Annotated in this window: 47 protein-coding genes (1 of these 47 only partly in view); 15 read left to right on the forward strand and 32 right to left on the reverse strand. The window is 68.6% G+C overall.

Annotated elements, in window-relative coordinates:
- Window positions 1-488, forward strand: partial view of an SCO6745 family protein gene (locus AU188_RS05600; RefSeq protein ID WP_059162742.1) — the 3' portion only. Its footprint begins 397 nt before the window's first position; only the last 488 of its 885 coding nucleotides appear in the window; its start codon lies beyond the left edge, outside the window; it ends in the stop codon at window positions 486-488.
- A 101-nt stretch (window positions 489-589) separates the two neighbouring features.
- Window positions 590-916 (forward strand): YnfA family protein, encoded by a 327-nt coding sequence (locus tag AU188_RS05605; protein WP_059162743.1) that lies wholly within the window; start codon window positions 590-592, stop codon window positions 914-916.
- Window positions 917-938: 22 nt separating this feature from the next.
- On the opposite strand, the gene AU188_RS05610 is transcribed toward AU188_RS05605, so the two are convergent.
- Complete coding sequence (locus AU188_RS05610) at window positions 939-2,894, reverse strand: DUF7064 domain-containing protein (RefSeq protein WP_059162744.1); 1,956 nt, start codon at window positions 2,892-2,894, stop codon at window positions 939-941.
- 38 nt (window positions 2,895-2,932) lie between these two features.
- The gene (locus tag AU188_RS05615) at window positions 2,933-4,444 is read right to left on the reverse strand and encodes a carboxylesterase/lipase family protein (RefSeq protein ID WP_059162794.1); all 1,512 of its coding nucleotides are present in this window, start codon (window positions 4,442-4,444) and stop codon (window positions 2,933-2,935) included.
- A 71-nt stretch (window positions 4,445-4,515) separates the two neighbouring features.
- Between AU188_RS05615 and AU188_RS05620 the strand changes: the two genes are divergently transcribed.
- Complete coding sequence (locus AU188_RS05620) at window positions 4,516-5,199, forward strand: hypothetical protein (RefSeq protein ID WP_059162745.1); 684 nt, start codon at window positions 4,516-4,518, stop codon at window positions 5,197-5,199.
- 25 nt (window positions 5,200-5,224) lie between these two features.
- Here the strand turns inward: AU188_RS05620 and AU188_RS05625 are convergent, their stop codons facing one another.
- The 6 genes from AU188_RS05625 to AU188_RS05650 all read right to left on the reverse strand — a co-directional run bounded on the left by AU188_RS05625 (window position 5,225) and on the right by AU188_RS05650 (window position 9,884).
- On the reverse strand, window positions 5,225-6,322 hold the full coding sequence (locus AU188_RS05625) for an LLM class flavin-dependent oxidoreductase (RefSeq protein WP_059162795.1): 1,098 nt from the start codon (window positions 6,320-6,322) through the stop codon (window positions 5,225-5,227).
- A gap of 8 nt (window positions 6,323-6,330) precedes the next feature.
- Window positions 6,331-7,344, reverse strand: a complete 1,014-nt coding sequence (locus AU188_RS05630; protein ID WP_059162746.1) for an ABC transporter substrate-binding protein — start codon at window positions 7,342-7,344, stop codon at window positions 6,331-6,333.
- A 27-nt stretch (window positions 7,345-7,371) separates the two neighbouring features.
- Complete coding sequence (locus tag AU188_RS05635) at window positions 7,372-8,094, reverse strand: ABC transporter ATP-binding protein (protein ID WP_059162747.1); 723 nt, start codon at window positions 8,092-8,094, stop codon at window positions 7,372-7,374.
- Entirely contained in the window at window positions 8,091-8,912 is an 822-nt protein-coding gene (locus AU188_RS05640; RefSeq protein ID WP_172799403.1) for an ABC transporter permease, read from the reverse strand. Before AU188_RS05640 ends, AU188_RS05635 begins: the two co-directional genes overlap by 4 nt.
- Before the next feature lie 116 nt (window positions 8,913-9,028).
- The gene (locus AU188_RS05645; RefSeq protein ID WP_059162748.1) at window positions 9,029-9,409 is read right to left on the reverse strand and encodes a hypothetical protein; all 381 of its coding nucleotides are present in this window, start codon (window positions 9,407-9,409) and stop codon (window positions 9,029-9,031) included.
- 145 nt (window positions 9,410-9,554) lie between these two features.
- Window positions 9,555-9,884, reverse strand: a complete 330-nt coding sequence (locus AU188_RS05650) for a hypothetical protein (protein ID WP_082686509.1) — start codon at window positions 9,882-9,884, stop codon at window positions 9,555-9,557.
- A 137-nt stretch (window positions 9,885-10,021) separates the two neighbouring features.
- Here AU188_RS05650 and rbpA point away from each other — a divergent pair, with 137 nt between their 5' ends.
- Window positions 10,022-10,357 carry an RNA polymerase-binding protein RbpA gene (gene rbpA, locus AU188_RS05655; protein ID WP_059102195.1) on the forward strand — a complete coding sequence of 112 codons (336 nt, stop codon included), beginning with the start codon at window positions 10,022-10,024 and terminating at the stop codon, window positions 10,355-10,357.
- 14 nt (window positions 10,358-10,371) lie between these two features.
- On the opposite strand, the gene AU188_RS26035 is transcribed toward rbpA, so the two are convergent.
- From AU188_RS26035 to AU188_RS05675, 4 genes are read right to left on the reverse strand one after another with little or no spacing between them, the layout of a single operon-like run.
- Entirely contained in the window at window positions 10,372-11,148 is a 777-nt protein-coding gene (locus AU188_RS26035; RefSeq protein WP_059162750.1) for a polyprenol monophosphomannose synthase, read from the reverse strand.
- Entirely contained in the window at window positions 11,145-12,785 is a 1,641-nt protein-coding gene (gene lnt / locus AU188_RS05665) for an apolipoprotein N-acyltransferase (RefSeq protein ID WP_059162751.1), read from the reverse strand. The genes AU188_RS26035 and lnt overlap by 4 nt, the downstream gene beginning before the upstream one ends.
- A complete protein-coding gene (locus tag AU188_RS05670) occupies window positions 12,778-14,376 on the reverse strand; it encodes an amidohydrolase (protein ID WP_059162752.1) in 1,599 nt (532 codons plus the stop codon). The genes lnt and AU188_RS05670 overlap by 8 nt, the downstream gene beginning before the upstream one ends.
- Window positions 14,377-14,889 (reverse strand): FxsA family protein, encoded by a 513-nt coding sequence (locus AU188_RS05675; RefSeq protein ID WP_059162753.1) that lies wholly within the window; start codon window positions 14,887-14,889, stop codon window positions 14,377-14,379.
- A 47-nt stretch (window positions 14,890-14,936) separates the two neighbouring features.
- Here AU188_RS05675 and AU188_RS05680 point away from each other — a divergent pair, with 47 nt between their 5' ends.
- Window positions 14,937-15,644 (forward strand): dienelactone hydrolase family protein, encoded by a 708-nt coding sequence (locus AU188_RS05680; RefSeq protein ID WP_059162754.1) that lies wholly within the window; start codon window positions 14,937-14,939, stop codon window positions 15,642-15,644.
- Here AU188_RS05680 and AU188_RS05685 read toward each other — a convergent pair.
- From AU188_RS05685 to AU188_RS05720, 8 genes are all read right to left on the reverse strand, one after another.
- Window positions 15,628-16,023 carry a PPOX class F420-dependent oxidoreductase gene (locus AU188_RS05685; protein WP_059162755.1) on the reverse strand — a complete coding sequence of 132 codons (396 nt, stop codon included), beginning with the start codon at window positions 16,021-16,023 and terminating at the stop codon, window positions 15,628-15,630. The genes AU188_RS05680 and AU188_RS05685 overlap by 17 nt on opposite strands.
- Before the next feature lie 2 nt (window positions 16,024-16,025).
- Complete coding sequence (locus AU188_RS05690) at window positions 16,026-16,406, reverse strand: PPOX class F420-dependent oxidoreductase (protein ID WP_059162756.1); 381 nt, start codon at window positions 16,404-16,406, stop codon at window positions 16,026-16,028.
- A 39-nt stretch (window positions 16,407-16,445) separates the two neighbouring features.
- Entirely contained in the window at window positions 16,446-20,051 is a 3,606-nt protein-coding gene (gene cobN / locus AU188_RS05695) for a cobaltochelatase subunit CobN (protein WP_059162757.1), read from the reverse strand.
- Window positions 20,052-20,316: 265 nt separating this feature from the next.
- On the reverse strand, window positions 20,317-21,774 hold the full coding sequence (locus tag AU188_RS05700; protein WP_059162758.1) for a flavin-containing monooxygenase: 1,458 nt from the start codon (window positions 21,772-21,774) through the stop codon (window positions 20,317-20,319).
- Window positions 21,775-21,836: 62 nt separating this feature from the next.
- Window positions 21,837-22,808, reverse strand: a complete 972-nt coding sequence (locus AU188_RS05705) for a glycine betaine ABC transporter substrate-binding protein (protein ID WP_059162759.1) — start codon at window positions 22,806-22,808, stop codon at window positions 21,837-21,839.
- A complete protein-coding gene (locus tag AU188_RS05710) occupies window positions 22,805-23,575 on the reverse strand; it encodes an ABC transporter permease (protein WP_059162760.1) in 771 nt (256 codons plus the stop codon). The genes AU188_RS05705 and AU188_RS05710 overlap by 4 nt, the downstream gene beginning before the upstream one ends.
- The gene (locus tag AU188_RS05715) at window positions 23,572-24,759 is read right to left on the reverse strand and encodes an ABC transporter ATP-binding protein (protein ID WP_059162761.1); all 1,188 of its coding nucleotides are present in this window, start codon (window positions 24,757-24,759) and stop codon (window positions 23,572-23,574) included. The genes AU188_RS05710 and AU188_RS05715 overlap by 4 nt, the downstream gene beginning before the upstream one ends.
- Complete coding sequence (locus AU188_RS05720; RefSeq protein ID WP_059162762.1) at window positions 24,756-25,403, reverse strand: ABC transporter permease; 648 nt, start codon at window positions 25,401-25,403, stop codon at window positions 24,756-24,758. The genes AU188_RS05715 and AU188_RS05720 overlap by 4 nt, the downstream gene beginning before the upstream one ends.
- Before the next feature lie 134 nt (window positions 25,404-25,537).
- On the opposite strand from AU188_RS05720, the gene AU188_RS05725 reads away from it, so the two are divergent.
- Genes AU188_RS05725 through AU188_RS05745 form a run of 5 tightly spaced genes read left to right on the forward strand, consistent with a single transcriptional unit; the run spans window position 25,538 to window position 30,883 of the window.
- Complete coding sequence (locus AU188_RS05725) at window positions 25,538-26,461, forward strand: TauD/TfdA dioxygenase family protein (protein ID WP_172799404.1); 924 nt, start codon at window positions 25,538-25,540, stop codon at window positions 26,459-26,461.
- Window positions 26,462-26,503: 42 nt separating this feature from the next.
- Window positions 26,504-27,646, forward strand: a complete 1,143-nt coding sequence (cobG, locus tag AU188_RS05730; protein ID WP_059162764.1) for a precorrin-3B synthase — start codon at window positions 26,504-26,506, stop codon at window positions 27,644-27,646.
- Between the two features lie 9 nt (window positions 27,647-27,655).
- Window positions 27,656-28,282, forward strand: a complete 627-nt coding sequence (locus tag AU188_RS05735; RefSeq protein WP_059162765.1) for a precorrin-8X methylmutase — start codon at window positions 27,656-27,658, stop codon at window positions 28,280-28,282.
- Window positions 28,279-29,751 (forward strand): precorrin-2 C(20)-methyltransferase, encoded by a 1,473-nt coding sequence (locus AU188_RS05740; protein WP_059162766.1) that lies wholly within the window; start codon window positions 28,279-28,281, stop codon window positions 29,749-29,751. The genes AU188_RS05735 and AU188_RS05740 overlap by 4 nt, the downstream gene beginning before the upstream one ends.
- A gap of 46 nt (window positions 29,752-29,797) precedes the next feature.
- Window positions 29,798-30,883 (forward strand): phosphotransferase family protein, encoded by a 1,086-nt coding sequence (locus AU188_RS05745; RefSeq protein ID WP_286137307.1) that lies wholly within the window; start codon window positions 29,798-29,800, stop codon window positions 30,881-30,883.
- Here the strand turns inward: AU188_RS05745 and AU188_RS05750 are convergent.
- Genes AU188_RS05750 through dprE2 form a run of 4 tightly spaced genes read right to left on the reverse strand, consistent with a single transcriptional unit; the run spans window position 30,852 to window position 34,268 of the window.
- Window positions 30,852-31,583: a cobalt-precorrin-6A reductase gene (locus tag AU188_RS05750; protein ID WP_059162768.1), complete on the reverse strand. Its 732-nt coding sequence runs from the start codon at window positions 31,581-31,583 to the stop codon at window positions 30,852-30,854. The two genes, AU188_RS05745 and AU188_RS05750, sit on opposite strands and share 32 nt — an antisense overlap.
- Window positions 31,583-32,338, reverse strand: a complete 756-nt coding sequence (gene cobM, locus AU188_RS05755; protein ID WP_059162797.1) for a precorrin-4 C(11)-methyltransferase — start codon at window positions 32,336-32,338, stop codon at window positions 31,583-31,585. Before cobM ends, AU188_RS05750 begins: the two co-directional genes overlap by 1 nt.
- Window positions 32,335-33,513, reverse strand: coding sequence for a bifunctional cobalt-precorrin-7 (C(5))-methyltransferase/cobalt-precorrin-6B (C(15))-methyltransferase (locus AU188_RS05760; RefSeq protein ID WP_059162798.1), 1,179 nt, complete (start codon window positions 33,511-33,513; stop codon window positions 32,335-32,337). The genes cobM and AU188_RS05760 overlap by 4 nt, the downstream gene beginning before the upstream one ends.
- Complete coding sequence (dprE2, locus tag AU188_RS05765; protein ID WP_059162769.1) at window positions 33,510-34,268, reverse strand: decaprenylphospho-beta-D-erythro-pentofuranosid-2-ulose 2-reductase; 759 nt, start codon at window positions 34,266-34,268, stop codon at window positions 33,510-33,512. The genes AU188_RS05760 and dprE2 overlap by 4 nt, the downstream gene beginning before the upstream one ends.
- A 35-nt stretch (window positions 34,269-34,303) precedes the next feature.
- Between dprE2 and AU188_RS05770 the strand changes: the two genes are divergently transcribed.
- Window positions 34,304-34,729: a F420-dependent biliverdin reductase gene (locus tag AU188_RS05770; protein WP_059162770.1), complete on the forward strand. Its 426-nt coding sequence runs from the start codon at window positions 34,304-34,306 to the stop codon at window positions 34,727-34,729.
- Between the two features lie 90 nt (window positions 34,730-34,819).
- On the opposite strand, the gene AU188_RS05775 is transcribed toward AU188_RS05770, so the two are convergent.
- On the reverse strand, window positions 34,820-35,986 hold the full coding sequence (locus tag AU188_RS05775) for a M24 family metallopeptidase (RefSeq protein WP_059162771.1): 1,167 nt from the start codon (window positions 35,984-35,986) through the stop codon (window positions 34,820-34,822).
- A 32-nt stretch (window positions 35,987-36,018) separates the two neighbouring features.
- Here AU188_RS05775 and AU188_RS05780 point away from each other — a divergent pair, with 32 nt between their 5' ends.
- Window positions 36,019-36,984, forward strand: a complete 966-nt coding sequence (locus AU188_RS05780; RefSeq protein WP_082686504.1) for a 5'-3' exonuclease — start codon at window positions 36,019-36,021, stop codon at window positions 36,982-36,984.
- Between the two features lie 3 nt (window positions 36,985-36,987).
- Here the strand turns inward: AU188_RS05780 and AU188_RS05785 are convergent, their stop codons facing one another.
- The 7 genes from AU188_RS05785 to pafA are packed head-to-tail and all read right to left on the reverse strand — an operon-like array spanning window position 36,988 to window position 45,246.
- Window positions 36,988-37,773, reverse strand: a complete 786-nt coding sequence (locus AU188_RS05785; protein ID WP_059162773.1) for a DUF4333 domain-containing protein — start codon at window positions 37,771-37,773, stop codon at window positions 36,988-36,990.
- A 60-nt stretch (window positions 37,774-37,833) separates the two neighbouring features.
- The gene (locus AU188_RS05790) at window positions 37,834-40,605 is read right to left on the reverse strand and encodes a DEAD/DEAH box helicase (RefSeq protein ID WP_502687589.1); all 2,772 of its coding nucleotides are present in this window, start codon (window positions 40,603-40,605) and stop codon (window positions 37,834-37,836) included.
- Window positions 40,595-41,545, reverse strand: a complete 951-nt coding sequence (gene tatC, locus AU188_RS05795; RefSeq protein ID WP_059162774.1) for a twin-arginine translocase subunit TatC — start codon at window positions 41,543-41,545, stop codon at window positions 40,595-40,597. Before tatC ends, AU188_RS05790 begins: the two co-directional genes overlap by 11 nt.
- 51 nt (window positions 41,546-41,596) lie before the next feature.
- Complete coding sequence (tatA, locus tag AU188_RS05800) at window positions 41,597-41,878, reverse strand: Sec-independent protein translocase subunit TatA (protein ID WP_059162800.1); 282 nt, start codon at window positions 41,876-41,878, stop codon at window positions 41,597-41,599.
- 29 nt (window positions 41,879-41,907) lie between these two features.
- Complete coding sequence (locus AU188_RS05805) at window positions 41,908-42,864, reverse strand: helix-turn-helix transcriptional regulator (RefSeq protein WP_059162775.1); 957 nt, start codon at window positions 42,862-42,864, stop codon at window positions 41,908-41,910.
- Window positions 42,861-43,850 carry a helix-turn-helix transcriptional regulator gene (locus AU188_RS05810; RefSeq protein WP_059162776.1) on the reverse strand — a complete coding sequence of 330 codons (990 nt, stop codon included), beginning with the start codon at window positions 43,848-43,850 and terminating at the stop codon, window positions 42,861-42,863. The genes AU188_RS05805 and AU188_RS05810 overlap by 4 nt, the downstream gene beginning before the upstream one ends.
- 37 nt (window positions 43,851-43,887) lie before the next feature.
- On the reverse strand, window positions 43,888-45,246 hold the full coding sequence (gene pafA, locus AU188_RS05815) for a Pup--protein ligase (RefSeq protein WP_109749387.1): 1,359 nt from the start codon (window positions 45,244-45,246) through the stop codon (window positions 43,888-43,890).
- A gap of 153 nt (window positions 45,247-45,399) precedes the next feature.
- On the opposite strand from pafA, the gene AU188_RS05820 reads away from it, so the two are divergent.
- From AU188_RS05820 to AU188_RS05830, 3 genes are read left to right on the forward strand one after another with little or no spacing between them, the layout of a single operon-like run.
- Window positions 45,400-45,675 carry a DUF7162 family protein gene (locus AU188_RS05820; protein WP_059162778.1) on the forward strand — a complete coding sequence of 92 codons (276 nt, stop codon included), beginning with the start codon at window positions 45,400-45,402 and terminating at the stop codon, window positions 45,673-45,675.
- Window positions 45,672-47,240 carry an alpha/beta hydrolase gene (locus tag AU188_RS05825; protein ID WP_059162779.1) on the forward strand — a complete coding sequence of 523 codons (1,569 nt, stop codon included), beginning with the start codon at window positions 45,672-45,674 and terminating at the stop codon, window positions 47,238-47,240. The genes AU188_RS05820 and AU188_RS05825 overlap by 4 nt, the downstream gene beginning before the upstream one ends.
- A 20-nt stretch (window positions 47,241-47,260) precedes the next feature.
- Window positions 47,261-48,148, forward strand: coding sequence for an alpha/beta fold hydrolase (locus AU188_RS05830; RefSeq protein WP_059162780.1), 888 nt, complete (start codon window positions 47,261-47,263; stop codon window positions 48,146-48,148).
- The last annotated feature ends 159 nt before the right edge of the window (window positions 48,149-48,307 follow it).

A 48,307-nucleotide genomic window follows, 5' to 3' on the forward strand; every position in this document is an offset into this window, starting at 1 on the left:
TCGCCGCCAATGCGGCGCTGCCGTGGCCGGACGAGCCGTTGGCCAAGCTCTGGCATGCGACCACGCTGCTGCGGGAACAGCGCGGCGACGGCCACGTCGCGATGCTCGTCGCCCATGGGGTATCGGGTCGCGAGAGCAATGTCGTGCACGCTGCGGCTGGCCGGGTGCCCAAGGAGATGATCATGCGCAGCCGCGACTACGACGACGAACAGTGGCGGATCTACGAGGACCGCCTCGCGCGCCGCGGACTCCTCCGCGGCGGTGGCCTCACCGATGCAGGGCGGGACCTCAAGCAGCGGATCGAGGACAGCACGGACAGAATTGCGCTGCCTGCACTCGACGCCCTGGACGATGGTGAGGTCGAGGCGCTGTTTCGCGCCTTGACCCCGATCACCCGCAAGGTGATCGCCGGCGGTGACGTGCCCGCCGCGACGCCGATGGGACTCAGCCGCGATGACCTCGACGACGACAGCGCCCGCCTGAGCTGATCTCTTGTCCGCGAGCGTGCACGTCTGCGCACGACACGCCGCGGCTGACAGCATTTCGTGCACGCTCACGGCACGCTGAGTGAGGCACGCTGAGTGTCGTGATGGTGCTCAAATCGGTGGTGCTGTTCGCCCTCGCGGCGGTTCTCGAGATCGGCGGCGCATGGCTGGTGTGGCAGGGTGTGCGCGAGCACCGCGGTTGGTGGTGGATCGGCGCGGGTGTGATGGCTCTGGGCGCTTACGGTTTCGTCGCCGCGTTTCAACCCGACGCCCACTTCGGCCGCGTGTTGGCCGCCTACGGCGGGGTCTTCATCGCCGGTTCGCTCGCCTGGGGCATGGTCGCCGACGGCTTCCGGCCCGACCGATGGGACGTTGCGGGCGCCCTGATCTGCCTCGTCGGCGTGGGCATGATCATGTACGCGCCGCGGTAACGCCCGCTCGCGGCACGAAGAGCTACGGTTGGTTGCGGTTCCACTCCAGCCAGCCGACGCCCGTGCGGCCGTCGGCCGTCGTCACCGTGGCCCAGGCGCGCGGAAAGTGGCTGATGCGGCCGTCGGGTGAGGTCAACAGAACGGGCGCGTGGCCGCGAACCTCGACCGTCGCCGTGACGTCTCCGGGAGTGAGCGTGAGCGCTGTCTGCATCGGTAAACCGTTGTCAGCGAACGTCTCTCGCGCCGTTACCGTCTGCAGCTCGATCAACGGCTCGTCGGGCGCTTGCACATAGCCGATTCCGAGCGGCGGCGCACCGGGAATGCGGATGTCGACGCCGTGCAGGCGGGTGCCGTCGTCCAGGTGCATCGCGCTCCACACCCAGTCCATCGCCCACCAGTCGCGCACGCCCCAGGAGTGGTCGCGCTGCCCGGGCACGTCGGTGAACGTGAAATCTCGCCCGTCCACCCGAACCGCGCCCGACACCGTGCACGGAATCTCATATCTCGGGGTCATCCGGTACAGATACGGCGTTCCCGCGGTCGTCCACTCCAGTTCCATCGACACATCGACCGGCCTGCCCGGCTCGTCACGCAGCAGTGCTGCCGGATCGTCGTACGCCTGACCGCGTCCGCGCATCGTGACGCGGTACGTCTTCAGCGGTTCGGCGGCCGTGAGCACCAGTTCGATGGCGCCGGTGTCCTCGAAGTCGAGCAGGGCGTACGTCGGGATACCCGGACCGCACACCAATCCGTTGACCCACGAGGTCTTCAGGTTCGGGTACAGCCCGAGCCGGACCCATCCCCCGATCTCCTGCTGTGGGTCGATGAAGTCGAAGTACCAGCTTTCGTTCCACAGCGGCTCGTCGCCGGCGGGATGTTCGCCTTCGTCTTCCACCGACGGGCAAAGCGGCTCGGGGGCAACCGGTTCGGGCAACACACTCAGCGCGTTGACATCGAGAACGTGCTCGCAGTGACGCTTCAGCATGGTCATGAACATCTCGTCGCCGCGGTCGGTCCGCTCGACCAGCATCGAGGAGATGATCGCCATCATCACCCCGAAGAAACTCTGCCTGCGCACGCCGTCGCGGACATCCTCGAAACTGATCGGCGCGCCCGACCCGAGCGCGCGGTGGTAGGCGCCCAGCAGCGCGTCGTAGTGCTCGCGACGCACCTCGACGGGCAGCGCGCAACCCAAGAAGTACGCCACATCAGTCATCGCCGGCCCCCACGTGACGGTCTGCCAGTCCACCACGGTGAGCGGCCGATCGGCGCCGGGTTGCCCGAACAGCATGTTGTCGAGGCGGTAGTCGCCGTGCACGAGTCCTTTGACCCGGTCGGCCTCGGCCTCGGCCTCCAGATATGCGTCGAAGCTGCCGACCAACCGTTCGCACACCAGGCGGTGCTCGGGCGCGATCTTGTCGGCGTAGCGCTCCGCGAATCCGGCGTACAGCCCAGAGATCAGCGCCTGGTCGACCGGTGCGTCCCGGTTGAGCCAGTCGGCGCTGGCCGCCGCCGCGTCGTCCAGTAGCGGGCCGTGCAGCCGGCCGAGTTCGGCCAACGCCAGAATCGCCTGTTCGGCTGAAGCGCCGCGGATTTCGTCGCCGACGATCGCGGGTCCCGCGTCGCCGAGCAAGAGATGGAACGCGCCGGTGTCGGCGTTGAAGGCGGACGAGAAGCACGGCGCGACCGGTCCGCCGATGCGCGGCGCGATGTCGGTGTAGAACCGCACCTCGCGTTCGTAGAGGCCGAGCGCCAACCCGGTCTGCCTGCTGACCGGGTCGCTGGCGGCGACCTTGAGCACCACCGACGCCGGCCCGTCGTCGCCGCCCGAATACGTCAGTGCGACGCGGTAGCACTCGCTCATCTGGCCGGTGCCGATGCGTTCGTAGGAGAAATCCGCGACCGGTGCGCCAAGCGACGACGTCAGCCAGTCGACGGTCAGGTCAGCGGGACGCTCGACGACGTCGGTCGTGGACACTGGTCACCTCCGTGTGACATGGGCCCGGCGGGCCACCACTATCGCGCGGCCAGCGAGAAGCCTTCCCACGCTTCCCTGCGGGCGGCATGGGGGTCGTACTCGATGCGCGGACGCTGATCAAACACTCGCACAGCACGGTCGGCGGTGGTGTAGGCGGGCCAGTCGGCGCCAGGTACACCGGTACGGGCGAACTCGCGCCAACGATGCTGCACGTCATCGCTGACGCGCAGCGCGGTGCGGCGATCGCCGACCGCGGTGAGCAGTCGTCCGAACTTCGTGCGGTACACGTCGAAAACGGCCAGCAGTTCGGTGGCATGCGTGGCGCCCAGGCCCGACCAACGCAGGGGGCGCGGCGCGTAGTCGTAGCGGTACAGGTAGGTCGGGGCATGGCGGCTGTGCGCCTCGGCGATCTGCCACGCGGCCGAGCCGAACGCGAAGTCGCCGCCGAACTGGATGCAGGCGCGCTGATCCGGATAACCCGGATACGCCGCCGTGATCCGTTCGCGCTCTTCGGGTTCGGTTTCGGCGAGCAGCCGCTCGATCATCGGCTCCGACATCGGCAGCAGCTTGAGGAAGCGGCCGAACAACCGCGCCTCCTCGGCATTGGTCCCGACGATCAGCGGCACCCGGTGCGCAGTGCCGCTACGCATCGCCTCGATCGGGTCCAGCGGCAGATAGTCGGTGCCGCTGGTGGGCCCCGCAGCGAAAGCTCCCAGCATCTCGCGTTGCCCCTGTTTGACGAGCCGTTCGAACGCGGTCACCAGGTCGGCGGGGCGGGCCGCCATCACCGCGTCGGCGCCGTCGTGCTCCCCCGCCCCGAGCAGCGCCGCGAACCTCGTCGCGTATTGCGCCGCCACCTCTGGAGTGCGGACCATTCCCGCGGCCGGACTCTCGGAAATCGCTTGGGCGAACAGCCCTTTGGCCGCGGGTACGGCGAGCAACGTGGCCACGGCGTGCGCACCGGCGCTCTCGCCGAAGATCGTCACCTTGTCGGGGTCGCCGCCGAACACCGCGATGTTGTCGCGGACCCAGCGCAGCGCCATCACCAGGTCGCGCAGGTACAGGTTGTCGTCGAACGTGACGTCCGTGTTGGACAACGACGACAGGTCCAGGCAGCCGAGCGCACCCAACCGGTAGTTGACCGAGACGTAGACACAACCGTTGCGTGCCAGCGCCGCACCGTCGTAGATCGGCGTGGCCGAACTGCCCATGAAGTAACCGCCACCGTGAATGAAGACCATCACCGGCAGCAGAGCCGTCTTCGACCGCTTCTTCGGGCTCACCACGTTGAGCGTCAGGCAGTCCTCGCTCATCGGCTGGTACTTGCCGGGCGCCACCATCGTGTACATGCGTTGCTGCGGCGCACAGTTGCCGTATCCGTGGCAGTACCGCACGCCGCGCCATGGCTGCACGGGCTGGGGGGCGCGCAGTCGCAGCGGACCCACCGGCGGGCGGGCATAGGGAATGGCGCGCCACCGGTTCACCCCATCGCGGGTGAAACCCTCGACCGTGCCGGAGGAGATCTTTGCGCGGACGGTGTGTTCGTGCATCATCCGACGGTAGCAATGGTCTTCCGCCGCGCCTGGTCAGGGATTCCGTGTCGGACCGCTAGCCTGGCCGTATGCGAATGGCTGTGCTGATCGCGTCTGTGCTGGTAGCGGGATGTTCCTCGACGACCGGCGGGCAGGCCGAACGAATCGAGCCGATTCCGCCGGCCCCCTCGGCGAGTTCGCCCTCGGTCACCACGACCACGCCGAGCACCACCAAGCCCGTCGCTCCGCCCGCAGCCGGCGCGCCGGTCGGCGCCGTCATCGCCTGGATCGAGGCCGGCGAGCCTGCCGATGACGCGCAGTATCACGCGGCCACCCGCGACGGTCAGACCACACAGCTCGGCGACGATGTCGCGTTCACGACGCCATCGGGCAAGACCAGCTGCATGACCGATGCCGACTACAGCGAAGGCGCGCTGGCGTGCCTGGTGGATTTGCTCGACCCGCCGCCGCGGCCGGCGGACGCCTACGGTGAGTGGAAGGGCGGCTGGGTCGACTACGACGGCAGCAGCCTGACGGTCGGATCCGTGCACGGCGATCCGGGTCGGTTCACCGCCGGCGACGGACCCGAGCTGCCGTACGGCCAGACGTTGGCGTTCGGCGACTACCGCTGCCGCGCGGATCCCGTCGGGCTGTTCTGCGTCAATTACGCGAACCGGTCCGCAGTCAAGTTCAGCGACGCCGGCATCGAACCGTTCGGCTGCCTGCAACCGGTCACCGCGCCCCCGCAGACCGGCGAGAAGTTCAGCTGCTGACCCGCCGGGCCTCACGTCGCACTGATCAGGCGACGCCCTTCCGCTTCAGCAAGGGCAGCACACCCTCGGCGAACCAGTACGCCTCCTCCAGGTGCGGATAGCCCGACAGGATGAACTCGTCGAAGCCAAGCGAGTAGTACTCGTAAATGAGGTTGGCGACCTCCTCATGACTGCCGACCAGTGCCGTGCCGGCACCGCCGCGCACCAGCCCGACGCCGGCCCACAAATTCGGGTAGATCTCCAGTTGGTCGATCCGGCCACCATGCAGGGCGGTCAACCGACGCTGCCCCTCGGACTCCGATTTCGCATGCAATTCAGTGGCTTTGGCGATCTGCTCAGGGCTCAGCCCGGCGAGCAGCTCGTCGGCGGCCGCCCACGCAGCCTCCGCCGTGTCGCGACTGATGGTGTGCAACCGGATTCCGAATCGCACGGTGCGGCCGCGATCCTCGGCGAGCTTGCGGACGCGGGCGATCTTCGCCGCCGCGGCCTGTGGCGGCTCTCCCCAGGTGAGATACACGTCGACGTACCGTGCGGCGATCGGCATCGCCGCCGGTGAGGACCCGCCGAAGTAGATCTGCGGCAATGGGTCCGGCGGCGTCCATACCCGCGCGTCGGCGACGGTGTAGTACTCGCCCTCGAAATCGACCGACGGCTGACGCCAGACGGAGTCGACGATGTGGAGGAACTCCCCCGTCCGCGCGTAGCGCTCGTCGTGGTCGAGCCAGTCGCCGAAGCGGCGCTGCTCGAGGTTGTCGCCGCCGGTGACGATGTTGAGCAGCACACGACCCTCTGAGAACCGCTGCAACGTGGCGGCCTGCTGCGCGGCGAGTGTGGGCGGTGTCAGCCCCGGCCGGAATGCGACCAGAAACTTCAGCCGCTCTGTCTCGGCGAGCAGGGCCGAGGCGGTCAACCAGGCGTCCTCGCACCAGGTTCCGGTCGGGGTGAGCACTCCTTCGTAGCCGAGGCGGTCGGCGGCGCGGGCCACCTCGGCCAGGTAGCGCCGCGTCGGCGGCCGATAGTTGGCGGGCACTGTCTGCTGCGACGACGCGTGCGAGGAGCCGACGATGGAGCGGCTGTCGCCGCTGGTGGGCAGGAACCAGAAGAACTTGGCGGAGGTTGGCAACGACACTCCTAATTGCGATCCAGGTACAGGGGCTTGAGCACATCGGTGTAGCGGCGGTCGACCCATTGCGCGAAATCCGGTGCCGCCGCGATCTGTTCGGACTCCGCGAACAGGTCGGCCATCTCCTGCTCCGATGCGATCAACTCGTCCGACAAATCGGTGGGCAACCGCAGGCTGCGGCCCTGCGCCAGCGCAGCGACCGCGGGATCGAGACCGACCTCCTCGCCGTAGCGCTTCGCCCACTGTTCGCGGTGGTCGTTGGCCCACCGCACCGCCTTGGCGTAGCGCTGCAGCAGATCGCTCAATGCGGTGTTGCGCTTGGGGTCGGCCAATGCGGCCTCGGACGCGATGCCGAATCCCGCGCCGTTGGTGACGCCCGTGGCGCGGGCGATGCTGCGCACCGGTAGATCCGTCTGCGCCTGAGCGGTGTAGGGATCCCATACCGCCCATACGTCGACGCGGCGCTGGGTGAACGCCGACAACGCGTCGGCGGGTTGTAGGAACACCAGCTTCACGTCGGACACGCTGAGCCCTGCGCGATTGAGCTGAACCAAAGTATGGCCGTGCGCCGAACTGCCTTTGGCGACGGCGATGCTCCTACCGCGCAGGTCCGACACGCGTTGGATGGGCGCGTCGACGTGGACCAGGATCTGGTCACCGTATCCACCGCCGTCGTAGGCCGACACCACCTTGACCTCGGCGTTGGAGGCGGCGCCGAAGATCGGCGGAGTGTTACCGGTGATCGCGAAATCGATCTTGCCGGCGGTGGCGGCCTCGATCTGCGGCGGCCCGGAGGTGAACGTCGAGAAGTTGATCGCGTACGGCAGGCCGTCGAGCGCGCCGGACGCGCGTAGCAGCGCCTCGGTGCCGCCCTTCTGGTCGCCGACGTTGAGTGTGACTCCGGCGAGTTCGGACAGCGGCACGGTGGCCGGCGCCTCCTGGGCAACCGAGCTCTGCTCCCGCGACACGCACCCGGTGAGCAGGACGCCGAGCATTACGAGTACAGCGATGATTCTGGGCATGGCAATTCCCCTCGGTGGCGGATGATTTCAGCTCTGCACGCCGAGCTGGTCGAGCAGTTCTAAGCGGTGGTTATCTGCACCGATGGAGGTGCGCGGGTCGGCGATCTGCAGGGTGTGCACGACTCGGCCCTCATCGAGGACGAGGACGCGGTCGGCGAGCGCGACAGCTTCGTCGACGTCGTGAGTGACAAGCAGGATCCCGAAGCCGTGCTCACGCCACAGATCGAGCAACAGCTGCCGCATGCTCAACCGGGTCAACGCGTCCAATGCGCCGAACGGCTCGTCGAGCAGCAACAACGCCGGCTCGGCGACCAACGCGCGGGCGAGTGAAACTCGTTGCGCCTGACCGCCGGACAGTGTCAGCGGCCATGCATCGGCCCGGTCGGTGAGGCCCAAGTCGGTCAGCGCCCGCTCGGCCCGCGCATGGGCTTCGGCGTTGCGCAGTCCGCTGCGGGTGAGCCCGTAGACCACGTTTGTGCGCACGCTGCGCCAGGGGAAGAGCCGCGGCTCTTGAAACGCCAACGCCGGTGCGTCCGGCACGGCTCGCTCCCCGGTGTGCTCGGTCGACAGACCGGCCAGCACCCGCAGCACGGTCGACTTACCGGACCCGCTGCGGCCGATCAGCGCGACGACCTCGCCGCGGCCGATGCGTAGCGACACGTCGACGAGCACGTGATGGTCGCCGTACCACTTGTTCACGTTCCGCAGTTCGCCCGCGGTGTCCAGTTCTGGTGCGGCGGTCAATGTCATGAGCGGTACCTCAATGCGCGTCGTTCGAGTGTGCGGACGATCCCGTCGGTGCCGATGCCGAGCAGCGCGTACACGATCAGGCCGAAGATGATGATGTCGATCCGGAGGAAGTCGCGAGCGTTGTTGACCAAGAACCCGATTCCGCTGTCCGCGTTGATCTGTTCGGCGACGATCAGCGTCAGCCAGGCGATCGCCAGCGACTGCCGGAAGCCGACGAGCACCTGCGGTGCCGCGCTCGGCACGATGATGCGGCGGAACCGCTGCCAGAACGAAAAGCCCAGAACCTGAGCGGTTTCGAACAGTTTCGGGTCGACCTGGCGGATGGCTGAGAAGGTGTTCAGGTAGAGCGGGAAGCTGACCCCCAGGGCGATCAGCAGCACCTTGGGCAGTTCGCCGATGCCGAACCACAAGATGAACAGCGGGATCAGCCCGAGATGCGGCAGCGCCCTGATCATCTGCATCGATGGATCGATGCTCGCTTCGATCCAGCGGGACAACCCGACGGCCGTACCCAGCGCGACGCCGAGGACACCGCCGAGGAGCAGACCCTCGAGCACCCGGATACCCGAGACGTGCAGTGCATCGGCCAGTTGGCCGTTGCAGAGCAACTCGACACCCGCCTCGAAGATGAGTGACGGTGCCGGCAACACGTCCCGCGGGATCAACCCAACGGCGCTACCCAGTTGCCAGAGCGCAAGCAGTACCACCGGTGAGGCGAGCCTGATCGCACCCCATTTTCGTTGCCGCCAACCGGGTTTCGGCGATCGGACGGGCGCAATGGGCGCGTTGGGTGCAGCGAGATCTACTGGACTGGTCACGGTGGCTCGACGCTACGTGCGGCAGCGTCGGGCCTGAAGGTTTTCATTCGGGCTGAGGGAAAGACACGGCCCTGCCGAAAACTACGCGGTCGGTGTGTGCCCCCTCTGGTAGCGGGTCATTCTGGCGCCGCTGCTTCGTCGCCGCCGTCGTCGGTGCCCGAGTCGTCGGTGTTGCCAGCCCAACTCTGCGGCCCCAGCTTGCTTGGGATTTCCGCCCAGCCCTGAACGAGCTTGCCGGGCGCCTCGGCCCAACCCTGAACAAGTTTGCCAGGCGCCTCAGCCCAACCCTGAACAAGTTTGCCAGGCGCCTCAGCCCAACCCTCGACCATCTTGCCCGGGGCTTCGGTCCAGCCTTCGATGAGTTCCCCGGCATAGCTGTTGCCGCCGGTTGTGTGAGCGCACGGCGAGCAACTGACTTCGCCGGTATCAGCCGGTGCCGGCGCTGCGGTGAGGAGGGCTGCCACTGCGAGTCCGCCGGCGACGGTGATGTGTTTCATTTCTGCTTTCCCCTGTTGATCCTGACGGTCGATTCAGCTCGATATTTTTGCGGCGCTCATCGGCTGATCGTTGCTGCTCATCGTAACGGCAAGTCAGGTGCCCGGCAGTTCGAAGGCGCAATGAACTACCAGGAAGGCCGACGGGTCATCGCCAACCGTCGGCGGCCCTGGCAGCCTGCATCAGCGCGTCGCACAACTCCCGCAGTTCGCCGGGGTCGGCGCCTTCGTCGACCGCCGTCGCGACGTCTTCAGCGGCGCACCTGACCTGGTAGACCCGGTCGGACAGTTCGGCGGCCTCCTCAGGGCTGAGGACGACCGCATCGGGGGCCAGCGAGGCGTCCTTGATCAGGCTGCGCTGCTCGTATGCGCGTTGCCGGCAGGACTGCCTGCAGTACTGTCGGCGCCTGCCCAGCCCCACGTCGTCGACCACACGGCCGCACCAGCGACATGATTGGGGGCGTAGACGCTTCTTGATCCCGGGTGCCACAGGCCAGACTGTAAACCGAGGCTCCGGCGATTCCCGGTAACATGGACGGTCGAGTCGGGAACTTCACAGCGTGTTGCTGCGTTGTTTGTCCGGATCTTTACGCGCTGATCGAGGAGTGTTTGACGATGGCTGATCGTGTCTTGAGGGGAAGTCGCCTCGGAGCCGTGAGCTACGAGACCGACCGCAACCACGACTTGGCGCCGCGTCAGGTCGCGCGCTACCGCACCGACAACGGCGAGGAGTTCGACGTCCCGTTCGCCGACGACGCCGAGATTCCCCACACCTGGCTGTGCCGCAACGGTATGGAGGGCACCCTCATCGAGGGTGACGCCCCCGAGCCGAAGAAGACCAAGCCGCCGCGGACGCACTGGGACATGCTGTTGGAACGCCGGTCGGTCGAGGAGCTCGAGGAGCTTCTCAAGGAGCGGCTCGACATCATCAAGGCCCGCCGCCGGGGCTAGGCCTTCGACGACGCTCAGCGCGTGACGCCGACCCCGCGGGCGCGGTTGAAGCGGCCGCGGATGCCCCAGTCAGCGACCTTGAACAGGGCTTCGCGGATGTTGGACCCGCTCATCTTGGACTGACCGAATTCACGCTCGGTGAAGGTGATCGGCACCTCGACGACGACGAACCCATTGTTGATCGTGCGCCAGGTCAGATCGATCTGGAAGCAATATCCCTTCGAATCGACGGCGGTCAGGTCGATTTTCTCCAGCACCTCGCGCCGGTAGGCGCGGTAGCCGGCGGTGATGTCGTGGATGTCCACGCCGAGCAAAATGCGGGAATACCCGTTGGCGGTCCGCGACAGCACCAGGCGCCGACGCGGCCAGTTGCGCACTTCTCCCCCGGGCACGTAGCGCGAGCCGATCGCGAGGTCGGCCCCCGCGTCGACGGCGTCGAGCAACCGGGACAGCTGCTCGGGCGGATGACTGCCGTCCGCGTCCATCTCGACGAGCACGGCGTACTCGCGGCTCAACCCCCACGCGAACCCGGCCAGATAGGCCGCGCCGAGGCCGCCCTTGGCGGTGCGGTGCATGACGTGGATGCGGTCCGGGTCGGCGAGAGCCAGCTCGTCGGCCAGCGCGCCGGTGCCGTCGGGACTGCCATCGTCGACGATCAGAATGTGGACTTCGGGCCGCGCCTGCTGGACGCGGCCGACGATCAACGGCAGGTTCTCCCGCTCGTTGTAGGTGGGGATGATGACCAGCGTGCGCTGGCTTGGGCTTTCCCCGGGGGCCCGGCCCGTCGTCATGTAGCTCCTCTACCTTTGTTGTCGCCGCTCACTCGACGACGCACAAAGCCCCCATTGTGCAGCATCGCGGCGAGCAGGCTCCCGACGCCGACGGCGATGAGCAGCCCCTCCACCAGCGGACCCCACCGGGTTGCCGCCGTGAGCTGCGTTTTCAGCCGCACCGCGGCGTCGAGGTACGCGGGCTCGTAGAACGCGGTACGGGCCAGCTCCCGTCCATCTGGGGCGACGATCGCGCTGATGCCGGTCGTCCCCGCCACCACGACGTAGCGGTCGTGTTCGATCGCGCGCAGGCGGGCGAACGCGAGCTGCTGCTCGCTCATCGATTCAGTGAAGGTCGCGTTGTTGGAGGGCACGACGAGCAGTTGCGCGCCGTTGCGCACCGCCTCGCGGGGCGCCCGGTCGAAGATCACCTCCCAGCAGGTGGTCACCCCGACCGGAACACCGGCGGGGTGCACCACCCCGGTGCCGTCGCCCGCAACGAAGTACCCGGCGCGATCCGCATGCTTCGAGAAATGACGGAAGAAACCTCGCCACGGCAGATACTCGCCGAAGGGCTGCACGATCTGTTTGTCGTGACGCTCGCCGGGCCCGGTGTCCGGATTCCACACGATCACCGAGTTCGTCGAGGTGGGTTTTTCGGGGGTGGCGCCGGGAGCCTCGACCACTCCACCGACCAGGATCGGCGCGTTGATGGCCGCCGCGGCGCCGGAGATCAGCTCGCGCGCATCGGGGTTGGCCAGCGGGTCGATGTCCGAGGAATTCTCCGGCCAGACGACGAACACCGGCTGCGGCGCCCGCCCGGCACGCACCTCCTCGGCCAGCCGCATGGTCTCGCGGACGTGGTTGTCGAGCACGGCGCGCCGCTGGGCGTTGAAGTCCAGCCCGAGCCGGGGCACGTTGCCCTGCACGACCGCGACGGTGATCGATCTGTCGTCGCCCGCGCCGACCCCGGACTGGCGAACGTGCGGCCACGTCAGCGCCGTGACGAGCAGCACCACGCTGATGCACACACCCGGCACCACCACGGCGGGCGGTGCGGCGTTGCGCCCGCTATCACGACTCCACCACTGCACCACCTCCAAAACCATTGCCGCCAACGCGAACCCGATGAGCACGACGGCGAAGGACAGCAGCGGCGCCCCGCCCAGTTGTGCGATCGACCGAATTGGGCTCTCGGTCTGGCCATAGGCGACGACGCCCCAGGGGAACCCGCCGAACGGCACCGTCGACTTGAGCCACTCCTGTGCCGCCCACAGCCCGGCGAACCACAGCGGCCAGCCCGGCAATTTGTGTACCGCCACCGCGGCGGCGCCGAACAGTGCGGGAAACAGCGCCTGCACCAGCGACAATCCGATCCAGGGTACCGGGCCGACGAACGCGCCGACCCACGGCAGCAGCGGCAGGTAGAACGCCGCACCGAACAAGAAGCCGTACCCGAATCCGCCACGCACCGTTGTGGTTTCGCGGGTCAGCACCCAGGCCAGCAGCGCGAACGCGGCGAAACCCAGATACCACCAGCCGAACGGCGGGAAGCTCAGGCACAACAGTAGCCCCGCGACTATGGCCACCCCGAGCTGCGGCAGCCGGTCCACCACGGCCCGACCGAATCGGGTTGCCCTTGAATCGTTTTCAACCATGGAGGACGACACCCCGATGGACCGTCTGCCGGCACCGCGGCGACGGGCCGTCGAGCCGGGGCAGCGGTGGTACCCGCGACCGCTGGTCGGTCGACCAGCGTTGCACCGCGTCGGCCGGCGCGCTCACCTCGAGGTCGTCAGCTTCCCAGATCGCATACGACGCCGGCGCACCGGGAACGAGGGTGCCCGTCACCCCGTCCCGCACCCCGGCGGCCCGCCAGGCGCCGCGAGTGAGCGCCGCGAACGCCGCCCGCGGCGACAACGCACTTCCCGGTGTCCGGTGGCGCGTCGCTGCGCGCACCGTCGCCCACGGGTCCATGCCCGTGACCGGGCTGTCCGAGCCGAACGCGAGTGGCACGCCTTGGGATGCTAACAGCGCGAAGGGGTTCAACGACCTGGCGCGGTCGGCGCCGAGCCGCTGAGCGTACATCCCGGTTTCACCGCCCCAGACCGCATCGAAATTCGGCTGCATGCTGGCGAGCACGCCCCACGCGCCGAGTCGGCGTGCCTGCTCTTCGGTGACCATCTCCAGGTGTTCGAGCCGATGCCCGCACCGGGCGACAGCGGGCGCGCCGAGCGTCGCGACGACGGACTCGAACGCCTGGACCACAGCGGCGACGGCCGCGTCGCCGATCACGTGGAAGCCGGCCGTTATGCCCGCCTCCGTACAGGCGTGCAGGTGAGCCGCGATGGCCTCGCGGTCCAGGTAGGCCGTGCCAGTCAGTCCAGGAGAGCAGTCGGGCGCGTCGGTGTACGGCTGCTGCAGCCAGGCCGTGCGCGACCCGAGCGCCCCGTCGACGAAGAGATCGCCGGCCAGCCCGCGGGCACCGGTGCGCTCGATCAGCTCGTGCGCCTGACCGGCGGTGGTGACCGCCTCACCCCAGTACCCGACGATCTCGACGCCGTGCTCGAGGGCGCGGATCTCGTCCCAGTCGTCGAGGCCGCCGATGTCCGGTCCTGCACATTCGTGCACCGCGACGATGCCCGACGCCGCCGCCGCGTTCAGCGCCTCCGATCGTGCGCGGGCGCGCTGCTCAGGGTTCAGCCGTGCCCGTGCGGCGGCGCGGATCACATGGTGCGCATCGCCGGTCAGCGGTCCTTGCGGGGCGAAGCCCGACGCCTCGGGCAGGTGCGGCACCAGCCGGCGCAGCGCGGTGGACGCCGCGGCGGAGTGGACGTCGACCCGCGCCAGATAGACGGGGCGGTCACCGACGACCGAATCCACGTCTTCGGTGCTGGGCGGGATGCGTTCAGGCCAGTTCGACTCGTCCCAACCGTGCGCCCAGATCGGATCGTGAGGATGTGCGCGGGCGTAGTCGCTGAGCAGTTGCATACAGTGCCGCAGCGAGGTCGCCGGCCGCAGGTCGAGCCCGGACAGCGAGAGCCCGGTGGCGGTGAGGTGGATGTGGCTGTCGACGAAAGCCGGCGCGACGAATGCGCCGCCGAGGTCGACGACCTGCGCGTCGGGGAATTGGCCGCGGCCCACGTCGTCACTGCCCAGCCATGCGATCACACCGTCGCGGACGGCGAGTGCCGTGGCGTCGGGCATGGCGGGGCTGTACACCCGCCCGTTGAGCAGAAGGGTTGTCACCTACGGGAGGTTCTCACGCCCCTCGTCGGTGCGGGGCGGGGCGGTGCGGGGTGCGGGCTCCACCGCGGGCGGTTCGACGTCGACGACGTCGACAACCTCACCGTCGATGTAGTCCCGCCGTGTGCTGGCCGCCCCGTAGCCCGCCACGCCCGCGGTGATCAGCGGCATCCGGCGCGCGGCGAGCGCGGTCACCAGTGGACGGGCCGCCGCCCGGGTGGCGGGAATCAGCAGCACCGCCCCGGCCACCGAACTGGCCAGGCCCGGGATCACGACGAGCACCGTGCCGAGCGCGACCAGCACGCTGTCGGCGGCGGCTCCGTGCAGGTTAGCCGGGGTGAGCCCCCGGCGAAGCCGGCCGAGATGACGCCTCACCTGCGATCCGGCCAGGACGAAGCCGAGCACGAACGTCGCGAGCAACAGCAGCAGCGTCCAGCCGACGCCGATCGTCGACACCAGGGCCGCCACGACCGCGATCTCGATGACCACATAGATCAGGAACAGCCGCATTGCCATACGCGGTAAACGTCCGGACCACCCGATCGGTTCCGTAGATTGACGACGTGACGACGATCAAGATCGATACCCCGGACGGCCAGATCGACGCGTTGCTCGGCGTTCCGGACGGCCCGGGGCCGTGGCCTGCGGTGGTGGTGGTGCACGACGCGATCGGCTACGGCCCGGACAACGAGGCGATCTCGGCGCGGGTGGCCGGGGCGGGTTTTCTCGCGATCTCCCCGAACCTGTACTCGCGCGGCGGGCGGGCGCGCTGCATCACCCGGGTCTTCCGCGAGTTGCTCACCAAACGCGGCCGCGCGCTCGACGACGTGCTGGCCGCGCGCGATCACGTGCTCGCGATGCCGCAGTGCACGGGTGCGGTGGGAATCGCGGGGTTCTGCATGGGCGGACAGTTCGCGTTGGTGATGTCGCCGAAGGGGTTCGGCGCGTCGGCACCGTTCTACGGCACGCCGCTGCCCCGCCCGTTGGACGAGACGCTGACCGGAGCGTGCCCGATCGTCGCCAGTTTCGGCCGGCGAGACCCGGTGGGGATCGGGGCCGCAGACAAGCTCCGGAAAGTCGTGCAGGACAAGGGCATCCCCGCTGACATCGAGGTCTATCAGGATGCCGGGCACAGCTTCGCCAACAAGCTGCCGGCGCAACCGCTGCTGCGGATCACCGGCTTCGGCTACAACGAGGCCGCCACGAACGACGCCTGGGATCGCGTGTTCTCGTTCTTCGGCAAGCACCTGACGGCTACCCCGCGGGCGTGACCGCCGGCTCGATTTCGATGCCGATGTGCACCTTGTCGATGCCGCCACGAAACAGCGCCTGCGGGATCCACCACCACGCGTGGTACCAGTAACGCTTGGTCACCCTTTCGAAGACCCGGCGCGTTTCGGATTTCGGCAGCACTCGGGCGACGGCCTCGACAGGTTCGCCTTTCGGCTTGCCCAGCACGCCGGACTTCTGGATGGTCACCCGCGGTGTGTTGGCGATGCGCTTGGTCTTCCACGAGCCGTCGTCGGTGATGACCAGCAGCTTCGCGCCGTCGGGAGCGCCCCAGATCGGTGTCGGTTTGGGCCTGCCGTCCTTGGTGAACGTCGTCAGCAGGATGTACTTCGAGTTCGCGATGTCATCGAAGGTGGCCATGGTCAGCGAGGCTTGATCTCGATGGTCACGTTGTTCTTCATTCCGCCGCGCAGCTTGGAGAAGAGGTTGAAGGTCCTGCCCAGCAGCCCGTAGCGCTTCCCGATCGCCTCGTAGGTCGCGCCGTTGGCCGACTTGTCCAGGACCGTCGCGACGGCCTCTACCGGCTCGCCTTTCGGATTGCCGCGCACGTCGCACGGCGCGATGGTCACCCGCGACGTGTTGCGAATCCGCTTGACCTTCCACGATTTTTCCTGCGTGATGGCCACGAGCCCGTCGCCGTCGGACGCCGCCCAGATCGCCGTCGGCTTGGGCCTGCCGTCCTTGGTGAACGTCGTGAGCAGGATGTATTCGGACTTCGCGACATCGGCAAAGGTGGCAGCCACGCCACCGAAGATACTGTGCCGACGTCGACTCCGCTCGGCTCAGCCCTCGAGATCGCCTTCGGCCTCCAGCAGCACTTGGCGCAATCCGTCGAGGGTGGCCTTCTCCGGAGCGGCCCACATGCCGCGATCGGCGGCCTCCAACAGTCGTTCGGCCATGCCGTGCAGGGCCCACGGGTTGGATTCCGCCATGAACTTGCGGTTTTCGTCGTCGAGAACGTATTCCGCCGACAGCCGCTCGTACATCCAGTCGGCCATCACGCCGGCGGTGGCGTCGTAGCCGAACAGGTAGTCGACGGTGGCGGCCATCTCGAATGCGCCCTTGTAGCCGTGCCTTCGCATGGCGTTGATCCAGCGCGGGTTCACCACGCGGGCGCGGAACACCCGGGTGGTCTCCTCCGAAAGAGTGCGGGTCCGCACGACGTCCGGACGGGTGTTGTCACCGATGTAGGCCGCGGGCGACTTCCCGGTCAGCGCCCGCACGGTGGCGACCATGCCGCCGTGGTACTGGAAGTAGTCGTCGGAGTCGGCGATGTCGTGCTCACGGGTGTCGGTGTTCTTCGCGGCGACCGCGATGCGGCGGTACTGCCTGTTCATGTCGTCCGTGGCAGCGGCGCCGTCGAGGCCGCGGCCGTAGGCGAAGCCACCCCACGCGGTGTACACCTCGGCGAGGTCTTGGTCGTCGCGCCAGTTGCGGCTGTCGATCAGTTGCAGCAGGCCTGCGCCGTAGGTGCCCGGCTTCGAACCGAAGATCCTTGTGGTGGAGCGGCGTTGGTCACCATGCTCGGCGAGGTCGGCCTGGGCGTGCGCGCGGACGAAGTTGTCCGCGTCGGGTTCGTCGAGGTTCGCGACGAGCGATACGGCGTCGTCGAGCATCGTGACGACGTGCGGGAACGCGTCGCGGAAGAACCCCGAAATGCGCACCGTGACGTCGATGCGCGGCCGACCGAGGTCGGCGAGCGCAATCGGTTCGAGATCGACCACCCGCCGCGAGGCCTCGTCCCAGATCGGTCGCACACCCAGCAACGCAAGAACTTCGGCGATGTCGTCACCGGCGGTTCGCATCGCCGACGTGCCCCACACCGACAGGCCGACCGACCGTGGCCAGTCACCGTAGTCGTTGCGGTAGCGCTCCAGCAGCGAATCAGCCATCGCCACACCGGTTTCCCACGCCAGCCGGGACGGCACCGCTTTGGGGTCGACCGAGTAGAAGTTGCGACCGGTGGGCAGCACGTTGACCAAACCGCGCAGCGGTGAACCCGACGGACCCGACGCGATGAATCGCCCGTCGAGCGCCCGCAGGATGTGCACGATCTCCTCGGCCGTGCCCGCCAGCCTGGGCACCACCTCGGTCGCCGCGAACCGCAGCACGGCACCGACGTCGGCGTCGTCGGTCAACGTGTCGATCACGTCAGTGTTCCATCCCGAATCCTGCAGCGCTGCAACGAGTTCACGGGCATGGGCCTCGGCGGCGTCGACGGCGGTGCGCTCGTCGTTGCCGTCCTCTGCCAGGCCGAGCGCCTGCCGCAGTCCGGGCACCGTCTGCTCGCCGCCGAACAACTGCCGGGCCCGCAGGATGGCCAGCACGAGATCGAGTTCGTCCTCGCCGCCGGGCGTCTGGCCGAGGATGTGCAGACCGTCGCGGATCTGGACGTCCTTGATCTCGCACAGCCAGCCGTCGACGTGCAGCAGCATGTCGTCGAACGAATCCTCTTCCGGCCGCTCCTGCAATCCGAGGTCGTGGTCCATCTTCGCTGCGCGCATCAGCGTCCAGATCTGCTGGCGGATCGCGGGCAGCTTGCCGGGATCGAGCGCCGACACATTGGCATGCTCGTCGAGCAGTTGTTCCAAACGCGCGATGTCGCCGTAGGTTTCGGCGCGAGCCATCGGCGGGATCAGATGGTCCACGAGGGTGGCGTGCGCGCGGCGCTTGGCCTGCGTGCCCTCCCCCGGATCGTTGACCAGGAACGGGTAGATCAACGGCAGGTTGCCCAGCGCGGCGTCGGAACCGCACGCGGCCGACATGCCAAGCGTCTTGCCCGGCAACCACTCCAGGTTGCCGTGCTTGCCCAGGTGGATGACCGCATCAGCGCCGAACTCGGTGTCGATCCAGTGGTACGCCGCCAGGTAGTGGTGGCTGGGCGGCAGGTCCGGGTCGTGGTAGATGGCGACCGGGTTCTCGCCGAACCCGCGCGGCGGCTGGACCATCAGCACGACGTTGCCCGCCTGCAGCGCGGCGATCACGATCTCGCCGGCCGGGTCGGCGCTGCGGTCGACGAACAACTCCCCCGGCGGCGGGCCCCAGTGCTCGACGATCGCGTCGGCCAGCTGGGCGGGCAGTGTGGCGAACCAATCGCGATAGTCCTTGGCGGACATCCGGATCGGGTTGCCCGCGAGCTGACCTTCGGAGAGCCAGTCGGGGTCCTGGCCGCCGCGTTCGATCAGCGCGTGGATGAGCGCATCCCCGTCGCCGGAGGCGATGATCGTACCGAGGTCGCCGGCCCCGTCGGCGTCGTCGATGCGGTAACCGTGCTCGCGCATCGCGCGCAGCAGGCTCACCGCACTGGCCGGTGTGTCGAGTCCGACGGCGTTGCCGATTCGGGCGTGCTTGGTCGGGTAGGCCGAGAACACCACCGCGATCCGCTTGTCGGCGGCCGGGATCGCCCGCAGCCGCGCATGCCGCACGGCGAGCCCGGCGACGCGGGCGCAGCGCTCTGGATCGGGCACGTAGGAGATCAGGCCCTCGTCGTCGATCACCTTGAACGAGAACGGCACGGTGATGATTCGGCCGTCGAATTCCGGCACCGCCACCTGGGACGCGACATCGAGCGGCGAGAGCCCGTCGTCGTTGTCCGCCCACTGCGCCCGCGAGCTCGTCAGGCACAAGCCCTGCAGGATCGGGACGTCGAGGGCCGCCAGATGGGCGACGTCCCAGCTGTCGTCGCTGCCCCCGGCCGATACGGATGCCGGGGTCGCGCCGCCCGCGGCGAGCACGGTTGTGATCAGCGCGTCGGCGGTGCCCAGCAGTTCGAGCAGTTCCGCGTCGGCGGTGCGTAGCGATGCGCAGAAAACGGGCAGGGCGCGCCCCCCGGCCTCTTCGATCGCCTGGCACAGCGCATCGACGTAAGCGGTGTTGCCCGCGAGGTGCTGGGCGCGGTAGTACAGCACCGCCACCGTGGGACCGTCGTCGGAGCCGCCGTCGCGGTGCGTCACGCCCCAGTTCGGGATGCTCTCCGGCGGGTGGAAGCCGAAGCCGGTCATCAGCAGCGTGTCGGCCAGGAACGCGTGCAGATGGCGCAGGTTGGACACACCGCCCTGGGCCAGGTAGACGTGCGACTGCAGCGCAACGCCCGCGGGCGTCGTCGAGTGGCCCATCAGTTCGGCGTCGGGCGCCTGTTCACCGCTGACCACGACGGTCGGCACCCCGCTGGCCACCACCGTGTCGATGCCGTCCTGCCATGCGCGGTATCCGCCGAGGATTCGAACCACCGCGACGTCGGCGTCGCGAAGCAGGTCCTCGAGGTCGCCGTCGACGAGCCGGGACGGGTTGGCCCATCGATACCGCGCACCGCTGGAACGCGCGGTGATCAGGTCGGTGTCAGAGGTGGACAGGAGGAGGACGGTGGGGTTACGAAAGGGCTGAGCCACCCACCATTACTACCCCACGCCCGTCACCGATGGGTCAGCGCCGATTCCAGCGGCCGTAGGTGCTCTGCGGATAAGGCAACCCGAGCGCGGCGACGAGCACAACCAGAAGCGCGCCGAAAACGATGAGTTCGAACATCGTCGTTCCTTCCAGACATCGTTACTGCACACACGTGCAGTAATTCGGAACTTACGACGTCAACGCGTATTTGTGATCGTTGTGTGTGGCACGGATCACTCCATCCACGGATGTGACGGCCGTCACTTCTCAGCCGGTGCGGACCTCGAAGTCCGCGACGTCGGGCGCCCGCAGCAGTTCGCGGTGGCGCTCGGGCCGCCAGGGAAACAGCTCGGGCAGGCCGTCCTTGCCGAGATACCAGCTGTTGCATCCGGTTACCCAAACCGTCTGTGGCATAGCGGCTTTCATGTCTTCGTTGTACTCCTTGGTGGCCACCTCGGTGGGTGCGACGGCCGAAACTTCACCGGCTCGGATCTGGTCGATCCACCGCACGACGTAGTCGGCCTGGTGCTCAGCGATGATCACCAGCGACTGGTTGCCGATCGGCGAATGCGGGCCGATCAGCATGAACATGTTGGGAAATCCGGGGACGGCCACCGATCGGTAAGCGTGCGGGCCGTCGACCCAGGCTTCGTCGAGCGTGAGCGACTGAGCCCCGACGATGGTCATCGGCCGGACGTAGGCGCGCGCGTCGAAGCCCGTCGCCATCACGAGTACGTCGAGTTCGTGTAGCTTGCCGTCGGCGGTGACCACCCCTCGTGGCTCGACACGCTGAATTGCCTCGGTGACGAGCCGGACGCCGGGCTTCTGAAACGCCTGGTAGTAGTGGCCCGCGAACACCTGTCGCTTGCACATTGGGTGATAGGCCGGAGTGAGCCTGGCCCGCAGTTCTGGATCGCGCACAGAAAGGCGCAGGTTCAGCCGGCACAACGCCACCATCACCCGCCGCTGCCAGCCCGGTTCGACGACTGCGCGTGCAGGGAAGCGCTCGAAAGCGTTCTGCCAGAACCGGTATCCGACCATGCACAGTTTCGGCCACCGGCGCAGTACCTTTCTGGTCAGCTCCGAGTAGCGCAAGTTGGGTACGGGGAACACCCATTGCGGCGTGCGCTGGAAGACGCTGAGTTCTCGGACCTTCCCACCGAGTTCGGCGGTGATCTGAACACCGGTCGAGCCAGTGCCGATCAGACCTATTCGCTTGTCCTCCAAGCGCACCGAGTGGTCCCACCGCGCAGAGTGAAAGTAGGCGCCGCCGAACGTCTCCAGGCCGGGTATGTCGGGGGTCTTGGGCACGCGCAGCACACCGGTCGCGGTGACGAGAACGTCGAACTCCTCGTCGCCGTCGGCAGCGCTGACCACCCACCGCCCGCGCTCGTAACGTGCCGACTCGACGGTCGTGCCGAATCTGATGTGTGGGCGGATGCCCCGTTCGACGGCGACCTGGCTGAAGTACGAATGTATCTCGGCACCTGGAGAATACAGATGCGACCAGTTCGGGTTGGGCCTGAAGGAATACGAATAGAAGCGCGATGGCACATCGCACGTGAGCCCCGGATAGGTGTTGTCACGCCATGTTCCGCCGACGTCGTCAGCCGCCTCGTAGATGACATAGTCGTCGATGCCCGCCTCTTGCAGCTTGACCGCCATGCAAATGCCCGACATGCCGGCACCGACGATCGCGACCTTCACCGTGCGCTTCTCTGCCATGAGGCCTCCTTCGGCGAGAGAAAGCGTACGCCGGAATCGCGCAGTTATTGACGCGATCGCCGCTATTGCGCGGTCACGAAGCCCTGCGCCACCATCCAGTCGCGCGCCACCACGCTCGGGTCGCGGCCCTCGACGTCGACCTGCTTGTTCATCTCGATGATCGCGTCGTTGGTCAACGCCGCCGTGACCGGCGCCGTCACCTCGGCGATCTGCGGATGTGCTTCGTAGAAGGCACGTTTCATCGTCACCGACGGGTTGTAGTGGGCGAAGAACTGCTTGTCGTCGGTCAGCACGACGAGATCGAGCGCCGCGATGCGGCCGTCGGTGGTGAACACCTCACCGAAGTCGCACTGCGTCGCGTCCGCTGTGGCCTGATAGATGATGCCGACCTGCAGCACCGGCGTCTGCGCACGCGCGGGATCGAACCCGTACGCCGCCGCCATCCCCGGGTAACCATCCTGGCGGGCGCGGAATTCGGTGTCGACGCAGGTGCGGGCCGCGGACGGGTTTCGCCTGACGAGGTCGGCGTACTGCGACAGCGTTCGCACCCCGGTGCGCTCGACCACGGCCCGGCTGGCCGCCAGCGCGTACGTGTCGTCCATCGGCCCAGGCTTCAGCCACACCATGTCGTTGCGGGTCAGGTCCTCCTCGCGGACCGCTTCGAACTGCTTGCGGCTGTCGGGAATCGGCTTCTCATGGCCGAGATAGTTGATCCACGCGTTTCCGGTGAATTCGTAGGCGACGTCGACCTGACCGGACAACTGTGCTTCGCGGGTGCTGCGTGAGCCGACGATGCCGGTGAGGTCGCGCACGTCGGCGCCGGCCGCCACCAGCGTGTACTCGAGGATGTATCCGAGGATCACCTGCTCGGTGTATTCCTTGGAACCCACGGTGATTGGCACGCCTTCCAGCGCCGGGTGGGGTTGAATCGAACCGGGCCCGACCTTCAGCGGCACGGCGCCACCCGCACCGAGACCGCAACCGGCCAGCAGCAACGCAAAGGCCAGCGCGGCGCCGATCCTGGGGACAATCATCGAAGACCCTTGGGGTTGAGGTAGAACTCGGCCAGCCCGCCGAGCCAGTCGACCAGCAGCGCCAGGCACACTGCCAGCACACTGCCCAGGATCAGGGTCACGTTGTCCTGCAGCTTGTATCCCGTGTCGATGAGTATGCCCAGCCCGCCGGCATTGACAAGGAACGACAACGTCGCGGTTCCCACCGCAAGTACCAGCGAGGTGCGAAGGCCGGCCAGGATGTAGGGAATCGCCAGCGGCAGCTCGACCCGCGTCAACACCGAGCGGCGGGACATGCCCTGCCCCAGTCCGGCGTCGACCAGCGACCGGTCCACCTGACTGATGCCGAGAATGGTGCTGGCCAGCACCGGCAGCAGCGAGTACAGCGCGATCGGCAGGACACCGATCCAGAAACCGGTCCTGCCGGTCCACAGGAACAGCAGCACCAGCAGACCGATCGCCGGCGCGGCCTGCCCGACATTGGCCACGCCCATGAACACCGGCCGCAACAGTCTGGCTCCCGGACGGGTGACGAGCACACCGAGCGGGACGCCGACGACGAGCACGATCGCGGTGACCGCAATCGTGATCAGGAGGTGCTGCCAGATCAGCGTCGCGATGTTGCCTGGGTTGATGTTCTCCTGCTGCGTGGCGGTCAGGTCGCGGTTGAACGCCCAGAACACCACCGCCGCAGCGACAATGAGCACCAGGATGGGTTGGATGAGCAGCCGTCTGCGCTCGCCCGGGCCGGCGCGCGCCGACTGCGCAGTGTCCGCGACGGCGGTCACGGCTGACCGTCCGTGCTCGCCTCCGCCGAGGCCCGCAGCCAGGTGATCGTGTCGATGAGCGTGTCGAGCGTGACGACACCCTGGTACCGGCTGCCCGCGCCGGTCACCACGGCCGAGGCGTGCTGTTCGGCCAGGATCGCCTCCAGCGCGTCCTCCAACGTCGACTGCGTGCTCACCACGTCGAGTGATTCGACGGCATCGGCCAGCGAGGCGGCGTGGGCGAGGCTGCTCTCCCGCACCCAGCTGACCGGGCGGTCACGCTCGTCGAGCACCACGACCCAGTCGAACTCACTGTCGGCCAGGGTGTTTCGCACCGCGTCGATCGAATCCGTCTGGCGCACCCAAGGATGCGGTCGCAACTCGACGTCCTTGATCCGCATCAGGCCGAGTTGGCGAAGCGATGCGCCAGAACCGACGAATCCGGCGACGGTGTCGTCGGCGGGACTGGCGAGGATGTTCTGCGGCGTGTCGTACTGCAGCACCTTGGATTGGTTGCCCAGCACAGTGATCCGGTCACCGAGCTTGACCGCCTCGCCGAAGTCGTGGGTGACGAAGACGATGGTCTTGCCCAGTTCGCCCTGCAGCCGCAGCAGTTCGTCCTGCAACGTGCTGCGCGTGATCGGGTCGACCGCGCCGAACGGTTCGTCCATCAGCAGCACCGGAGGATCGGCGGCCAGCGCACGCGCGACACCCACGCGCTGCTGCTGTCCGCCGGACAGTTGACGCGGATATCTTCCGGCGTACTGCGCGGGTTCCAGACCCACCATGTCGAGCAGTTCGTCGACACGATCGGCGATGCGCTTGCGGTCCCAGCGCAGAAGCCCGGGCACCAGTCCCACATTCTGTCGGATTGTCATGTGCGGGAACAGGCCCGCCTGCTGGATGGAGTAGCCGATCGAGCGGCGAAGGTCCGTCGGCCGGATCGACAACGCATCGTTGTCGCCGATCATGATCTTGCCCGATGTCGGTTCAGACAGCCGGTTGATCATCCGCATCATCGTGGTCTTGCCACAGCCGGACGGCCCGACGAACACCACGATCTCACCGGCGGGGATCTCGAGCGACACGTCGTCCACCGCGGGACGCTCTGCACCGGGATAGACCTTGGTTACGTGGTCGAGCACGATGCGCACACCGGTGCTGCCGTGCGATTCGGCGTTCTCGCGTGCGAGTTGCGTTGTCATCGGATGCCTTTCGAGGTGGTGAGGCGACCGACGAGCACGAGAATCGCGTCCAGCGCCAGCGCCAGCACGACGATGAGCAGCGTGCCGGTCAACGCCATCGGAACCGCGGTCGGGCTGCCGACCCGGGCCAAGCCCGTGAAGATCAGGTTGCCCAGGCCGGGCCCCTTGACGTAGGCGGCGATGGCCAGCACGCCCATCGACATCTGCGTGCTGATCCGCATCGCGGACAGGATCGACGGCCACACCAGCCGCAGTTCGACCCGGGCCAGGGTGTCGAGCCGGCTCATCCCGATCCCCCGCGCCGCGTCGGTGAGCGCGGGATCGACCGCGTTGAGGCCGACGATCGTATTGCGCACGATCGGCAGCAGTGAGTACAGCACCAGGGCGGCGATGCTCGGCACCACCCCGAGCCCGAACATCGGGATCAGCAGGCCGAGCAGGGCGAAGGCCGGCACGGTCAGAATCACGCTGGACGTCGCGGTCGCGAGGTTGGCTGCCAGCGGGTTGCGATAGGTCAGCACACCGACCGCCACCCCGAGGACAGTCGCAATGAGAACGCTCTGGACGACCGCGCTGAGGTGTTGGTACGAGTCGAACACCAACTGCGCGTAGTGGGCGGTGACGTAGTCCCACAGTGCCTTCACGGCGCTGCACTACCCGATCTTGATCGAACCGAAACGGCGCCCGGTTCGATTCGCGCTGAGCCGAAAGCTTGTCGTCGCAGGTTCAGACGGCGAACGTAGCGACTTGATTCATGCATCATCTGGAGGTTACCCACGTGCCGTCATCTCTGCGGGTGAACAAGCTCGGCGCCCACATCGGCGCCCACATCGACGGTGTCGATCTCAGCGCAGGGATCGATCCGGAAACCGCGAACGCGATCAATACCGCGATGCTCGAACACAAGGTGGTCTTCTTCCGCGGCCAGCACAAGGTGGACGACGACGCTCAGCTCGCCTTCGCGCGGGCGCTGGGCACCCCCACAACCGCCCACCCGACGGTGACTTCGCGCGGGGACCGGTTGCTGCCCATCGATTCCCGCTACGACAAGGCGAACAGCTGGCACACCGACGTCACGTTCGTCGACCGGATACCGAAAGCGTCGATCCTGCGGGCCGTCACCCTGCCGCAATACGGCGGCACGACCACGTGGGCGTCCACCGAGGCCGCGTACGACCGCCTTCCGACACCGTTGCGCGCGTTGGCCGAAAACCTCTGGGCGGTGCACACCAATAGATACGATTACGCGTCACTGCACGACGATCCGAACACCGCTCCGACCGCCGAACAGCGTTCCTACCGTGAGGAATTCGTCTCAGACCGCTACGAAACCGAGCATCCGGTGGTCCGCGTGCACCCGGAGACCGGCAAGCGAGTGCTGCTGCTCGGCCACTTCATCGAGAAGTTCGTCGGGCTCGGCTCGACGGAATCGGCGGCGTTGTTCGAGCTGCTGCAGAAGCGAATCACCAAGCTCGAGCACACCATTCGCTGGAACTGGCGGCCCGGTGACATCGCGCTCTGGGACAACCGCGCGACGCAGCACTACGCCGTCGCCGACTACGACGACCAGTATCGGCGGCTCAACCGCATCACTCTGGCCGGCGACGTCCCGGTCGACGTCCACGGCCGGCACAGCCGTTCCGTCGTCGGCGACGCCTCGACATACTCCGAAGTCGTCAGCCCTGTCGCGCTGGCCAGCTGACGACGACTTCGGTCTGCAGCGCTGCGGGCGTACCGTGAACCGGTGGCCAGAACCCGCGAGCAGGACGCCTGCCCCGGTGCGTTGCAGGTGCATCGCGCCGCGGACGGTGCGTTGGCGCGGATACGGTTACCGGGCGGCATCATCACCGCCGCGCAGTTGGAGACCCTCGCGCGGGCGGCCATCGAGCAGGCTGCGGGAACGCTGGAGCTGACCTCGAGGGGCAACCTTCAGATTCGTGGCGTCACCGACACGGCCGCGGTCGCCGAGGCCGCGGCGTCCGCCGGCCTGCTGCCGTCGCCGACCCACGAACGCGTGCGCAACATCGTCGCCTCACCGCTGTCCGGGCGGGTCGGCGCGGCCACCGACATCCGTGCGCTGATCACCGAACTCGACGGGGCGATCTGCGCCGACCCGGAACTGGCCGCGCTGCCGGGCCGGTTCCTGTTCGGCATCGACGACGGCCGCGCCGACATCTCGGGCCTCGGCGCGGACGTCGGAGTCCATCTCGACGGTGATACCGGCGCGCTGCTGTTGGCGGGCCGCGACACCGGTGTCCGACTGGCGCTGAACGCCGCGGTGCCGACAATGGTCGCGGTGGCGCGACGATTCGCCGTCAGTCGCGGAACCGCCTGGCGTGTCAAGGAACTCGTCGATGCCGACGCGCTGCTCGGCGATCTGCCCCGATCGGTAGCACCGGGAGCGGCGTGGCCTGCGGTCACCCGCCCGCCCGTCGGCTGGCTCGAGCAGCACGACGGCCGCGTCACGCTGGGCGCCGCGGTTCCGCTCGGCGTGCTGCCCGCCCGGACCGCCGAGTACCTCGCCGCGATCGGCGCGCCGATGGTGGTCACGCCGTGGCGCTCGATCCTCGTCTTCGACCTCGACGAGGAAGTCGCCGACGTCGCCCTGCGCGTACTCGCCCCCCTCGGGCTGGTGTTCGACGAGGACTCTCCCTGGCTCTCGGTCAGCGCGTGCACCGGAAGGCCGGGCTGTGAGCACTCGATGGCCGATGTGCGCGCAGACGCCGCCGCTGCGGTCGCCGAACCGGCTTCAGCGCACGCGAGGAGCAATTCGACGCCTGGCCACCGCCATTTCGTGGGCTGCGACAGGGCCTGCGGCAGCCCGCCCACGGGCGAGGTGCTGGTGGCGACCGGAGACGGATACCGGGCGCGCGGCCCGCACCCGTAGGGTGATCGCGTGCTCGACTACATCCGCGACGCCGGGGAGATCTACCGGCAATCGTTCGCGACGATTCGCGACGAGGCGGACTTGGCTCGGTTTCCCGACGACGTAGCCCGCGTGGTCGTCCGGCTGATCCACACCTGCGGACAGACCGACCTCACCGATCACGTCGCGTTCAGCGCGGACGTGGTCGCCAGGACCCACGCCGCACTGACTGCGGGCGCGGCGGTGCTCTGTGATTCGTCGATGGTGGCCGCCGGGATCACCAGGTCTCGGTTGCCCGCCGGCAACGAGGTGGTGTCGCTGGTGACCGACGAGCGAGCCGCCGACCTGGCTGCCCGGCTCGGCACCACCCGGTCGGCGGCGGCCGTGGACCTGTGGGCCGACCGACTCGGCGGTGCCGTGCTGGCGATCGGCAATGCGCCGACCGCGCTGTTCCGGCTGCTCGAACTCCTCGACGACGGCGCCCCGTCGCCCGCCGCGGTACTGGGCGGACCGGTCGGTTTCGTCGGCTCGGCGCAGTCCAAGCAGGAACTCATCGACCGGCCGCGCGGAATGTCGTATCTCGTGGTGACGGGCCGTCGCGGCGGCAGTGCGATGGCGGCCGCGGCCGTGAATGCGATTGCGACGGAACGCGAATGAGCGACCGCGGGGTCTTGTGGGGGGTGGGGCTGGGACCCGGCGACCCTGAACTGGTCACCGTCAAGGCGGCACGGGTGATCGGCGAGGCCGACGTCGTGGCGTACCACAGTGCGCGGCACGGCAACAGCATCGCGCGCGGCATCGCCGAGCCGTATCTGCGGCCGGGCCAGATCGAGGAGCACCTGGTCTATCCGGTCACCACCGAAACCACCGATCACCCCGGCGGCTACGCCGGAGCGATGGAGGACTTCTACCGCGAGTCCGCCGACCGCATCGCCGCCCACCTCGAGGCCGGCCGCAGCGTGGCCTTGCTCGCCGAGGGCGACCCGCTGTTCTACAGCTCCTACATGCACATGCACACCCGGCTGACCGAGCGGTTCGACGCGGTCATCGTGCCGGGCGTGACGTCGGTGAGCGCGGCTTCGGCGGCGGTCGCCACTCCCCTCGTCCAGGGCGACGAGGTGTTGACGATCCTGCCGGGAACACTGCCCCCCGACGAGCTCGAGCGCAGGCTCGCCGACACCGACGCAGCGGTGATGCTGAAGTTGGGCCGCTCGTATCCCACTGTACGCCAAGCGCTTTCCGCGTCCGGCCGGTTGGACGACGCGTTCTACGTCGAGCGTGCGAGCACTCCGCGGCAACGGGTTCTGGGCGCAGGCGACGTCGACGACGAAACGGTCCCGTATTTCTCGCTGGCGATGTTGCCGGGGCGCGGTCGCCAGGACCTGAGGACCACCGGCAGCGTCGCCGTCGTGGGACTGGGTCCCGGCGACCCGAACTGGATGACCCCGCAGTCGCGGCGCGAGCTGGCCGCGGCCACCGACCTCATCGGCTACGGCCCTTACCTCGACCGCGTCGCCGCCCGCGGCGATCAGCGCAGACATCCGAGCGACAACACTGACGAACCGGCCCGCGCCCGGTTGGCCTGCACGCTGGCCGAACAGGGCCGCGCGGTCGCGGTGGTGTCCTCCGGAGACCCGGGTGTCTTTGCGATGGCGACCGCGGTGCTGGAAGAGGCCAAGCAGTGGCCCGGGGTTTCGGTACGGGTGATCCCGGCGATGACCGCCGCGCAGGCCGTCGCGAGCCGGGTCGGCGCCCCGCTGGGCCATGACTATGCGGTGATCTCGCTGTCAGACCGGCTCAAGCCGTGGGACGTGATCGCTGCGCGGTTGACGGCTGCGGCCAAGGCCGACCTGGTGCTGGCGATCTACAACCCGGCGTCGAAGACCCGGACGTGGCAGGTCGGGGCGATGCGGGATCTTCTGCTCGAGCACCGCGATCCCGGCACTCCGGTGGTGATCGGCCGCGACGTGTCCGGGCCCCGCGAGCAGGTCACGGTGGTGCGCCTGGCCGACCTGGATCCCGCCGACGTCGACATGCGCTGCCTGCTGATCGTCGGCTCCTCGCAGACGCAGTGGTATTCCGGGGACGGCGACCGGGTCTTCACGCCGCGCCGCTACCCCGCCTAGCGCTACCCGCGACCTCATGAGAGCCGGCAGTGTTAATCTCCGGCGCGTGACTTCCGTCCTCAACATTCCACGCGGGCCCGAAGATGTAACGCCGGCGTGGCTCGGGTCAGTGCTGGGAACCGATGTCGAGGCGGTCACCGTGACACCGATCGGAACCGGCCAGACGGGCGCCACCTACCGGGTGTCGGCGACCTACGGTGGGGAATCCGACCTGCCCGCCTCGTTCGCGATAAAGCTGTCGGCGCAAGACGACACGGTGCGCGAGCGGGTGGCGCTGGGTTACCGGTCCGAGGTGGAGTTCTACTCGCTGGTCGCCGACCGGATGCGCATCCCTGTTCCGCGCAGCTTCCATCAGGACATCTCCGACGACGGCGCCGACGTGGTGCTGCTGCTGGCCGACATGGCGCCCGCGGTCCAGGGCGACCAGATCGCCGGGTGCAACGCGGTCGAGGCGCGCCTCGCCGTAGAAGCGCTCGCTGGTCTGCACGGCCCGAGTTGGTGTGCGCCCGAGTGGATGGACCTGTCCGCCGTCGTGATGCCCAAACCAGGTGACGCCGATGCGGCCAAGGGCTTGGGCGACGTCTCGCGAATGGCTGCCGACATCGTCATCGACCGCCTCGGCCCGTCGATCAGCGCCGAGGACCAGGAAACGCTCACCGCGGCAATGGCTTCGGTGACGCCGTGGCTGATGGCCGAGCGCAGCCGATACGCGCTGATGCACGGCGACTACCGGCTCGACAACATGCTGTTCGACCCCGACCGCACGCGGATCACGGTGGTGGACTGGCAGACCGTCGGCGTCGGGTTGCCGGCCCGCGACCTTGCGTACTTCACCGCGACCAGCCTGGAACCCACAGTCCGGGCAGAGATCGAGCGAGATCTCGTCGAGCACTATCACCGTGCGTTGCTCGGATACGGCGTGCGCGATTACGACCTGAACACCTGCTGGACCGACTACCGCCTCGGGGCGGTGCAGGCGCCGCTGCTCGTCGCGTTGGGCACCGCGTTCGCGACGTCGACCGAGCGGGGCGACGAGATGATGCTCGCGATGTTGTGCCGCGGCTGCCGGGCCATCCGGGAACTCGAGACGCTCGAACTGATCACGTCGTATTCATCGACTCGACCCATGTGACCGCGTCGTCGACGGTGGCGACCGTCGTCACCCCCGACGGCAGCGGTGGCCGGTCCACCATCACCACCGCAACACCAAGGGCCGCAGCCGCATCCAGTTTCGGCCGGGTCATCTGCCCGCCACTGTTCTTGGTGACCAACGCGTCGATGCGGTGCTCGCGCAGCAAGGTCAGTTCGTCGTCGTAGCGGTATGGCCCGCGCGACAGCACAACCTGGTGACGACGCGGCAGATCCGACACGTCGGGCGGCGTGACGGCACGAATCAGAAACCATGCATCGACGTCCTTGAACGCCGCGGCGCCAGAGCGTCCGGTGGTCAGGAATACGTGGGTGAACCGCTCGGCAGCAACGGTTTTCGCAGCCTCGACATCAGAGCTGACGACGATCGCATCGCCGGTCGGCCAAGCGGGCCGGGCCACCACCAGGTGCGGCAGCCGCAACTCGGCGCACACAGCCGCCGCGTGCGCGGTCATCGTCGCCGCGTACGGGTGCGTGGCGTCGACGACAGCGTCGACTCGGTTGTCGGACACCCAACGCCGCAGCCCCTCGACGCCGCCGAAGCCGCCGATGCGTACCTCGCCCACCGGTAGCGCGGGGTCGGGCACCCGACCCGCGAGCGAACTGATCACCTCGACGTCCGGATGCAGACGGGCAGCCAGCGCGCGAGCCTCAGAAGTACCGCCCAGCAGGAGTATTCGCATCAATGTCGTCCCCACCGCACCCGATCCGAGGAGTACAGATAGCTGTCGGCGAACCCCTCGGCCGCCAGCACGTCGCCCACGACGATCACCGCGGTGCGGGTGATTCCCGCGGCTTTCATCCGCCCCGCCAACTCCGCGAGCGTGCAGCGCACCACCTGCTGCTGCGGCCAGCTCGCGAACGCCACCACGGCGCAGGGCGTTTCGGGCCCGTACCCGCCGGCCAGCAGCTGCGGGACGATCGCGTCGATCTGCGCGGCCGCGAGGTGCAGCACCAGCGTCGCACCGGGTGCCGACAGCGTCGGCAGGTCTTCGCCGTCCGGCATCGCGGTCGACAGCGTCGCCACCCGGGTCAGCGTGACCGTCTGCGCGACACCGGGAACGGTGAGCTCGCGACCCAGCACGGCAGCTGCCGCGGCGAAAGCCGGCACCCCGGGCACAATTTCGTAGTCGACACCCAGATCGTCGAGACGGCGGCACTGCTCGGCGAGCGCGCTGTAGATCGACGGGTCGCCGGAATGCAACCGCGCCACGTCGAGGCCCGCGGCGTGGGCATCGGCGAGTTCGGTGACGATCTGTTCGAGGGTCAACGGGCCGGTGTCGATGACACGGGCGTCCGGCGGACACAGCGCCAGCAAGTCCTCGGGCATGATCGAACCCGCGTAGAGGCAGACCGGGCAGCGGCTCAGCAGTCGGTGTCCGCGCACGGTGATCAGGTCGGCCGCGCCGGGCCCTGCGCCGATGAAGTAGACGGTCATCGCTTGGTCACCGTCCACTGCGTGATCGGCATCGCAGGACGCCAGCCGGTGAACCCGCCGAGCGGCTCGCCGCGGTGGTGCTCGAAGCGCCTGAGCGCACCGCCGTGTCGCGAATACCACTGGGCGACAAGCGCTTCAGTCTCCACAGTGACGGCGTTGGCGACCAGCCGGCCGCCGGCGGGCAGCCGGTCGAAGCAGGCCTCCAGGAGTCCCGGCTGCGTCAGGCCGCCGCCCACGAAGACCGCGTCGGGCGCAGGGACGGACTCGAACGACTCGGGTGCGGCGTGCTGCACCTGCACCCGCGCGCCGAACGCCACCACGTTGTCGGTGATGCGGTTACGGCGTTCTTCGTCGCGTTCGAAGGCGATTGCGCGACAACCGGCGCCGCTGCGACACCATTCGATCGCCACGCTGCCCGATCCGGCACCGACATCCCAGAGCAGTTGACCGGGCCGCGGCGCCAGCGCCGCCAGCGTCACCGCGCGCACCGGTTGTTTGGTGAGCTGGCCGTCGTGGGCGAACATCTCGTCGGGCAGCACCCCGAACTGCCGCTCGTCGGGCAGGTAGCGCACCGCGACCACGTTGAGGTCGTCGACGTCGTCCGGGGGTCGCGCCGCCCATTCGCGGGCGGTGGCGGCCCGGCGGCGCTCTGTGGGACCGCCGAGTTGCTCTAACACGGTGATCTCGGAGTCGCCGCGACCGGTGTCGGTGAGCAGCCGCGTCAGCGCCGCAGGGGTCGCGCCGTCGCGGGACATCACGACGGCCTGCCCGCCGCGGCGCACCGCGGTGTGCGGGTCGCTCCACACCAGGCTGATGACCTCGGTGTCCTGCACCGCCCAACCCAGCCGCGAGCAAGCCAATGTCACCGAGGACACGTGCGGGAGAACCGCGACTCGGTCCGGCCCGTACAACCGGATCAGCGAGCTACCCACACCGTGCAGCAGCGGGTCGCCGCTGGCCACCACATGCACGTCTCCGTCGACGCCCTCCAACAGAGTGTGCAGTGCGGGCAGCATCGGCGACGGCCACTCACGCCGCGCCGCGGTCACGGTGTCGTCCAGCAGCGCGAGTTGCCGTGGCGAACCGTAGACCACTGTCGCCCTGCGTAATTCGTACTGCGAGGCGGGCGACAGCCCGGCCATCCCGTCAGCGCCGATGCCGACGACGACGATCATCGCGGCATCCTTCGCCACACGAACCGGGGCGTGATGTGGAACGCGAATGCCAGCAGCGAAAGTGGTGCGGGTACCCACACCACGCCTCGCCTTCTGCGGAGTGCGCGGACGGTCGCGTCGGCGACCTGCGCCGGCGTGCTCGAGAGCGGCGCGGGCGACATGCCCGCCGTCATGCGCCCGATCACAAACCCCGGCCGTACCAACAGCAGGTGCACCCCCGAACCGTGCAGGGCGTCGGCCAACCCGCGGCAGAAGCCGTCCAGCCCGGCCTTCGCGGACCCGTACACGTAGTTGGCGCGGCGCACGCGCACGCCCGCGATCGACGAGAACGTCACGATCGACCCGGATCCTGCTTCGCGCATCGCCGCGGCGAGCACCGTCAGCAGGCTGGCCTGGGCGACGAAGTCGGTGTGCAGAATCGCCGCGGCGTGCGCGGCGTCCTTCTCCGCGAGCGCCTGATCGCCGAGGATGCCGAACGCGAGCACCGCGGTGTCGATCGGTCCGTGCTCGGCGACGATCGCGTCGACCACCGGACCGTGCGACGGAAGGTCGTCGGCGTCGAACTCACACACGTGCACCGCCGCCGCCCCCGCGGCGCGAACGGCCGCCGCCTGCGCCTCGAGGTCATGAGCGCGGCGGGCCGCCAGCAACACCGTCGATCGGGGCGCGAGCCGGGTGGCCACCTCGATGCCGATCTCGCTGCGGCCGCCGAAAACCACGACCAATGCCGGGCGGGTGTCAGCCGTGTCTGTCATGGCAGCGATTATCTCCTGCGCTACCGTGAAGCCCGATGTCCCAGTCAAGCCGCAAGGCAACCACCCGGCTGACCGACGACGCGCTGGCATTTCTGTCCGAGCGTCATCTGGCCATGCTGACGACGCTGCGATCGGACAATTCACCGCACGTCGTCGCCGTCGGCTTCACGTTCGACCCGAAAACCCACATCGCGCGCGTCATCACCAGCGGCGGGTCGCAGAAGGCGGTGAACGCCGACCGCCAGGGTGTCGCGGTGCTGAGCCAGGTCGACGGCGCGCGCTGGTTGTCGCTGGAGGGCAAGGCCAAGGTCAATGCGGATGCCGACGCCGTACGTGACGCCGAACTGCGGTACGCGCAGCGCTACCGGACCCCCCGGGTCAACCCCAAACGCGTCGTCATCGAGGTCCGGGTCGAGCGGGTGCTCGGGTCGTCGGACCTACTCGACCGGCTCGAGGAATAACTTTCCCCGCGCGAGCAGAAGCAAACTGTGCCCGAGATGCGCTTTTTCGGGACATTTTGCATCTGCTCGACAGGGTAATCGCCACGGAAATCAGCCCGTCGCGGCCGGGCCGGTGGGCACCACCACCAGCTCGTGTGGCCGGTTGTTGACCGCCATGGCGCCATCGGCAGTGACGACGACGATGTCCTCGATGCGTGCGCCCCACTCGCCGGCGAAATAGATGCCGGGCTCGACCGAGAAGGCCATGCCCTCTTCGAGCGTGAGCGTGTTGCCCGCCACGATGTAGGGCTCCTCGTGTACCGACAGCCCGATACCGTGGCCGGTGCGGTGCACGAACGCGTCGGCCAGGCCCTCGGCGGCCAGCACGTCGCGCGCCGCGGCGTCCACCTGCTCTGCGGTGACGCCGGGCCGGACCGCCGCGACCGCGGCCCGCTGGGCGCGCTGCAGCACCGCGTAGCGCCGCGCCACGTCGGGGTCCGGCTCGCCGATGCTGTACGTGCGGGTGGAGTCGGAGTTGTAGCCGGGCTCGTAGGGTCCGCCGATGTCCACGACGACGATGTCGCCGGCCCGCAGCTTCCGGTCCGAACACTCGTGATGCGGGTCGGCGCCATGCGGCCCGGACCCGACGATGATGAACGCCACCTCCGAATGACCTTCGGCGACAATGGCTTCGGCGATGTCAGCCGCGACGTCGGCTTCGGTGCGGCCCGGCGCCAGGAATTCCGGCACCCGCGCGTGTACGCGGTCGATGGCCGCGCCGGCCTTACGCAGCGCGTCGATCTCGGCGGCGTCCTTGATCATCCGCAGTCGTCGCAGGACGCCGGTGGCCAGCACCGGCACCGCCCCCAACACGTCGGCGAGCGGCAGCAGATGCAGCGCGGGCATCGAGTCGGTCACCGCGACGGCGAGCCGTCCAGACGGCCCGGTCTTGCGCATACCACCACCGAGCGCCTGTCCGACGAGCGCGTACGGGTCGTCGCCGTCGACCCAGTCCTGCACCGCCAGGCCGAGTTCGGGCACCGCGGAGTCCTTGAGCGCCGCCAACTCCAGGCGCGGCACCACGATGGTCGGGTCGCCGTCGGCGGGCAGCACCAGCGCGGTGAGCCGCTCGAACGTCTGCGCCCGCGACCCGACCAGATAGCGCAGGTCATAGCCCGGCGTGATGACCAGGCCCGCGACGCCGGCGTCGGCCGCCGCGGCCGCCGCCGCAGCTAGTCGGTGCGCGTAGACATCGGAGCTGAATCGACTGGCGCTCATGCCACGAGGCTAATGCGCGGCGCACTGGCAGGATGGCTCGCATGTCATCCCTCGTGCTGCTCGACGGCGCCAGCATGTGGTTCCGTTCGTATTTCGGAGTCCCGGACAAGATCAAGGCGCCCGACGGCCGCCCGGTCAACGCGCTGCGCGGCTTCCTCGACGCCGTGGCGACCGTGATCACCCGCGAGCGTCCGTCGCGGTTGGTGGTGTGCCGCGACGACGACTGGCGACCGCAGTGGCGCGTCGACCTCATCCCGTCCTACAAGTCGCATCGGGTGCTCGAGGAACACCCCGACGGCGAACCCGACGTCGAGGTGGTGCCCGACGACCTCACGCCGCAGGTCGACATGATCTTCGAGATTCTCGACGCGTTCGGCATCGCCACCGCCGGCGCGCCCGAATGCGAGGCCGACGACGTGCTCGGCACCCTGGTCGCCCGCGAAGAACGCGACCCCGTGGTGGTGGTCAGCGGCGACCGGGATCTGCTGCAGCTGGTGCGCGACGAGCCGGTCCCGGTTCGGGTGCTCTACCTCGGCAGCGGGTTGGCCAAGGCCACCAAGTGGGGCCCGACGGAGGTCGCCGAGAAATACGGCGTGCCGGTCGACCGCGCCGGACCCGCATACGCCGAACTCGCCCTGCTGCGAGGCGATCCCAGCGACGGCCTGCCCGGCGTGCCGGGCATCGGCGAGAAGACGGCGGCGACGCTGCTGGCGCAGCACGGCTCACTGGAGAGCATCCTGGCCGCGGCCAACGATCCGAAGTCGAAGATGAGCAAGGCGTATCGGGCGAAGCTGCGCAACGCCGCCGACTACATCGAGGCCGCCGACCCGGTGGTCAAAGTCGCCACCGACGCCGAGCTGAACTGGTCCACACCGTCGGACGCGCTGCCGCTGGCCGCCGAGCATCCGCGCAAGGTCGCCAAGCTCGCCGAAACCTACGGCGTCACGTCGTCGATTGGCCGGCTGCAGAAGGCCCTGGACGGGCTACCGGACAGCTAACCGCTACTTCGGCCTGCCCACCTCGTAGGTGCCGTCGTCGTCCTGGAACGTGACGGTCACCTGACGCTTGGTGCCGTCGATGCTGACCTCGCAGTCGAACGTCGCGCCCTTCTCGACGGTCGGGTTCTGGCCGTCATTGCACTTGACGTCCTTGACGTTCTTGGCGCCGTACCCGTTCGCCTCGTCGGTGAGGATCTGCTGCACCCCGGACTGCGCGGCGTCGATGTCGAGCTTGGTGGTCACGAAGAAGCCGGGTTTCCAGAAGCCCAGCACCAGCACCACCACGACGATCACCGCGGCCAGCAGGCCGATCACACCGCCGATCACCGCGAGCGACCGCTTCGAGCCCTCCTCGGCGCCCGGCTGCTGGTACTGCGGATACTGGCCGAACTGGCCCGGCTGCCCGAACTGCCCCGTGGGCGGCTGGCCGTACTGCGGCTGGCCGGGCGGCTGCCCGTACTGGCCGTACTGCGGCTGCCCGTACTGACCGGGCTGCTGGTAGGCCTGCGGGTTGTACTCGCCGGGCTGCTGACCGTACTGCTGCTCGGTCGCCGGATACTGCTGCGGCGGCTGGTACGCGGGCTGCTGGTATCCCGGGTACTGCTGCGCCTGTGACGGGTCGTAGGCGGGTGGCTGCCACTGCGGCGCGGCCTGCGTCGGTTCGCTGCTCTGCGGCTGCTGCTGCCACGGCTGGTTGGCCGACGACTCGCTGGACGGCTGGTCCGTCGGCTGTTCCGGCTGCTGGCCGGGCCATGACTGCGTCGGATCAGATCCCTGCGGTCCGCTCATCTCACTCCTTGATCGACCGCGGCCGAGCCGCGAGTACATCGGTTTCGTGCACCCGACACCCTACCCCGCATCAACAGCGACGACGCCTCGTCGAACATCGTTGATCGCGCGTTTCGCGGTGGCCCGCAGTGCCGGGGTCGGTGCGGCGTTGCGCACCTGGTCGAGCAGGTCGAGCACCTGACGGCACCACCGTACGAAATCCCCCGCCGACAACGGCGATCCGCTGCCAGCCGCGTCAGAGGCGGCCAGTGCGCTGGTCAGGTCGCCGGTGGTGGCCCACCGGAAGATCGCCGCGACGAAGCCGTCGTCGGGCTCGCGACTCTGGCTGATGCGGTGACGTTGCTCGTCGGCACGCAGTTCCGCCCACAGCCGCCGGGTCTGGTTCACCGCCCGCCGCAGCTTGCCGGTCGGGATGTCGGCCCCGTCGCGACCCCCCGGCGTGTCGCCGCGGGACTCGTAGAGCACCGCCGAGAGCACCCCCGCCAGTTCTGCCGCGTCCAGGCCCTCCCAGATGCCTGTGCGCAACGCCTCTGCCACCAGCAGGTCGCTCTCGCTGTAAATCCGGGCCAGCAGCCGACCGTCGTCGGTCACTTTCGGGTCCTCTGGAGGGCCGGTGATGAAACCGCGTTCGGTCAGCAGCACCACGATCCGGTCGAACGTGCGCGCCAACGAGTTCGTCGCCGCCGCGACCTTCTGCCGGATCTGTTCGTTGTCGCGCTCGATGCGCAGGTACCGCTCGGCCAGCCGCGCCTTCTCCTCCCGGTCGGGCAACTGGTGAGCGGGGTGGGAGCGCAATTGTTCTCGCAGCGCGGCCAATTCGGGGTCGATGTCGCGCTCCTGGCCGGCGTTGCCGCTGCGCTTGGGTTTGCCCGCCGGCACATCGAGGCGGGCCGCGGCCGAGTTCAGCGCCGACGCAAGGTCGCGGCGCGCGCGCGGGTTTCGGTGCTCGACCCGCTTGGGCAGCGGCATCGAGCCCAGTGGCGCCGAGGTCCCCGAGTAGTCGGCGGACGAAATCCGCCCGGCCCACCGGTGTTCGGTCAACACCAGCGGCCGCGGATCGTCCTCGTCGCGGGCCGGTTCCAGCACGACGGCCAGTCCACCGCGCCGACCGTGGGTGATCGTGATGATGTCGCCGCGGCGCAGCGCCGCCAGCGCTTCGTTGGCGGCCCGGCGCCGCTGCAGCCGCGACGCCCGTGACTGGGCGCGTTCCCGTTCGGAGATCTGCAGCCGCAGCCGGACGTAGCCGAGAACATCGGCATCGTGGCCGCCGGCCAGTTCGGCGGCGATCTCGTCGAGCATCCGCTCACCGCGCTCGACGCCTCGCCGTAACCCGACCACCGACCGGTCGGCCTGGTACTGCGCGAACGAGCTTTCCAACAGTTTGTGCGCCTGCGCCGGCCCCATCTGCTGCACGAGGTTGATGGTCATGTTGTACGACGGCGCGAACGAACTGCGCAGCGGGAACGTCCGGGTCGACGCCAATCCGGCCACCTCGGCCGGTTCGACGTCCGGCGTCCACAGCACCACCGCGTGGCCCTCGACGTCGATGCCGCGGCGGCCCGCGCGCCCGGTCAACTGGGTGTACTCCCCCGGCGTCAACGGCACATGCTGCTCGCCGTTGAACTTGACCAGCCGCTCCAGCACCACCGTGCGCGCGGGCATGTTGATACCCAAAGCCAGTGTCTCCGTGGCGAATACCGCCTTCACCAGTCCCGCGGAGAACAGCTCCTCGACGGTGTGGCGGAACACCGGCAGCATCCCGGCGTGATGGGCCGCCAGTCCGCGCAGCAGACCCTCGCGCCACTCGTGGTAGTCGAGAATGATCAGGTCGGCTTCGGGCAGGTCACCACAGCGCCGGTCGACCACCTCGGCGATGCGAACCCGTTCCTCGTCGGTGGTCAGCCGAAGCGAGGACCGCAGGCATTGCTTGACCGCGGAGTCGCACCCGGCGCGCGAGAAGATGAACGTGATCGCCGGCAGCAGCCCTTCGCGGTCCAGCGTGCCGATCACATCGGGGCGCGACGGCGGGCGGTACATGCTCGGCCGATCCCGGTTGCGGCCGCGGCCGCGCGGTTGCCAGTCGACCAGCCGGTCGGCTTCGCGCCGATGCGCGATGTGTCGCAACAACTCCGGGTCGACGAGCAACTCGCGGCCCTCTGCCCTCGATGCGCGCGACGCTCGCGTGGCGCGGTAGTCGAACAGGTCGAACAGCCGCCTGCCGACCAGCACGTGCTGCCACAGCGGGACCGGTCGGTGCTCGTCGACGACCACCGTGGTGTCGCCGCGCACCGTCTGGATCCAGCCACCGAACTCCTCGGCGTTGCTGACCGTTGCCGACAAGCTCACCAGGCGCACCTCGTCGGGCAGGTGCAGGATGACCTCTTCCCACACCGCACCGCGCATCCGGTCGGCCAGAAAGTGCACCTCGTCCATGACGACGTACGAAAGCCCCTGCAGCGTTGAGGAATTGGCGTAAAGCATGTTGCGGAGCACTTCGGTGGTCATGACCACCACGTCGGCGTCGCCGTTGATCGACTGGTCGCCGGTGAGCAACCCGATCTTGTCCGGCCCGTAGCGGTCCACGAGGTCGTTGTGCTTCTGGTTGCTCAGCGCCTTGATCGGCGTGGTGTAGAAGCACTTGCCGCCCGCGGCCAGCGCGAGGTGCACCGCGAACTCGCCCACCACGGTCTTGCCCGCGCCTGTCGGTGCGCACACCAGCACGCCGTGCCCGTTCTCCAGCGCCTCACACGAACGACGCTGGAAGTCGTCGAGCGCAAACGACAGCTGCTCGGTGAAACGGGCTAGTTCGCAGCCCAATTCACTAGGTGGCATCGTCATCGACCACATGCCGCGCCGGCGTCGGCACGGTGCTAGGCGCCTCGACGGGCTCGGCGGGTCCGATCGGCGCCGCGACGTCGTCGGGCACATCCTCGAGCGCGGCGCGGCGCGCCTTGCGCCGGTCGTGCAGCCGCGCGACCTGGATCGCGAACTCGAGCAGCACCGTCAACGCGAACGCCAGCGCGAGCATCGAGAACGGATCCGAACCCGGGGTGAAGACCGCGGCGAACACGAACAGCGCGAAGATCAGACCGCGCCGCCACGCCTTGAGCCGCTCGTAGGTCAACACACCGACCGCGTTGAGCATCACGATCAGCAGCGGGAACTCGAAGCTGAAGCCGAACACCAGCAGCAGGTTGATCAGGAAGCCGAAATACTGGTCGCCGGACAGCGCGGTGACTTGGACGTCGCTGCCGACGGTCAGCAGGAAGCCCAGCGCCGTGGACAGCACGATGTAGGCGAGCACCGCGCCGGCGACGAACAGGGCGGCGCCGACGGTGACGAACGCGATCGCGAATCGGCGCTCCTTCTTGTACAGCCCGGGGGTGATGAACGCCCACAACTGGTAGAGCCAAACCGGGCAGGCCAGCACGATGCCTGCGGTGAGACCGACTTTCAGGCGCAGAAGGAACTGATCGAACGGCGAGGTTGCCAACAACCGGCACGCCCCGTCGGCGGTGATGTCCGCGCGGGCCGAGGCGGGCAGCTCGCAGTAGGGCCCGCGCAGCCAGTCGCCGAGGCTGGGCAGGCCGAAGACTCCGTGGGTGTACCAGAGGAAGCCGAGGATCGTCGTGACGACGACCGCGGCAGCCGCGATCAGCAGCCGGGTGCGCAGCTCGTGCAGGTGCTCCACCAGCGACATCGTGCCGTCGGGATTGACACGGGAACGGCGCCGACGAGGATCGAGCTTCTTGAGGAGTCCTGGAGTCTGCACGGCATGCCTACTGACGCGGCAGCACAGCCGCGGTTAGGTGATCGGTGACGATCAGGCCGGACGTTTGTCCGACGGCTGCTCGGTCTCCGGCGCCGTCGGGTCGGCGCTGTCGACGCGCTCCGAGGCGATCGGCGTCGGCGGAGCCGTTCGGCCGGCGGCATCGGACTCACGTGTGTCCGATTTCGAATCGGCCTGCATCTCCTTGATCTCCGTTTTGAAGATCCGCATCGACTTACCGAGCGAGCGCGCCGCGTCCGGGAGCTTCTTGGCACCGAAGAGCAGCACGAACACAGCGATCACGATCACCCAGTGCCAGGGTTGTAGAGAACCCAATTTGGTCACCTCCAGACGTCGCGGCCAGTCTACTCGTTGACCCCGTACTCGCTCAGCGCAGCGGTGGCCGAGTCGCGTACCCGGGCCGCCAGCCCGGCCGGCTCGAGCACGCGGACGGCCGACCCGAAGCCGAGCACGAACCGGGCCATCCAGTCGTCGGAGGCGTACGTCATCGCGGCCTGACAGGCGCCGTCGGGCAGTTCCCGGATCACCCGCAACGGGTAGTAGTCGAACATCCACGCCGCCGAGCGGTCGATCAACAGCGTCGCCGACGGCAGCGCGGGGTCCGCGTCGAACAGCGAGGTGTCCGGTTCTGCCTGCACGGCCGGGGGCGGCGGCGCCGACGGTTCGTCGAGGACGTGCGCGTCGACGATGCGGTCGAACCGGAACAGCCGCACCCCCTCGGCCGATCGGCACCAGGCCTCCAGGTAGCTGTGGTCGCCCACCAGCACAACCCGGATCGGGTCGACCGCCCGGCTGGTCAGCATGTCGTGCGACGCGGAGTAGTACTCGATCGACAGCGCGCGTCCGTCGCGCACCGCCTGGCGCACCGCCGCGGCGGCCTCACTCTCCACGGGCGCGGGCTCGTCGACGGCCGCGCCGCCGTGGCCCACCGTGCCCGCGGCCGACTCGATCTTCGCGATCGCGCTGCGCGCGGCCTCCGGGTCGACCATGCCCGGTATGTCGGCCAACGCCCGCAGGGCGACCAGCACGCCGGTCGCCTCCGGCGAGGTCAGCCGCAGCGGGTGGTCGATACCCGCGGTGAACGTCACTTCGATTGTGTCGCCGGAGAATTCGAAGTCGATCAGGTCGCCGGGTCCGTAGCCCGGCAGGCCGCACATCCACAGCTGGTTCAGATCGTCGCGCAGCTGCTTGACGGTGACGCCGAGGTCCGATGCGGCCTCGGCGTACGTGATCCTCGGGTTGGCCTGGAAGTACGGCACCATGTTGAGCAGCCGTACCAGCCGGGTCGACACGGTCGTCATGCGTGATCCGCCTGGGCTCGCAATCGGGCCAGCACGTCCTCGCGCAAGGACTCGGGCTCCAGCGCCACCGCGTCGGGCCCGTAGCTGGCGACCTCGCGGGCCAACCGGTCGAACATGCCGATGTCGATGGTGATCAGCTCGCCGGCGCGGCCGTTGTGTGTGTGCGGGGCGACCGAGGCGGCCCGTCGCCGCAGCGCGGTGGCCCTGCCCTCGGCGATCCATACCCGGGCCTGCCCACCCGACGGCCAGTCCCCGACCGCGCGCCCCACTATCTCGCGCAGATCGACGTCGGGTGGTCGCTGCACCGCGCCCGGCGGTCCGATGGGCTTCACCTCGGCGCCGATCCGGGAGAGCCGGAACGTGCGCGTGGCGTCGCGGTCCCGGTCATGTCCCACCAGATACCAGCGACCCTTGTCGGTGACGACGCCCCAGGGCTCCACCGTGCGCGTGGTGTACGGCTCGCTGCGCGAGGGCCGGTGCGAGAACTGCACCGCTTGTCCGGAATCGATGGCCGACAACAAGATTCCCAGTACCTCCTCCGAGCCGCGCAACCCCGGCAGCGTCGCGGTCGACGTGATCGCCGGGGCAGCGTCGACGGCGTCGATGTCGATGCCGGCCGCGCGCAGTTTCAGCAGCGCCCCCTGGGTTGCGGTGATCAGTTCGGGCGACTCCCACAGCTGGGTGGCGACGGCAACGGCCGCGGCTTCGTCGGGCGTCAGTTCGACCGCAGGCAGTGCGTAGGCCTCGCGGTTGATCCGGTAACCCTCGGTCGGATCGAACTGGGAAACACGGCCGGTCTCGAGCGGGATGCCGAGGTCGCGCAACTCGTTCTTGTCGCGCTCGAACATCCGCGAGAACGCCTCGTCGCTGGGGCTGTCGGAATAGCCGGAGACCGTTTCGCGGATCCGCTCGGCGGTGATGAAGTTCCGCGTCGACAGCAGCGCGATCACGAGGTTCATCAGCCGCTCGACTTTGGAGATCGCCACTCGGCTCAGCCTAGTGTGGATGGCCCACGGCGAGCGCTCACATCGAGGCGATGAGCCGCTTCACCCGCTCGTCGACCGAGCGGAACGGGTCCTTGCACAACACCGTGCGCTGAGCCTGGTCGTTGAGCTTGAGGTGGACCCAGTCGACGGTGAAGTCGCGACCGGCTTCCTGCGCGGCGCTGATGAACTCGCCACGCAGCTTGGCGCGGGTGGTCTGCGGCGGAGTGTTGACCGCAGCCTCGATGTCCTCGTCGGTGGTGATCCGCGTGGCCAGTCCCTTGCGCTGTAACAGGTCGAACACGCCGCGACCGCGCTTGATGTCGTGATACGCCAGATCCAGCTGGCTGATCTTCGGGTCGGACAGCTCCATGTTGTAGCGGTCCTGGTAGCGCTGGAACAGCTTGCGCTTGATCACCCAGTCGATCTCGGTGTCGACCTTGGCGAAGTCCTGGCTCTCCACCGCGTCGAGTTGACGTCCCCAGAGGTCGACGACCTGCTGGATCTGGGTGTTCGGCTCACGCGTCTGCACGTACTCCACCGCGCGGGAGTAGTACTCGCGCTGGATGTCGAGCGCGCTGGCCTGCCTGCCGCCGGCGAGGCGCACCGGCCGCCGGCCGGTCAGGTCGTGGCTGACCTCTCGAATCGCGCGGATCGGGTTGTCCAGCGAGAAGTCGCGGAACGCGATCCCGGCCTCGATCATCTCCAGCACCAGCGACGCCGTGCCGACCTTGAGCATCGTGGTGGATTCGCACATGTTCGAGTCGCCGACGATGACGTGCAGCCTGCGGTACTTCTCGGCGTCGGCATGCGGTTCGTCGCGGGTGTTGATGATCGGACGCGATCGGGTCGTCGCAGACGACACGCCTTCCCAGATGTGTTCGGCGCGCTGGCTCAGGCAGAACGTCGCCGCCTTCGGCGTCTGCAGGACCTTGCCCGCACCGCACAGCAGCTGGCGGGTGACCAGGAACGGCAGCAGCACATCGGAGATGCGCGAGAACTCCCCGGCGCGCACGATCAGGTAGTTCTCGTGGCAGCCGTAGGAGTTGCCCGCCGAGTCGGTGTTGTTCTTGAACAGGTAGATGTCCCCGCCGATGCCCTCGTCTGCCAACCGTTGCTCGGCGTCGATGAGCAGGTCTTCGAGCACCCGCTCACCCGCCCGGTCGTGGGTGACCAACTGGCTCAGGCTGTCGCACTCGGCGGTGGCGTACTCCGGGTGGCTGCCCACGTCCAGGTAGAGCCGGGCGCCGTTGCGGAGGAAGACGTTCGAACTGCGGCCCCACGACACCACCCGCCGGAAGAGGTAGCGGGCCACCTCGTCGGGGCTCAGCCGCCGGTGGCCGTGGAACGTGCAGGTGACACCGAATTCGGTCTCGATGCCCATGATCCGTCGCTGCACCTCATCGAGACTACTGGTTGCCCGGCGGCCACGTCGGGCAAGCCGCGCCGAAGATCGCGGTGGACATCGGAGTTGACACTGTCGGCGCAGCCCGTCACGGCCGCCCTGTGGATAACTTCGGCACGCTCGGCCCCGGTTCTGTCAGCATGAGCCATGGGGGAAATCGTTGAGGTCGACGTGTCGCAGCTGCGCACCGTCGCCGACAGGGTCATGACCGCCGCCGAACGGATCACCGAGACACCGTGGCCCGAATTGGATGCAGACGCCCTGCCCGGCTCAGCCGTCGGGAACGTCACCGCGCCGACGCTCGTCGCGGCCCGCCTCGCAGGGGTGGTCGCCGACATGCGCCGATGGGCCCTGGCCGCCGAGAAGTCGGCTGATGCGTTCGAGCGCGCAGAAGAACGCAACGTCGACCGCCTCGGGCGGTGACGCGGCCGACCATCGGCCAGGCCGAAGCCTGGCGACCCGACGCGCTGCACGTGTTGGCAGCGCAATGGGACCGCCACGCCCGGCTCGTGTCGGCGCACGCCGACACCCTGGCCGCCGAGTTCAGCTTCTGGTCCGGCGCGGCCGCCGACGAGGCGCGCATGCAGGCGAAAACCATTGTGGCAACGGCCGATACGGTTGCTCGCGCCCTTGTGCTGGGGGCCGCCGCGGCGCGCGACGGAGCGGCTCAGATCGCCTCGGCGCGCACCGAGGTCCTGGTGTTAACGTCCGCGGCCACCGCTGACGGGTTCGCCGTCGACGACGCCGGATCGGTGTCCGTGCAGGCGGACCCCTCGGAGCTGCTGGTCGCGTTGTCCGGCGGCGTCCCGGCCGTCGCGGTGGAGATGCTCACTGTGCGGGCGGCCGAACTGACCGGCCAGCTCGGTCAGGCGCTCGATCGCCTGGACGCCGCGGACGCCGACGCCGCGAACGACATCGTGGAGGCGTTCGCGTTGCGGGCCGCCGGCGACGCGGGAGCCAGGGCGGACGTCGTCGCGGCGTGGCCGACCTCGAGCCAGGACCGGATCGCCGAGCAGATCGCGGCGATGACGCCCGAGCAGCGGCAGCGGTTGGTCGACGGGTTCCCTTCGCAGGTCGGCAATACCGACGGCGTGCCGTGGGAGATGCGGATCGCGGCCAACCGGACCAACGTCGCACAGGCCGTGCTGCGTGAACCCGATCCCGACCGCCTTGCGCTGTACCGGAGCCTGTTGTCCGAAATCGACGATCCGACAGGCGAACCCGGCCGCATCGACCGCCAGCTGCTCGCGTTCGACCCCGCCCGGGCGTCGCTGGTCGAACTGCACGGCGACGTCGCGTCGGCGTCGAGCGTGGCGGTCCTGGTGCCGGGTATGAACACGACGATCGACGGTTCGGCGGCGAATGCGAGGACCGCGCGCCGGTTCGTCTCGGCGACCCGCGGCGACACCGCGACGATCACCTATCTCGGTGGCCCGTTTCCGCGCGGCGACAATCCGGCGAGCGCTTTGGCGGCTGCGGCCGATCCGCGGTACGCGCTCGCCATGGCGCCGCGACTTGTCGCGTTCAGTGAGGACGTCGACCGCACGGTGGATGCGACCGGCCGCCGGGTACCGGTCACGGTCATCGGCCATTCCTATGGCGGGTCGATCGTGGGCACCGCGGAATCGTTGGGACTGACCTCCGATCGCACGTTGTACGTGGCGGCCGCCGGGGCGGGTGTCGGAGTCGACGACCCCGGTGACTGGCACAACCGCAACCCGGATGTGCGGCGCTTCTCGATGACGCCGCCGGGCGACCTCATCGCGCTGGTGCAGGGCATTCCCGGCGGCCCGCACGGCGCCGACCCCGACGAGATGCCCGGTGTGATCCGGTTACCGACCGGACGTTACGACGACGGACGGCCGATGGCCGGTCCCGGCGCCCACTCCGACGTGCTCAACGCGCCGTCGGACTCATGGCGGGCGATCCTCGGCGTGATCACCGGCGATCTCGGAAGGGATGGCGCAACCTCGCAACAAGCGGGTTGACATCCGGCCAGAATGAGCCGATGTGGTCCCGCAGCTCTCCTGTCGACGGGTTCCGGCTCGCCTACGACCGGTTCGGCACCAGGGGCGCGCCGCCGGTGGTTCTGCTGCACGGTTGGCCCGGGAATCGCCAGGACTACCGCCGGGTGGTACCGCTGCTCGGCGATGCTGCCGATGTCGTGGTGCCGGACCTGCGCGGGTTCGGCGGCTCGGACAAACACGCGGTCGCGATCCGGCACTTCTACAGCGCCACCGCGCAGGCGGGCAGCGTCATCGGCCTGATCAAGGAGCTGGAGCTGTCGGAGGTGGTGCTCGCCGGCTACGACGTCGGCAGTCGAGTGGCGCAGAGCGTCGCCCGCATGCAGCCGGATCTGGTTCACTCGCTGGTGCTCTCCCCGCCGCTGCCCGGCGCCGGGGACCGGGTTCTGACGGCGAAGGCGCAGAGCGAGTTCTGGTATCAGGCGTTCCATCAGCTGCCGCTGGCGGCGCAGCTGATCGACGGCAACCCCGACCTAGTCCACGACTACCTGCGGCACTTCTGGACGCACTGGTCGGGTCCGAACTTCACTGTCTCCGACGATGATCTGGAGCGGCTGGTGTCCGACTACGGACTGCCCGGCGCGTTCACCGCCTCCATCGCGTGGTACCGCGCGGGCGCAGGCATGATCGCCCAGTCGTTGACCGAACTGCCGCCGGAGCGAGCCATCAAGATTCATGTGCCCACCGATGTGGTGTGGCCGCGACATGATCCCCTGTTCCCGGTCGAGTGGTCGGACCGGCTGGGGCACTACTTCACCGATGTGGAGCTGTACTTCGCTTACGACGCAGGGCATTTCACACCGCTCGAGTGTCCCGAGCAGTTCGCCGAACTGATCCTCATACGGGCTCGACCCGCGCCGGCCGCGGGTTGACCGCGTCGGTACGAGTGAGGAGCTAGTTGTACTCGGCAGGGACGTTGTTGACGGTTTGGCTGTGAGAAGGGAGGACCTCCGGTGGCTGAGTGGCGTCGTTGATTGTTGTAGTGCTCGAGCCATGGGGCAAGGGCTGCGCAGCGGGCGTTGTTGGTGGTG

The organism is Mycobacterium sp. IS-3022 (assembly GCF_001500065.1).
Lineage (GTDB): Bacteria > Actinomycetota > Actinomycetes > Mycobacteriales > Mycobacteriaceae > Mycobacterium.

Coding starts and splice junctions, on each gene's coding strand:
- AU188_RS05605 (WP_059162743.1), top strand. CDS start 590: ATGGTGCTCAAATCGGTGGTGCTGTTCGCCCTCGCGGCGGTTCTCGAG.
- AU188_RS05615 (WP_059162794.1), bottom strand. CDS start 4,444: ATGCACGAACACACCGTCCGCGCAAAGATCTCCTCCGGCACGGTCGAG.
- AU188_RS05620 (WP_059162745.1), top strand. CDS start 4,516: ATGCGAATGGCTGTGCTGATCGCGTCTGTGCTGGTAGCGGGATGTTCC.
- AU188_RS05630 (WP_059162746.1), bottom strand. CDS start 7,344: ATGCCCAGAATCATCGCTGTACTCGTAATGCTCGGCGTCCTGCTCACC.
- AU188_RS05635 (WP_059162747.1), bottom strand. CDS start 8,094: ATGACATTGACCGCCGCACCAGAACTGGACACCGCGGGCGAACTGCGG.
- AU188_RS05645 (WP_059162748.1), bottom strand. CDS start 9,409: ATGAAACACATCACCGTCGCCGGCGGACTCGCAGTGGCAGCCCTCCTC.
- rbpA (WP_059102195.1), top strand. CDS start 10,022: ATGGCTGATCGTGTCTTGAGGGGAAGTCGCCTCGGAGCCGTGAGCTAC.
- AU188_RS26035 (WP_059162750.1), bottom strand. CDS start 11,148: ATGACGACGGGCCGGGCCCCCGGGGAAAGCCCAAGCCAGCGCACGCTG.
- lnt (WP_059162751.1), bottom strand. CDS start 12,785: ATGGTTGAAAACGATTCAAGGGCAACCCGATTCGGTCGGGCCGTGGTG.
- AU188_RS05675 (WP_059162753.1), bottom strand. CDS start 14,889: ATGGCAATGCGGCTGTTCCTGATCTATGTGGTCATCGAGATCGCGGTC.
- AU188_RS05685 (WP_059162755.1), bottom strand. CDS start 16,023: ATGGCCACCTTCGATGACATCGCGAACTCGAAGTACATCCTGCTGACG.
- AU188_RS05700 (WP_059162758.1), bottom strand. CDS start 21,774: ATGGCAGAGAAGCGCACGGTGAAGGTCGCGATCGTCGGTGCCGGCATG.
- AU188_RS05705 (WP_059162759.1), bottom strand. CDS start 22,808: ATGATTGTCCCCAGGATCGGCGCCGCGCTGGCCTTTGCGTTGCTGCTG.
- AU188_RS05715 (WP_059162761.1), bottom strand. CDS start 24,759: ATGACAACGCAACTCGCACGCGAGAACGCCGAATCGCACGGCAGCACC.
- AU188_RS05740 (WP_059162766.1), top strand. CDS start 28,279: ATGAGCGACCGCGGGGTCTTGTGGGGGGTGGGGCTGGGACCCGGCGAC.
- AU188_RS05750 (WP_059162768.1), bottom strand. CDS start 31,583: ATGCGAATACTCCTGCTGGGCGGTACTTCTGAGGCTCGCGCGCTGGCT.
- cobM (WP_059162797.1), bottom strand. CDS start 32,338: ATGACCGTCTACTTCATCGGCGCAGGGCCCGGCGCGGCCGACCTGATC.
- AU188_RS05760 (WP_059162798.1), bottom strand. CDS start 33,513: ATGATCGTCGTCGTCGGCATCGGCGCTGACGGGATGGCCGGGCTGTCG.
- dprE2 (WP_059162769.1), bottom strand. CDS start 34,268: ATGACAGACACGGCTGACACCCGCCCGGCATTGGTCGTGGTTTTCGGC.
- AU188_RS05770 (WP_059162770.1), top strand. CDS start 34,304: ATGTCCCAGTCAAGCCGCAAGGCAACCACCCGGCTGACCGACGACGCG.
- AU188_RS05775 (WP_059162771.1), bottom strand. CDS start 35,986: ATGAGCGCCAGTCGATTCAGCTCCGATGTCTACGCGCACCGACTAGCT.
- AU188_RS05780 (WP_082686504.1), top strand. CDS start 36,019: ATGGCTCGCATGTCATCCCTCGTGCTGCTCGACGGCGCCAGCATGTGG.
- AU188_RS05785 (WP_059162773.1), bottom strand. CDS start 37,773: ATGAGCGGACCGCAGGGATCTGATCCGACGCAGTCATGGCCCGGCCAG.
- AU188_RS05790 (WP_502687589.1), bottom strand. CDS start 40,605: ATGCCACCTAGTGAATTGGGCTGCGAACTAGCCCGTTTCACCGAGCAG.
- AU188_RS05805 (WP_059162775.1), bottom strand. CDS start 42,864: ATGACGACCGTGTCGACCCGGCTGGTACGGCTGCTCAACATGGTGCCG.
- AU188_RS05820 (WP_059162778.1), top strand. CDS start 45,400: ATGGGGGAAATCGTTGAGGTCGACGTGTCGCAGCTGCGCACCGTCGCC.
- AU188_RS05830 (WP_059162780.1), top strand. CDS start 47,261: ATGTGGTCCCGCAGCTCTCCTGTCGACGGGTTCCGGCTCGCCTACGAC.